Genomic DNA, 56289 nt, shown 5'->3' with positions numbered 1-56289 from the left:
ACGTCACACACCGTCAGCGCCGAGGAGACTGCGCAGCGCTTCCGACCGCAGGACGTCCGCTGGCATGACGAGGCGCCCATCGGCAAGCTCGACCTTCTGACGACCCTCGATTTCCGGATGACGAGTTCGACGCTGTTGTCGGACATCGTGCTGCCGGCCGCCACCTGGTACGAAAAACACGACCTGTCGACGACGGATATGCATCCGTTCGTCAACTCGTTCAATCCCGCGATCTCCCCGCCGTGGCAGTCGCGTACCGATTGGGATGCGTGGCAACAGATTTCCCAGGTGTTCAGCAAGCTCGCGGTGCGTCACCTCGGTACGCAAACGGATGTGGTCGCCGCACCCCTGACCCACGACACCCCGGATGCGATGGCAGCACCGCACGGCAAGGTCCGCGACTGGAAGTACGGGGAATGCGAACCGGAGCCCGGCGTCACGATGCCCAAAATTATCGAAGTCGAGCGGGACTACACGGCGATCGGTGACAAGATGCGCGCCGTCGGGCCGTTGCTGGACACCTTGGGTGCGACCACCAAGGGAGTCACCTTCGATCTGAGCCGAGAAATCGCTGATCTCAAAGAGAAGAACGGTGTCGTGCGCGGTGGTCCTGCCGATGGCCGTCCCGATATTCTCCGTGACATCCAGGCCTGCGAGATGATCCTGGCCCTGTCCGGCACCACCAATGGAAGGCTCGCCACTCAGGGCTTCAAGACACTCGAAAAGCGTACCGGCAGAATGCTGCACGACCTGGCCTCCGAAAACGAGGGCAAGCGCATCACGTTCTCCGATACCCAACACGGCCCGGTTCCGGTGATAACCTCACCCGAATGGTCCGGATCCGAGACCGGCGGCCGTAGGTACTCGCCGTTCACGATCAATGTCGAACGGGAAAAGCCGTGGCACACGCTGACCGGTCGTCAGCACTTCTACCTCGATCACGACTGGATGACCGAGCTGGGTGAAGGGCTGCCCACCTTCCGGCCGCCGCTGAACATGACCGCACTCTTCGACGAACCGGAGATCGGAGCAACTCCGGATCACGGTGTGTCGGTTCGCTACTTGACGCCGCACAACAAGTGGTCGATTCATTCCGAATACCAAGACAATTTGCTCATGCTCTCGCTGTTCCGCGGCGGGCCTGGAATCTGGATGAGCCCGCAAGATGCGGAGAAGATCGGTGTGCGGGACAATGAGTGGATCGAAGCGGTCAACCGCAACGGTGTGGTCGACGCGCGTGCCATCATCTCGCATCGGATGCCCGAAGGCACTGTCTTCATGTATCACTCGCAGGACCGCCTCATCGACACACCGATTTCGGAGACGACCGGCCAGCGCGGCGGTAATCACAACTCGCTCACCAGGCTCATGATCAAACCCACGCACATGATCGGCGGATACGCCCAACAGACGTACGCCTTCAACTACATGGGACCTACCGGCAATCAACGCGACGAAGTCACCGTGATCCGCCGTCGTAATCAGGAGGTGGAGTACTGATGCGAGTAATGGCTCAGATGGCGATGGTCATGAATTTGGACAAGTGCATCGGGTGCCATACGTGCTCGGTCACGTGCAAGCAGGTGTGGACCAATCGCTCCGGCGCCGAACACGTCTGGTTCAACAATGTGGAGACCCGGCCCGGTCAAGGGTATCCGCGGACCTACGAAGATCAGGAGAAGTGGAAAGGTGGTTGGACACTCGACAAGCGCGGCCGGCTCAAGCTCAAGGCAGGCGGTCGACTGAAGAACCTCGCCACCATTTTCGCCAACCCCAACCTGCCCGGCATCAACGATTATTACGAGCCGTGGACCTACGACTACGAGAATCTCACCACCGCTCCGGCTCAGGACCATATGCCGGTGGCACGGCCGAAATCCTTGCTGACCGGTGAGAATACGAAAGTGACCTGGTCATCGAACTGGGACGACGACCTTGCCGGGTCGGTCGAGCACGGGCACAACGATCCGATACTCGAGCAGATCGGCAACAAGATCAAATTCGAGTACGAGCAGGCATTCATGTTCTACCTGCCACGTATTTGTGAACACTGCCTGAACCCGTCCTGTGTGGCGTCGTGTCCCACCGGGGCGATATACAAGCGAGTAGAGGATGGCATCGTCCTCGTCGATCAGGATCGCTGCCGTGGTTGGCGGCAATGCGTCAGCGGCTGCCCGTACAAGAAGATGTACTTCAACCACAAGACCGGCAAAGTCGAGAAGTGTACGTTCTGCTATCCGCGTATCGAAATCGGCCAGCCCACAATCTGTTCCGAAACCTGCGTGGGACGGCTGCGGTACCTCGGACTGATGTTGTACGACGCAGACCGGGTGCTCGACGCGGCCTCGGTGACCGACGAACACGACCTGCTGCAAGCCCAACGCAACGTATTTCTCGACCCGAACGATCCGGAAGTTGTTCGACAGGCGCAGCGTGCCGACATCCCCGATGACTGGATCGAAAGTGCGCAACGCTCACCCATTTGGGCGTTGATCAACGAATACAAGGTCGCGCTTCCGTTGCATCCGGAATTCCGAACGATGCCGATGGTCTGGTATATACCGCCGCTGTCTCCGGTTGTGGATGCAGTCCGCGAAACCGGTGAGGACGCCGAACGCAAGGGAAACCTGTTCGCTGCCATCGACTCGCTGCGGATCCCCATCGAGTACCTAGCCGGGTTGTTCACGGCAGGCGATACCGCTCCGGTGGACAAGGTGCTCCGCAAGCTTGCCGCGATGCGTTCGTTCATGCGCGATATCAATATGGGTTGGGAGGTAGACGAATCCATCCCGGAGTCCGTCGGGATGACCGGGCAAGAAATGATGGACATGTACCGTCTGCTCGCCATCGCGAAGTACGACGAGCGCTACGTCGTACCGGCGGCCCACTACGAGGACGCCCACAAGCTCGAAAACATCGCCACCGAGTGTTCCCTCGACGTCGAGGGTGGGCCAGGGATGGGCGGGATGGACGGCTCTTTCGGTGGCGACCCCGGTATGGGTGCCGATCCCGGTGTCGGTACACCGGCCGGGCCGGGACGCCCGGCGGGTGTGCGGATCAACCTGATGGACTGGAATGGGCAGGGCACCCCCGATGGGCTTTTTCCCGAGGCCGGCGGATCGTCCGAGTCGGCGGAGACGGAGCGCCGGTCATGACCCCACGTGTTCCCAAGCTCAGATACTCCACCGACGAACTCACCCGCACCTGGCAGTCCGCCTCGATGCTGATGGACTACCCGGATGCGCACCTGATGTCTCATCTCGACCTTCTCGGCCGAGTCGCTGCCACCCTGCCTACGAAACTCGGTGCGGGACTGCAGGAAACGATCGATCACCTACGCACTCGGCCGCTAACGGAGTCCGAGACCGACTACGTCGACACCTTCGACACTCGCAGGCGCGGTTGCCTGTTCTTGACCTACTTCTCGAACGGAGAGACTCGAAAACGTGGGCTCGCGCTGCTGCGTATCAAGCAGGTCTACACCAAGGCGGGGCTGATGCTTGCCGAGGATCAACTACCCGATCATCTCTGTGTCGTATTGGAATTCGCCGCTACGACCGATCAGCGCGCCGGACTGAAGATGATATTGGACAACCGCGCAGGCCTCGAGTTGCTCCGCCTGCATCTACGCGACATCGAATCGCCGTGGAGTGGGGCGATGGAGGCAGTGTGCGCCACCTTGCCCCCGCTCAAAGGCAAGGATCACGAAGCTGTCGAACGATTGATCGCCGAGGGGCCGGAAGACGAGCAGGTGGGTCTCGATCCCTATGGTTCGCCCGATTTGTTACCGATGCCTGGAGGTGCATGATGGACAACGTCCGGGATGTGTTCCTGTGGTTGATCTTCCCTTACATATGCCTGACCATTTTTGTTCTCGGCCACATCTGGCGCTATCGCTACGACAAGTTCGGCTGGACTTCCCGATCGAGTCAGATGTACGAAAGCCGCATTCTGCGCTGGGCGAATCCGATGTTCCACTTCGGCATTCTTGCCGTATTCCTCGGACATGTAATGGGCCTGGGCATTCCCGAAAGCTGGACCGAGGCCGTCGGGATTTCGGAGAACATCTACCACTTCATGGCGGTCACGGTGGGCATCGTGGCCGGTGTCTTCACCCTTGTCGGCTTGGCGGGTCTGCTTTATCGTCGGCGCTTCACCAAGGCCGTTATGGGGGCGACAACCAGGATGGACAAGCTGATGTATCTCATGCTCACTCTCGTGATCCTGGGCGGTCTGGTCAACACCGGGTCCGGCGTCGTCGGAGAATACAACTACCGCGGGGGTGTGTCCGTCTGGTTCCGTGGCATCTTCTTCTTCGACCCGCAGCCCGAATTGATGGCGCATGCCCCGTTCAGCTTCCAATTCCATGCGTTGGCCGCCATCAGTCTTTTCGCGATATGGCCCTTCACCCGATTGGTGCACGTATTCACCGCTCCGTTGGGATACCTCTTTCGGCCGTACATCATCTACCGCAGTCGCGACGCGCACGAAGGGTCCCGTGAACGCCGTCGTGGCTGGGACAAGGTCGACACGATACCTCGGCGAAGGTGAGCGCCGAATTGCGTTGTGCTGCAGAGGTTGTGGTTAGCCCCTTTGGGACGAGCTCCGGCAACCATTGACAGAAGCAGTCTCGACGGCCGACCCTTGAGGCAGCCTACGGTGACGAGGAGCGGTCATGACCGGGAACAGTTTCGGTGCGCTGGATCAATTGACGGTGGGCGGGACTGCCTACGACATCTTCCGCCTCGATCGCATCGAGGGCTCGTCGCGGCTGCCCTACAGCCTCAAAGTGCTGCTGGAGAACTTGCTGCGTAACGAGGACGGGCACCTGGTCACCGCGGAGCAGTTGCGGGCGCTGGCAGGGTGGGATCCACACGCGCAGTCCAGCTCGGAAATACAGTTCACTCCGGCACGGGTTCTGATGCAGGACTTCACCGGAGTCCCGTGCGTGGTGGACCTGGTGGCCATGCGAGACGCCATGACTGCACTCGGTGGTGACCCACAACGGATCAACCCGCTCATCCCCACCGATCTGGCCATCGATCACTCGGTGATCGTGGACATGTTCGGTCGACCCGAGGCATTCCATACCAATGCCGAACTCGAATTCGAACGCAACCACGAGCGCTACGAGTTGCTCCGGTGGGCGCAGCAAGCGTTCGACGGTTTCCAGGTGGTCCCGCCCGATACCGGAATCTGCCATCAGGTGAATCTGGAGTACCTGGCTCGGGTGGTGTTCACCAAAGACGGACCCGATCGCACGGTGGAACTCGGGCCCGTTGATTCCCGAGGTCAGCGCGGCAGTCACCGGCCACGATTTGGCGGTGGCCTCGGTGCTGTCGGGGAACCGGAACTTCGTGGGCCGGATCCACGCCGAGACCAAGATGAACTTCCTGGCCTCGCCGCCGCTGGTCATCGTCTACGCGTTGGTCGGCACCACACAGGCAGATCTACTGACCGAACCACTCGGCCAGGACACCGAGGGCCACGACGTGTTCCTGCGAGATATCTGGCCCACTACCGCGGAGATCAAAGCAGTGGTCGACGAGTGCGTCGAGGCGAACATGTTCACCGACGGGTACGCCGATGTTCTTGCCGGTGACGCAAATTGGCAGGGCATGGACGTGTCGAAGTCCGGCACTTTCGATTGGAGTGACACGTCCACCTATGTGCGCAATCCTCCGTACTTCGACGACATGCCCCGCGAGCCACTGCCGGTCCGAGACATCATCGGTGCTCGGGTGCTGACGCTGCTCGGAGATTCGGTCACCACCGATCACATCTCGCCTGCAGGTGCGATCGGCGCTGATTCTCCGGCGGGCCGGTATTTGAGCGAGCATGGTGTGGATCGGAAGGATTTCGATTCCTACGGTTCGCGCCGCGGCAATCACGACGTGATGATCCGCGGAACGTTCGCAAATGTCCGTTTGCGCAACCAGCTCGTCCCCGGCGTCGAAGGTGGTGTCACCCGCTATCTGCCAGACGGCTCTCAGCAGTCGATTTTCGATGCAGCGATGGCCTATGAACAAGACGATGTGCCGTTGCTGGTGGTGGCCGGTGCCGATTACGGCTCGGGATCTTCACGGGACTGGGCAACCAAAGGCACCATGCTGCTCGGGGTGAAGGCGGTGCTGGCCACCTCGTTCGAGCGGATACATCGATCGAATCTGATCGGGATGGGGGTGCTGCTGCGGTTCCGGGATGGGGAGAGCGCCGAACAGCTCGGGCTCACCGGCGAGGAGACCTATTCGGTGATCGGGCTCGAAGGCTCCGACCCGCTACCCAGTGAGGTCACCGTCCGAGTCGAGACCGACGGGAAGGGGCGTGAGCTGACGGCTACGGTGCGGATCGATACTCCGGCAGAAGCGGCGTACTTCCAGCACAGAGGGATTCTGCCGTACGTCCTGCGCCGTATGCTGGCCGACTGATGACAGCAGACTCAACGCCAGATCCCCACTCCGACAGTCCTGATGCCGACAGTGATGTCGCGCGTGTCCTGGTGCTGGCCGCCCATCCCGATGACGTCGACTTCGGTGCGGCCGGCACGGTCGCCGGCTGGACCGAGCGCGGTATCGTGGTCAGTTATTGCCTGGCTACCTCGGGCGATGCCGGCGGATTCGAAGACATCCCGCGCGAGGCGATGGCGGCGATGCGCGAAGCCGAACAGCAGGCCGCTGCGGCTGCGGTCGGCGTGCACGACGTGGAGTTCCTCCGGTTCGCCGACGGCGCGTTGTACCCGACGATGGAGCTGCGCAAAGGATTCAGTCGGGCTATCAGGAGAGTCCGCCCACAGCGGGTGCTGATCCAGTCACCGGAGTTCGATTGGAGCCGGGTGGGAGCCTCGCACCCCGATCACCGGGCGGCGGGCGAGGCAGCCTTTGCCGCGGTGTACCCCGATGCCAGAAACCCGTACGCGCATCCTGAGCTGGTCGCGGACGAAGGTTTGCAGGCCTGGTCGGCGCACCAACTGTGGATCATGGGCGGACCCCACAACAACAAGGCCGTCGACATCACGGCAACGTTCGACTCCAAGGTGGCCGCGTTGCGGGCTCATCGCAGTCAAACCGGACATATCCATGAACTCGACGCACTGTTGCGTGGGTTCGCGGGTGCGGCCGCGTCGCAGGCAGGGCTGCCCGAAGGTCGGCTTGCGGAGGCGTTTCAAGTGGTCGCGGTTACGTGAGCTGCCCGAAGGAAGTCAGAACCGACTATCTACTCGGCATGAGCATCCACGCGGCGAGGTAGATCAGCGCGACGGTTCCGCCGGAGACGACGGTGCCGAGCACTGTCAGGACTCGGACGAGGTTGGCGTCGACGCCGAAGTACTCTCCGATGCCGCCGCACACACCTGCGATCATCTTCTGCGAGTCGGAGCGGACGAATTCTTTGGGTGGGTTGGTGGAAGTCATGCCGATAAGTCTGCGATGTGGTGGTGCCCTTGCATATCGGGAAGTCCACCCATCTTCACCCTGAAGTGGACGGTAATGCAGGCACCTTCGAGGTAACAAACTTTTCACCCGTAAAGGTTTGCAAAGTCGTTTCTTTCGAACAGTTTTCGCGCTGTCTCGATCGAAAGAAGCGTTGCAAGGGCACCGATGAGGGCGTAAGAATTCGACACGAACACTCAATGCTGCGCCGCGCTGCCAAGTGCGGTAGGAACGACATCAGGTCGTACTTTCTACGGCTGTTCCAAATGACTAGTACAGGAGTTTTCATGGGTTCAGCAGCAGTGTTCATCAACGACATCATTTCGGGCGTTTTCGACGGGCTCGTCGACTCGATCGTGGACCAGATCGTGGGCGTACTGACATCCGGTAGCGCTGCCTGATTTCGTTCACGGTGCACGCTGTAATCGCAGTCGGGGGCGGTTACGGTGGCATTGAAAACGCGTCCGAAAAGTTATGTTCGGCAATGCAGCGGATCGAATTTTGGATTTCGACGTGCAAGATGTGATCTCGTGAGGTAGAAATATCGCTACAGAGACCGTTTTGTGATACCCATCACAGACTCTCTGAACTATTTCCTCTCACGAAGGAGTTCTCATATGGGATCCGCCGAACTTGCTGGACTTTTCGGTCTGCTGGCCAAGCTTTTCGGAGCAGCATCGGGTAGCTCGGACACTCCGCCAGCCTAAGGCCTCTGATTCGTTCGACTATGGCCGGTGCCCCGCAATGCTGGGGTACCGGCCATCGGTCTGTCCGGCGACGCACACCCTAGTCTGGGTCGGTGCACACCGTTCCCATACAGATGCCCGACGGTTCGACAGTGCCGGTATCGCTGTTTCCGGCAGACGGACCGGACGACGCCCCGGTCGTGGTGATCATGCCGGGGCTCGGAATTCCGGGCGGCTACTACCGCCTGTTCGCCGAAGCGCTGGTCGCCCGCGGTTTCCATGCCGCTGTAGGTGATCTCCGCGGACAGGGCGACAGTGTGCCCAAACCCAGTTCCGCCAGTAAGTACGGATACCAGGAACTGGTATCGGTGGACTTTCCTGCCATCTTCGAGGTGGTGCGCGAGCAATTTCCGGCGGCCACTCCCTATCTTCTGGGCCACAGCATGGGTGGCCAACTCGGGTCCATGTATGCAGCTCGAATCCGCGGTCGACTGGCCGGGCTGATCTTGGTGGCCTCGGGGTCGCCGTACCACCGAGGCTTCGGAACTGTGCGCGGTGTCCCACTGCTGTTCGGTGCCGCAGCCATGGCGTTGACGAGCAGCGTTGCCGGCTTCTGGCCAGGCGATCGCGTCGGTGTCGGTGGTTTCGGGCGGCAGTCGCGTGTGCTGATCGAAGACTGGTCCAGATTCGCCAGGACAGGATTGATCGAGCCGTCCGGCGCAGATATGGACTACGAGGAGCGGATGGGCCGACTGAAGCTACCGGTCCTGACGATCACGATCGAAGGGGACGAGGTGGCACCGCCGGGGTCGATGAAGAACTTGGTCGACAAACTTCCCAACGCCGACGTCACCGCCGAACACGTCGCCGAGTCACTCGGCCACAACGGCTGGATTCGAAATCCAACGGCCGTCGCGGACCTCGTGAGCTCGTGGATACATCGCTGAAAGTTTCTGTCTCCGACGCTAGGGCCGTAGCGCGTTCCACAGGAATTGAAAGGACAGCGCCGTCTTGAAGGCCAGCTGAGCGTTGTCTGCAGCGCCGCCGTGCCCGCCTTCGATGTTCTCGAAGTAGGTGACGGGCTGGCCCAGTTCTTCGAGCCGCGCGGCCATTTTGCGGGCATGACCGGGGTGTACTCGGTCGTCGCGAGTCGAGGTCGCAATGAGGATCGGCGGATAGCGTTTCTCGTCCGGGGCGACGATGTTCTGGTACGGCGAGTATTCGGAAATGAAGGCCCACTCGTCGGGGTCGTCCGGGTCGCCGTATTCCGCTACCCACGATGCCCCTGCCAGCAGTAGGTGATATCGCTTCATATCCAGCAGCGGTACCTGGCAGACCAGCGCCCCGAACAGTTCGGGGTACTTGGTCAGCATGATTCCCATCAGGAGTCCGCCGTTGCTTCCGCCCTGAGCGCTGAGCTGGCTGGGCGTGGTGATCTCGCGCTCCACCAGATCCTTTGCGACCGCCGCAAAATCTTCGTGGACCTTGTGTCGGCCTGCGCGCAGCACCTGGGTATGCCATTCGGGGCCGTACTCGCCGCCGCCTCGAATGTTGGCCACTACGTACGTGCCGCCTTGCTCGAGCCAGGCCAGACCGGTTGCACCGCTGTACGACGGCGTCATCGAGATCTCGAATCCACCGTAGCCGTAGAGCATCGTCGGACCGGCGGCCATGCCTTCCTTGCGGACCACGAAGTAGGGCACGGAGGTGCCGTCGAGTGAAGTCGCAAAATACTGGGTGACGGCCATCGAATCGGTGTCGAAGAACGACGGTGCCTGTTTGAGGATTTCGAGGTCGCCGCCGACCGTGCCGAACAGCAGCGTGGCAGGCGTCAGATAACCACTCGACGACAGAAAGAACTCGTCACCGTTCTCCTCCGCATCGGTGCCGACGATCTCGGTGGAGGTCGAATCCGGTAGGCCGAGCAACGGCTGATCATCCCAGGCACCGGGCCCCGGAGTGAGCACTCGGAACTCGCTGCGCACGTCTACGAGCGTGACGACGAGCAAGTGGTTCTCGGTCCAGGCGAACTGATGCAGGGAGCGGTGCGCGTCGGGCGAGAACAGTACGGTCATCTCGCGGTCCCCGGCGAGGAAGCTCTCGAAGTTCGCGGCCAGTAGCGCGCCGGACGGATACGTCTTGTCGCCGATCGTCCACTCGGTCATCGTGCGGACCAGTAGCCACTGCTTGTGGACCGAAGTCGTCGCATCGGTCGGCGTATCGATCAGCGTCAGGTTCGTGCCGTCGAGCAGATACATTTCGGCGTTGAAGAAGTCCGTCGCGCGTTGCACGAAGTCACGTTCGAATCCGGGAGTTCGGTCGTGCCACGCCGAAATCGAGATGTCGTTCGGCGTTCCCTCGTACACGGTTTCGGCCTCGGCAAGCGGGGTACCGCGGGTCCACCGCTTGGCGATACGCGGATATCCCGAGTCGGTGAGCGAACCTGGACCGAAGTCGGTTCCGAGATAGACGGTGTCGGCGTCGATGTACCCGATGTCGGTCTTTGCCTCGGAAACGAAGAATCCGCCCTCCGATTGTTCGCGGAACGTGCGCGTCCGCAAGTCGAATTCACGGACGATCGACGCATCGGCGCCGCCGCGGGACATCGTGACCAACGCGAGGTGCTGATCGGGGCGCAGCACCTGCGCACCGCTCCACACCCAGTTCTCGCCTTCGGCTTCGGCGACGGCGTCCAGATCGAGCAGGATGTCCCATTTGGGAGAGTCCTTGCGGTATTCGGTCATCGTGGTCCGACGCCACAGTCCTCGGATGTGCTCGGCGTCGCGCCAGAAGTTGTACAGGTACTCACCACGCCGCCGCGCGTACGGAATTCGTGCGTCGGTGTCGAGGACCTCGCGCACGCGCGCTTCGATCGCGTCGAATTCGGGGCCGGCCAAGGCGGCGGTGGTGGCGGCGTTGTGGGTGCGGACCCAGTCCAATGCGCGCTCTTCGGTGACCTCTTCGAGCCACAGGTACGGATCAGAGGTGTTGCTCATGCCCTATTTGTACCCTCGTAGGTACTGTCCCTCCGAAGGTGACCGGCCACGTGCCGATGCTCACTCTCGTGTCGGGGTCGTGGTGTTCGAGGAAGGATCGGCTGAGATGAATCTGTGGGAACAGCACTGCTGTCTGCCGCTGGTGCCCACTGCGGACATCACGGAGTTGGCTCGCTACCCGCTCGGGTCGTACGTGTCCGTCAACGTCGGCTTCTCGCCGCATTCCAAAGCTTTCGTGACTGCGCTGGCGCAGAAGTTCCGTCGTAAAGCCCTCGCCGACGGGCGTTTTCGCATGGTCGACGCGGTGGACGAACCCGAAGCTGCCGAGCTGATCACCCTGGCGTTCGACCTGGAGGATTCCGGTCCACTCGAGGGCGATCTCGACAACGTTCGCTACTTCCACAGCCTCGGTGTGCGGTCCATGCTTCCGACCTACAACCACGCCAATGCGGCAGGAGGGGGATGCCTCGACGTCGAAGACACGGGTCTGACGGCGTACGGGAGGGATGTGGTTCGCGAGATGAATCGTGTGGGGATGCTCGTCGACGGCTCACACTGCTCGGTCTCGACCGGGCTCGACGTGGCACGCAGCACCGAGTGCCCAATGATCTACTCTCACTCCAATTTTGCCGCACTGTGGCAACATCCGCGGAACATCACCGATGAGCAGGCGCGCGAATGTGCGCGTACCGGAGGTGTCGTGGGGATCAACGGCGTCGGCATCTTCCTCGGCGTCAATGCGCCCGAGGACGATGACAAACGGGTGCAGGCGATGGCGGACCACATCGAGTACGGCGTGGAGTTGCTCGGCATCGAGCACGTGGGTATCGGCTCGGATTATTCTTTCGACCACGAAGACTTCAATCACGAGCTGAGAATTCACCCCGAGGCGTTCTCGGACATGTACACGCGTTGGGGACCGCTGCAGTGGGTTCCACCGGAAGGAACGCTCACCCTGCCGGCGGTGCTGCGTAGTCGTGGTTTCGACGACAAGGCCGTCGAGGCCGTGTTCGGTGGGAACTTCCGGCGGGTCGCCCAGGCGACACACGCAGCTACCGGCAGGTAACCGGACCGTCTCGAGACAGGGAATCCGTACGCGACTAAGCTGGGGAATCGTGACCTCACACTATGACGTCGTTGTCCTCGGAGCCGGTCCCGGTGGGTACGTCGCTGCTATCCGCGCGGCACAACTCGGACTGAGCACTGCCATCATCGAGAAGAAGTATTGGGGCGGTGTCTGCCTCAACGTGGGCTGCATCCCCTCGAAGGCGCTTCTCCGCAATGCCGAACTTGCGCACCTCTTCACAAAAGAGGCCAAGTTGTTCGGCATCTCGGGCGAAGCGAGCTTCGACTTCGGCGCAGCCTTCGACCGCAGCCGCAAGGTCGCGGAGGGGCGCGTCAAGGGAATTCACTTCTTGATGAAGAAGAACAAGATCCCCGAGTTCGACGGCCAGGGCACCTTCACCGACGCCAACACCATCGAGGTGGAGTTGACCAAGGGCGGCACCGAGACGATCACGTTCGACAACGCCATCATCTCCACCGGCAGCACCACCAAACTGCTGCCGGGAACGTCGCTGAGCGAGAACGTCGTCACGTACGAAGAGCAGATCATGACCCGTGAACTTCCGGGTTCGATGCTCATCGTCGGTGCAGGCGCCATCGGCATGGAGTTCGGCTACATCATGAAGAACTACGGTGTCGACGTCACCATTGTCGAATACCTCGATCGCGCGCTCCCCAACGAGGACGCCGACATTTCCAAGGAAATCGAGAAGCAGTACAAGAAGCTCGGCGTCCGCATCGTCACCGGTGCCGCTGTACAGAGCATCGACGACGACGGCTCCAAGGTGACCGTCAAGTTCAAGAACAACAAGTCCGGTGACGTCGAAACCGTCACCGTCGACAAGGTGATGCAGTCCGTCGGCTTTGCCCCTCGCGTCGAAGGGTTCGGTCTCGAGAAGACCGGTGTCGAGCTCACCGATCGCGGTGCCATCGGCATCACCAGCACGATGAAGACCAACGTCCCGCACATCTACGCAATCGGTGACGTCACTGCCAAGCTGCAGCTCGCTCACGTGGCCGAGGCTCAGGCCGTCGTGGCGGCGGAGACCATCGCCGGCGCCGAGACGCTGCCGATCGAGGACTACCGCATGATGCCGCGTGCGACGTTCTGCCAGCCGCAGGTCGCCAGCTTCGGACTCACCGAAGAGCAGGCTCGTGAAGAAGCGCAGGCACGTGGCTCCGACATCAAGGTCGCGAACTTCCCGTTCGCAGCCAACGGCAAAGCACACGGGCTGGGGGACGCTACCGGTTTCGTCAAGCTGATCGCGGACACCGAGCACGGCGAACTTCTCGGTGGTCATCTCATCGGCCCCGACGTTTCCGAGCTACTGCCGGAACTGACGTTGGCCCAGAAATGGGATCTGACCGTCAACGAGCTCGCTCGCAACGTCCATACACATCCGACGTTGTCCGAGGCTTTGCAGGAGGCCATTCACGGCCTTGCAGGACACATGATCAACTTCTGATTCTGGAACAGTTCGAAGCTCGTTCGTCTTGTGTGCGCACAAGACGAACGAGCTTTTTTCATGCACTGTCCGGACTCGTCCTCGCGTGGCAGGATGGGCTTTCCGACCGGTGTTTCTCGCGGCCAGGACGATACGACCCAGGCGAAAGAAGTGCATTCATGAGGAGTTTCGACAACAAGGTCGCCGTCGTCACCGGAGCCGGATCGGGGATCGGCCGCGCGCTCGCCCTCGACCTCGCGCACCGCGGCGCGAGGCTGGCGCTCTCGGACATCGACGGCGAAGCGCTCACGGAGACGGTCGTGTTGTGCGAGAAGATCGGTGCTCGAACAGTGTCCTACCAGTTGGACGTGTCCGACCGCGCGGCAATGTATTTTCATGCCGATGCGGTCGTCAGCGAATTCGGACGCGTCAACCTCGTGGTCAACAATGCAGGCGTCGCGCTCGGCGCGGATGTTCTGGATATGACCTGGGACGATTTCGAGTGGGTCATGAACATCGATTTCTGGGGAGTTGTCAACGGCTCCAAAGCATTTCTGCCGGCGCTCATCGAGTCCGGTGAAGGACACCTGGTGAATGTGTCGAGCGTGTTCGGGTTGATTGGCATTCCCGGTCAGAGCGCATACAACTCGGCAAAGTTCGCGGTGCGCGGTTTCACCGAGGCGCTACGTCAGGAAATGAAAGTCGCCCGCCATCCCGTCGGCGTCAGCTGTGTACATCCCGGCGGAATCAAGACGAACATCGTTGCCAACGCACGAGGAATGGCAGATCTGGGAGATCACGACGCCGTCGTCCGACGCTTCGAGCAGATCGCCGTCACCTCGCCCACGCGCGCGGCCAAGGTGATCCTCGGCGGCGTCGAGCGCAACAAACCGCGCATCCTCATAGGCCCGGATGCGCGACTGTTCGATCTTATCCCTCGTGTAGTGGGGCCACGGTATCAAGATATTCTGGCGCCGATCAACAGGATTGGGCGAGCAACCGGTGCCAAGTTCGGGTCGAACAAGAGCTAGCCGCAACCGGTCTCGTTCAGAAGTCGCGTTCTATTCGCAGAGTTTCGATAGTCGTCGCCAAGCTGTCGTACTGCCCGACCAGCAACAGAAATTCGATCAGCTGGCGTTCGTCGAACTCGCGTGCCAAGGCTGCCCAGGTTTCGTCCGACAGGTTCTTGGTGGCCAGTAGTTCGTCGGTCGCGGTGAGTATCGCTCGGTAGCGATCACCCAGACCGACCGCTGTCGGCCCTTCTTTCACTTGGGCAAGAAGGGCTTCGGTCACTCCGACGCGTCTGCCGATTCGGCGGTGATGGTCCATCTCGTAACCGCAGTCACGTACGTGTGCGATGCGGTTGATCACCACTTCCGTTTCCTTGCGTGAGATGCGGCCGCCGGGCATCAGCTTCCCGCTGTAGAACAACCAGCCTCGGAAGAGGCCGCGGGTGCGTCCCAAGGTGCTGAAAAGATGCGCGTTGGGCGCGCCTGCGGCTTTCGACAGGACGCGCCACAACACCCAGTTGACCGGGCCTAGATCCTTGAACGTTCCGGACGCAATACGCGGTGAGCTCACGCCCCGACGCTACCTGCGGCTCCCGTCAGGTACCGGGAAACGAGCACTCGGTCTTCGTGGGCATGAGCGGTGCATCAGATCCGTAGCGCCCCGCCATCGACGCCGCCTGCTCGGCACGGGCGATGACAGTTTTCTCCTGCGAGGGAATGTGCGCCATCATCATGGTCCTCGCCTCGTCGAAGCTTTTTCACCTTCTCGCGAAGGTCCCTGCGCGGCATGGAAGTACCGTTCAGATCGCCATGGCTGCGCGGACATCGGCCTCGGACTCGCTACCGCCCGCGCCGGTGGACGTGATGCGCCCGGCCTCGAGAATGTAGTAGTTCTGGGAAGATTCGAGCGCGAACCCGATGTGTTGTTCCACCAGCAACACTCCGAGTCCGCCGCGCCGCGTGAGATCGAGAATCGTTCGTTCGATCTCCGCGACGACGGATGGCTGAATACCCTCGGTCGGCTCGTCGAGAATGAGCATCTTCGGCTCGGTGATGAGTGCACGGGCTATCGCCAACTGCTGACGTTGACCACCGGACAGAAGACCCGCACGCCTGGTGAGCAGTTCCTTCAACGCGGGGAACAGGTCGAGGGCCTCACCGATCAAAGCCTTACCCCGCGTGCGTCCGTCGGCGACGACCTGTAGGTTCTCGGCCGTGGTCAACTGGCCGAACGATTGCTGGCCCTGCGGGACATAGGCAAGACCGCGCGCGACGCGAGCGCTGGGGCGTAGCGAGCTGACATCCTCACCGTCGAAGAGGACCTTCCCCGAGTTGACCGCGAGCAGGCCGACGGCGGCCCGGAGCAGAGTCGTCTTGCCTGCACCGTTGTGACCCATGACCGCGGCGACGCCGTCGGCGGGGACGGTCAGTGAGACTCCATGGACGACCTCGCTGCGGCCGTAACCGGTGCGTACGTCGACGAGTTCAAGCATGTTTGTCTCCTAGTGTGGCGTCGGCGCCCGCGGCGGCGGTACCGAGGTAGACCTCTTGAACCTTGGGGTCGGCCTGTACCTCGGCGACGGTGCCTTCGGACAGGATGCGCCCAGCGGCAAGAACTGTCACCGACGTCGCGAATGCTCGCATGAAGTCCATGTCGTGCTCGACGACGACGACGGTCCGTTCGCCGCCGATCCGGCGAAGCAATTCGCCGGTCTGCTCGCGTTCCTCATGGCTCATCCCGGCAACCGGCTCGTCGAGAAGCAGTACATCGGCGTTCTGCACCAACAGCATTCCGATTTCCAGCCACTGCTTCTGGCCATGGGCAAGTATGCCCGCCGGCTTGTTCCTCTCTTCGGTCAGACCGATGGTCTCGAGCGCCTCCTCGATCTCGGGCGAGACCGCAGTGCGGCGGCGCAGCATGGTCATGATCGAACGTCCTGCCCCGGCTGCGATGTCGAGGTTCTGCAGGACAGTGAGCTGTTCGAAGATGCTGGCAGTCTGGAACGTTCGTCCGACGCCGAGTCTGGCGATCTGGTGCACCTTCTTACCGAGCAGTTCGACGCCGGACTTGGTGATCGACCCGGTTGCGGGTACCAGTCCGGTGATGGCGTCGATCAGGGTGGTCTTGCCGGCGCCGTTGGGTCCGATGAGGAACCGCAGATCGCCCTGCATGAGCGTCAGATCGACGTTGGTGTTGGCCTTGAATCCGTCGAAGCTCACGGTGAGTCCGCGTACTTCGAGGTACTGGCTCGACATTCCGGCGTTGCCACCGAACGTCGGCTGATGGTTGTCGACGTGAATCATCGGGCGAGCTCCTTCTCTTCCACATCGATGACGGTGCCGGGTTCGTCTGCAGCTTTCTTGCGACGTCGGAGAGTGAACAGCCCTGCGACGCCTGCGGGGAAGAACCCGACCACGACGATGAACAGCAGTCCTTGGGCGTAGGTCCAGCCTGACGGAAATTGTTCGGACAGAGTTGTTTGCGCCCAGGCCACACCGAGTGCGCCGAGGACAGGTCCCAGCAGGGTGCTGCGTCCGCCGATCGCCACTCCGATGAGGAACGCGATGGAAGGAACGACGCCGACGTCATTGGGGGAGACGATGCCGACGATCGGCACGAAGAGCGCCCCGGCGAGGCCGGCGAAGAATGCCGCAGTCACGTAGGCGACGATCTTCACATCGGCTGGGTCGTACCCCAGGAAGCGCACTCGTTCTTCCTGATCGCGGACCGCGACGAGCAGTTCTCCATAGCGGGAATACATGAGCTGGCGAGTGATGGCGACGACCGCCAGCAGTACACCGGCCGCGATGAAGAACAGCATCTGCTTGTTGGCCGGATCATTGAGGTTGAACCCGAAGAACGTCCGGAATCTGTTGAGCCCGTTGGATCCGCCCGTGGTCTGCTGACCCACCAACAGAATAGCGAAGGCAGCCGCGAGAGCCTGGCTCAGGATCGCGAAGTACGCGCCCTTGACACGTCGTTTGAAGACACCGAGGCCGAGAACGAGCGCGACGAGAGCCGGGATGAACAGAATTCCGAGAATCGTCACCAACGGCGAAGCGAACGGAACCCAATACGAAGGCAGTTCGCGAATCCCGGCGATGGACATGAAATCCGGCACCGCGTCACCGCGGAGGTCGGCATCGGAGATCTTCAGATGCATGGCCATGATGTAAGCACCGAGCCCGAAGAACACTCCTTGCCCAAGCGTGAGCATTCCGCCACGGCCCCAGGCTAATCCGATGCCGACCGCAACGATGGCGTAGCAGATGAACTTGCCGGCAAGGTTGAGCCGGAATTCGCTGAGCACGGCCGGTGCGACCGCGAACAGGAGGACGGCGGCGAGGGCGAATCCCAGCCAGGCGCCACGCTTCTGGACGAAGGTGCTCATACCAAACTCCTTGTCTTGACCGCGAACAGACCCTGTGGGCGGGCTTGAAGGAAGAACACGATCAGCACGAATACGATGACCTTGGCGATCGAGGCAGTCGTGTTGTACTCGATGAACGAATTGAGGATGCCGAGCGCGAACGCGGCGATGACCGCACCCTTGATCTGGCCGAGTCCGCCGACGACGACCACCAGGAAAGCGTCGATCAGGTAGCTCTGCCCGACGGTGGAGCTCGTCGAACCGATGAGCGTCAACGCGACACCGGCGACACCGGCGAGGCCGGACCCGATGAAGAACGTCGAAATATCGGTCCGACGGCTCGAGATGCCCGACGTCTCGGCCAGGTCCCGGTTCTGCACGACTGCGCGGATGCGTCGCCCCATCGGTGTCCTCGCGAGGGCGAACGACAAAGCGAGAACACAGATCACGGCGAGAACCAGAATGAAGATGCGGGTCTTGGGAACGACAGCGCCGAGGATGTCGATGCCACCGGACAGCCAGCCCGGTGAGACTACGTTGACGGCGGGGGCGCCGAAGATATCGCGCGCACACTGCTGCAGGATGAGCCCGACACCGAATGTCACCAGCAGCGTGTCGAGCGGGCGGTGGTACATGCGACGGATCAGAGTCACCTCGAGCAGAACGCCCATGGCGCCGCCGACGAAGAACCCGACGATCAGCGAGATGAACAGCGATGCACCGCCGGTGGAGACGAGTTGTTGTACGACGTACGCGGTGTACGAGCCGGCCATGATGAACTCACCATGAGCCATGTTGATGACACCCATCTGACCGAAGGTCAGCGAGAGTCCCAATGCGGCGAGTAGAAGAATCGATCCGATACTCAATCCGGTGAAAAGCTGCCCGACTACGACATCCATGAGCACTCCTTTACAGTGCAGCTCCGCACAGATGAGTGGACATGCTTTCGCGAGCTGCATGTCCACTCATCTACGTGAAGTGCCTGGGAATTAGTTGAGGTCGGAAGCCCACTCGTAGGTCTCGAGGAACGGATCGGGTGCGATCGGCGACGGGGATTCCCAGATGGTGTAGATCAGGCCGTCGGGACGAACTTCACCGATACGTGCAGTCTTCGAGATGTGGTGGTTGGCGCCGTCGATGACGACCTCACCTTCGGGGGCGGCGAAGCTGACGCCGTCCGCTGCGGCCTGAATGTCACCGACTGCGAAGGAGTTTGCCTTCTCCACGGTGTTCTTCCACAGGTACACCGAGGTGTAGGCGGCTTCCATCGGGTCGGAGGTGGGCTTGTCCGCACCGTATTTCGCCTTGTAGTCGGCGACGAACTTCTTGTTCTCCGGGCTGTCGACAGTCTGGTAGTAGTTCCACGCCGTCAACTGGCCTTCGATGTTCTGCGCGCCGATTCCGGCAACTTCTTCCTCGGCGATGGATACCGAGAGGACCGGCATGTCAGCAGCTTTGAGGCCCGCGTTGGTGTACTCGCGGAAGAAGGCGACATTGGAGTCGCCGTTGAGGGTGTTGAACACGGCGTCGGCGTCGGCGGAGCGGACCTTGTTCACGATCGTGGAGAAGTCCGTCGAACCGAGTGGGGTGTAGTCCTCACCCTTGATCTCGATACCGTTGGCCGCCGCGTAGGCCTTGATCTCACGGTTGGCGGTCTGCGGGAATACATAGTCGCTACCGACCAGGTACAGCGACTTGACGCCCTTTTCCTTCAAGTAGTCGAGTGCGGGGACGATCTGCTGATTCGTGGTTGCACCGGTGTAGAAGATGTTGTCGGAGGACTCGAGGCCCTCGTACTGGACTGGGTAGTAGAGCAGCGCGTCGTTGTCCTCGAACACCGGCAACATCGCCTTACGGCTCGACGACGTCCAGCCACCGAAAACAGCTGCGACGCAGTCACTGCTGATCAACTTCTCGGCCTTCTCCGCGAATACCGTGGGCTCGGACGCGCCGTCCTCGGCGACGACTTGGATCTGCTTGCCGTCGACTCCGCCTACTGCGTTGATTTCTTCGACGGCCAAGGCGATCGAATCACGCACCGTCACTTCACTGATCGCCATTGTTCCGGAGAGCGAGTTGAGCGAGCCGACCTTGATGGTGTCGCCAGATGTGTCCACGCAGGACTCGGCTGTCGCCGCGCCGTCCGCTGAGGTGGTGTCACCGGCTTTGCTACCGCACGCGGTGAGCGCCAAGCCGACCAGGGCCACAGCGAGAGGAGCAACCAGTACATGTGTGGCCATTTTGCTCGAGGAAACTGAAGGCATCTTCGACGCCCTTTCGCTTGTATACGGAGTTGTATTCGCGATTGCAGACAGTAAAGGGCAAGTATTGCGCGGATATGTTGCCCGGTGACGGCTCTATTTCGTCCATTACGCCGCTGTTAACTCTCGGCCCGTGGATGATTCGTCCGACAAGAGGGATTCGGTGGTGTCGAACCCCGCAGAATTGGGTGTGCCTTGCCGCCCGAAAATGACAAACCGGGTTGACATTAAATGACAAGTCCGCTTGACTTTCGTTATGGCCGACGCACTCAGGACCAACACGGTGCGCGAACACCGAAAAGCAGCCCGGCTCACTCAGGCGGAGCTGGGTAAGGCATGCGGAGTCAGCAGGCAGAGCATCGTCTCCGTCGAAGGCGGTGACTATGCCCCGAGCGTCTATCTGGCTCTCGAACTGGCCGCAGCATTGAACACCACTGTAGAAACACTTTTTGCGACCGAGGAGCGATGACCATGAGCACATCCATCACGGCAGGTCCGTTCATCAAAGCAATGCGGTTCGTCGGCGATCTCGACGATGAATTCTACGACGACGAACGCCAGCGCGATGTGTGGAACGAGGCCTCTGCCATCGGCTTTCAGCTCTTTGCGTGGGCATCGCTGATCAGCGCCGCGATACTGCCGTGGGTAGTCGGTCGAACCGGAGCCTGGATCGGTCTGGGCATCCTCGTCGTCTCGACACTGATCAACTTCGCGACCGCCGGTTACTCGGCGGCCCGCGGAGTCAACCTCTACACGGCGTCGAAACTGGTTCGGGTTCGCGCGATCGTGGTGGGAGTGCTCTTCGCAGTCGGATACGTCAGCGTGCTGATGACCTTGCAGCCGGGCGTGTACTCGCAGGCCAGTTCATGGGCGGGTGGGCTCGTCGGCGCGATTGTCGGCGGCGGCGCTGTGGGAGCAGTGATCTGGTACATGCGCAAACGTAATGCCCGCTTCGAAAACGAAGAAATCGAGGACAATTGACCGGTGGCGGTAATGGGCATGGATGCCGAGCACACAGGTAACGTGCTGACCCATGAGCGCAGGTGAAGGACTGCAACAAATCGCCGACAGGGTGTGGGCGTTCCTGCGACCACCAGGTAGTTGGGGCCAGACGAACACCGGGTTGATTGTCGACCGAGGGGCAGCGTCGATGGTGGTCGACACCGTGTGGGACACCCGATGGGCGAAGCGGGTGGCGTCGGCGACGTCGGAACCTACATGAACACAGTTCGTGGAGGGGCGAGGTTCCCACGAAGGCTGCCGAGGCTGCCGGATCAGACGTTCGAAGTGACCGAGCGGATCGACGTAGGGACACGTCAGGTCCAGTTGCGATATCTCGGTCCGGCGCACACAGCGGGGGACCTGATCGCCCACGTACCGGACGCAGGTGTGGTGTCGTAGGCGATCTGCTGTTCATCGGTTCGACCCCGATGCTCTGGCACGGCCCACTCTCGAATTGGATGGATGCACTCGACCATCTGATCGCGCTCGATGCGGCGGTCTACGTTCCGGGCCATGGTCCGATCTGCGGCCTCGACGAGGTGCGCAAGCTCCGGGCTTATTGGACGTGAGTGGACGCGGCCGGACGCCAACATTTCGATGCGGGAGTCGAATCGGTGCATGCCGCCCGCAACATGATGGCGTCCCCGGAATTCGTGCCATTCTCGAAGTGGGGCTCACCGGAAAGGCTGGTCCTGAGCATGTCCACGCTGTACCGCCTATGGGAGGGCAAACCGGCGGTGCCGCCGACACTGGTCCGCCGGGTCGCGGCCTTCGCTGCGGCGGGCGCGATGCTGCGCAAGGAGAAGTGAGCCTCGGGGATACGCCGAATCGGTGACATCACCGAACGCGATACGGCGAGACCGAGCTCCGATGCTCATCGATATCGAGGTCTTTACCGAGCGGGGGGAACGCACGTTGCGGGCAGTTCGACCGCTCGCACACTCGGCAACCCGCGCCGATCGGAGTGGCCACGGCCGAACCGTGTAGATCGAGCCCATCGGCGTAGACCAACCGAGTTGCATGCCGGAGCTCGCACCCCAAACCGATGGCGAACGTCTTGGTCGGCTGGCCGTAGCGCGCGGCCCGTCGTTCGACCGTGCGGGCAATCCACAGATAGCTACGCCCGTCCGGCATCTCGGCTATCTGCGTCATGATCTTGCCCGGGTAGGCGAAGGTCTCGTACACGTTCCACAGTGGGCACGTACCGCCGCTGGAGGAAAAGTGAAAACCGGTCGCCGACTGTCTCTTGGACATATTTCCGGCACGGTCGACACGGACGAAAGAGAATGGAACTCCACGAAGCTTCGGCCGTTGGAGCGTCGAAAGGCGGTGGCAGACAGTCTCGTAGCCGACCGAGAAGAAGGCCGACAATCGCTCGATGTCGTAGCGAAATTCCTCTGCCACATCATGGAACTGGCGATACGGAAGAACGGTGGCAGCAGCGAAATAATTGGCAAACCCGAGTATCGCGAGCTTCTTCGATTGTTCGCTCGTGAAACCGCCCTCCTCCACCATCTTGTCCAGTAGATCGGCGCATTCGAGGTAGGCCAACTCGGCCGCGTACTTGAAAACCTTCTGACCGCCCGAGAGGTGCGTGGAAATTTCCAGAACCCGGGTACGCGGATCGAATCGGTGCAGAACATTCTCGCCGAGGTCGATTCGATTGACGATCTGTACCTCGTAGACAGTTTCGAGCCGCCGGGCGATCTCACCACCGACGTCGGCGCGGTGGAATCGGATACGAGAGGTCAACTCCTCTGCGGCGGTGTCCAACTCGTGCAAATAGTTCTGCCGTTGATAGAAGTAGTCGCGGACTTCCTCGTGCGGTTTACTGATGGAACCGCTGCCACTGCCGTCGCTGAATCGCTCGTCGGTAGCGGCCGCGAGTTGAGCCGTCGTATTGCGGTACCGGCGGTGCATGTTCACCATCGCCCGAGCCAACTGCGGATGAGACGAGACCATCTGAGCGATCTCGTGAGCGTCGGCAGCGATGCCCATGTCCTGGTCCAGTGCGACCTCTCGAAGCTCGGCGACGAGCCTGGTGTCGTCCTCCGAAGAAAAGAAGGAGGTATCGACACCGAAAACCTCGGAAATGCGAAGCAGCACGGGCACTGTCAGAGGGCGGACGTCGTGTTCGATCTGGTTGAGGTAGCTCGCCGAGATCTCGAGCTGACCAGCCAGTGCGACCTGGCTCATCTTGCGCTCGGATCGAAGCTGCCGCAGCCGCACGCCGACGAACGTTTTGGACATGCGCCCAGGCTACGCCTGCGAAGACGGCCCTTAACAGAGTTCACCTTTCTCGCCCGCGGGTCACGATTCGGTGATGAAACGACGCCGAAGGGCCCATGTCGGCGTATACCAGAAATGGGAGTTGATTTCAGCCTTCGAGCCAAAGGTTCAGCCGCGAACAAAGAGGGAGCCTCCAGATGTCGGACCACACGAACGAAGTTGTACGCGACACCATCGTCCTGATCACCGGAGTGGTCCTCGTGACGTCGACCATCTGGCTTCCCGTCGACGGAGCAACCGGGGTGTCCGGTGCCATCCTCATCCTCGGCATGCTGTCGGCGGGCACGGCCCTCTGGGCGATGTCCAGTGCGTCGAGATCGAGCCACTGGGCGCACGTGGTTCTCGGGGTGACGCTGGCGCTCTCGCCGTTGATTCTCGCGTTCCCGTCTGATCTGTTGGTGACCGACATGTTCGCCGTCGTCGGCGGCGTCATCATTGCGTCACTCGGTGTACTCGGCGTGGTGTCCAGCACGCGTCGGGCGCCGGAAGCGAGTCGGTTGGTTGCCTCTTCCGTCTCGCGGCAGGCGGATCGGGATCACGTGTGGAGTTGATTCAGGGCCGGCACACCTGTGAGGGAACTGTGATTGCACTCACACTCCTAGCGAAACGACTTCGTCACTGTTTCGATTCAGACGCCCTCGTTCAAACAGTACGATCGTCCGGTAAGGCGCTCGCGGATAGTTTCTCAAATTGCGTTCGTAGCCTGCGGTTTCGGCCTACTGGCTGGTAACCGGCCTGTCCGTTCAGTGAAGGATTGTTCCTGCTTCAACTTCGCAAACTTAGCAACGGGTGTTGAAAAGCTAGCCAAGATTGGCACTAGCAACAGGTGGACGGGCATTTTTGGGTGTGCCATTGTTTTGGAGTACACCCGAAGGGCCTGGCAACGATGTGAAGAATTCCTTTCGACGCAGGCCGAGAAGATGAGAAGAGACTGGAGCTCCGATGTCGACCACCGGCACCCCGAAGACCACCGCCGAGATCCAGCAGGATTGGGACACCAACCCTCGCTGGAAGGGCGTGACGCGTAATTTCACCGCAGAACAGGTTTCCAAGCTGCAGGGCACCGTGGTAGAGGAAGCAACACTTGCCCGCCGCGGCTCCGAGATCCTGTGGGACCTCGTCACCAACGAGGACTACATCAACTCGCTCGGTGCACTCACCGGCAACCAGGCCGTGCAGCAGGTTCGCGCCGGCCTGAAAGCCATCTACCTCTCCGGCTGGCAGGTTGCCGGCGACGCCAACCTCTCGGGCCACACGTACCCGGACCAGAGCCTCTACCCGGCCAACTCGGTGCCGACCGTCGTTCGCCGCATCAACAACGCACTGCTGCGCGCCGACGAGATCGCCAAGGTCGAGGGTGACACCTCGGTCAGCAACTGGCTCGCGCCAGTGGTCGCCGACGCCGAAGCAGGCTTCGGTGGCGCGCTGAACGCTTACGAACTGCAGAAGGCCATGATCGCTGCCGGTGCCGCAGGTGTGCACTGGGAGGATCAGCTCGCTTCGGAGAAGAAGTGCGGCCACCTCGGTGGCAAGGTGCTCATCCCGACCCAGCAGCACATCCGCACCCTGACCTCGGCTCGCCTTGCGTCCGACGTCGCCGATGTCCCGTCGGTCATCATCGCCCGCACCGACGCCGAGGCTGCAACCCTCATCACGTCCGATGTGGACGAGCGCGACGTGGAGTTCCTCGACGGAACCCGCACCGCAGAAGGCTTCTACGGCGTCAAGAACGGCATCGAGCCGTGCATCGCTCGTGCGAAGGCTTACGCACCGTACGCCGACCTCATCTGGATGGAGACCGGCGTTCCGGACCTCGAGGTTGCCAAGCGCTTCTCCGAGTCGGTTCGCAGCGAATTCCCGGATCAGATGCTGGCTTACAACTGCTCGCCTTCGTTCAACTGGAAGGCGCACCTGGACGACGCGACCATCGCCAAGTTCCAGAAGGAGCTCGGCGCGATGGGCTTCAAGTTCCAGTTCATCACCCTCGCCGGATTCCACTCGCTCAACTACGGCATGTTCGACCTGGCGCACGGTTACGCCCGCGAAGGCATGACGGCGTTCGTCGACCTGCAGGAGCGCGAGTTCAAGGCTGCCGAAGAGCGTGGCTTCACCGCCGTCAAGCACCAGCGTGAGGTCGGTGCCGGCTACTTCGACACCATCGCCACCACGGTCGACCCGAACACCTCGACCGCAGCACTGAAGGGCTCCACCGAAGAGGGCCAGTTCCACTGATCGCCGCGTCCGACTCGAACGACCAGTGAGGCCAAGGAGCTGACGTGACCAGCGAGAAAATTCAGCGAGTCGGCGTTATCGGCATCGGGCAGATGGGCGCCGGAATCGCCGAGGTGTGCGCACGCGCACACGTCGATGTGCTGGTCTACGAGCAGACCCGCGAGCTGACGGCTGCAGGACGCGCACGCATCCTGCGGTCGTTGGACCGTGGTGTCAGCAGCGGCAAAATCACCGAGCGAGAACGTGAGCAGGCGGCCTGGCGGTTGCGGTTCACCTCCGACCTCAGTGACTTTGCCGACCGTCAGCTCGTTGTCGAAGCAGTTCTCGAGGACGAGAAGATCAAGGCCGACATTTTTGCCGAGCTCGATTCGGTGGTGACGGACCCGAATGCAGTACTCGCGTCCAACACGTCGTCGATTCCCATCATGAAGCTGGGAATCGCGACCAAGTCACCGGATCGTGTTGTGGGCATGCATTTCTTCAACCCGGTGCCGGTGCTCCCGCTCGTCGAGCTCGTCACCACTCTCAAAACGAGCCAGGCTGTCGCCGAGCGTGCGGAAAAGTTTGCCAGTGAAGTACTCGGCAAGCAGGTCGTCCGGTCTGCAGACCGTTCTGGTTTCGTCGTCAACGCTCTGCTGGTGCCGTACCTGCTCTCCGCCATTCGCATGGTCGAGTCCGGGTTCGCCACCAAGGAAGACGTGGACAAAGCGACAGTGCTCGGCCTCGCACATCCCATGGGGCCCTTGGCATTGGCCGACCTCGTCGGACTCGACACCGTCAAGTCGATTGCCGACTCGATGTATGCAGAGTTCAAGGAACCGCTGTTCTCTGCCCCGCCGCTTCTGCTACGCATGGTCGAGGCAGGGCTGGTCGGGAAGAAGACCGGATCAGGTTTCTACCAGTACGAGAACGGTCGCGTTGCAAAATAGGTAGGCGCTTCGCGCAGGTGAGTGGGAATACGTTGTCGGCGACGTATTCCCACTCATATCTGCAGTTGCACCCTCACTGAAAGGAACCCTTTCGTGGCGAGTAGCGCAGCCGAATTCGGTTCGAGCATCCTGGGATACCCGAGAATCGGCCCGCGGCGAGAATTGAAGCGCGCACTCGAGACCTATTGGAACGGTAAGTCGACGCCTGCCGCCCGCGCCGCACTCCAGTCCGTCGGTCGTTCCATTCAGGAAGACACCTGGGACGAACTCCATGCAACCGGGTTGACGCAAGTCCCTGGAAATACCTTCTCCTTCTATGATCACGTCCTCGACGACGCATTGCTTTTCGGGGCAGTTCCGACGCGCTTCGCCCCGCTCGAAGGGGAGATGCATCCGCTCGATTTCTACTTCACGATTGCTAGCGGCAAGCCGGACCTCTCGCCGCTGGAGCTGGTGCGGTATTTCGATTCCAATTACTTCTACCGCCAACCCGAGATCGACGAGTCGACGCCGTTCTCGCTGCACGCGGAGAGCCTGCTGGACGAGTTCGATCGGGCAAAGGCCCGCGGTATCGAACTGCGCCCCGTTGTTCTCGGCCCGGTATCGCTGCTGTTGTTGTCCAAGGCCGGATCTCTGGCAGCGGAAGGATTCTCCCCGCTCGATCGGCTGGGGGATCTGCTTGCGCAGTACAGTGCCCTCTTCGAGTTGCTCGCCCTGCGAGGTGCCACCTGCGTCCAACTCGACGAGCCCGCCTTCACCGCCGAGCGATCAGACGAGGAATTGGCAGCACTCGACCGCGCGTACACCGCCCTGTCGACGACGGCGTTGCGTCCCCGACTTCTCGTGACGGGTCAGTACGGGTCTCTCGGATCTGCGCTGCCGATTCTCGCAGCCACCAGGGTCGAGGCAATCGGGCTGGACCTCGTCGCCGGCAGGCTCGAGCCGGAAGCGCTCGCCGCCATTCCCGGAATGAAACGCAAACGCCTCTACGCGGGAGTCATCGACGGCCGCAGCGTGTGGCGTGCCGACCGCGTCGTCGTGCTCGACTACCTCGAGCGACTGAAAGAGGTGTGCCAAGATCTCGTCGTCTCGACGTCGTCGACTCTTCTGCACGTTCCGTACGACGTGCTGAGCGAGTACGACATCGACGGCAACGTGGCCGACCGGCTCGCGTTCGCGAAGCAAAAAGTCGGCGAGGTCGTTGCCTTGGCAAAGGCGCTCACCGACGGTCCGTCGGACAAATGGCGTAAGAAGCCGACCGAGGTGCACTTCAAGCAGAAGCACGCGGTGCGGCACCGGGTCTACAACCTCACGCCCGACATGCGGATTCGACAGCCCTATTCCGCGCGGAAGATCGCGCAGCGCAAGAAGCTGAATCTTCCGCTGGTGCCCGCCACCACCCTTGGCTCGTTCCCACAAACTTCGGCAATGAGGCAGGCGAGATACGAACTGGGACAAGGCCGTATCGAGGCCGCTGACTATCGCGCACGCGTCGAAGAAGAGATCGAGCAGGTCATCCGGCTGCAGGAGGACATCGGGCTCGACGTTCTGGTGAACGGCGAGGTGGAACGCAGCGACATGATCGAATTCTTCGCCGAATCGCTCGAGGGGTTTGCCACGACTAGAAACGGGTGGGTCCAGACGTATGGATCACGATGCGTGCGTCCGCCCATCCTGTACGGAGACGTGGCCCGTCCGGAACCGATGAGTGTCGAGTGGACAGCGTTCGCGCAGTCGTTGACGGACAAGCCGGTCAAAGCAATCCTGACGGGACCAGTCACCATGCTCGCCCGTTCGTACGTGCGGAAGGATCTACCACTCCACGAGGTGGCCGACCAGGTTGCCCTCACCGTTCGCGACGAGATCGCCGATCTCGAGAAAGCCGGGATCGGGATCATCCAGGTCGACGAGCCTGCATTGCGTGAATTGCTGCCCTCGCGTGAGAAGGGCAGAAAAGAATACCTTCGTTGGTCGGTCGAGGCGTTTCGGCTGGCAACGTCGGGTGCAAAGCCCGAGACCCAGATTCATACGCATCTTGGGTACTCGACTGTTGCGTCGGTGGTCGACGCGATCGAGAACCTCGATGCCGATGTCACTGCGATCGTGGCAACACGATCCATCGACTGGGTTCTCGGTGCTTTGCAGGACAACGTCCTCAGCCATGGAGTCGGTCCCGGTGTGTACGAGAGTCGTTCGGCGCGGATCCCCGACATCGACGAACTCGACGAGCTACTGACCCAGGCAGCCTCGACGATCGGCATCGACCGATTGTGGGCCAATCCCGACGGTGGCCTCAAAACGCGCCGGCACTGGCAACTGGAACCCTCGTTGCGTAACTTGGTGGCAGCGGCGCGACGGGTGCGCCGACGCGCAGAACAGGGGACAGCAGAGTGAGCAAGTCGAAAAAGTCCGGCGGACTCGTTCCGAAGGTGTTCGGAATCGTATTGGCAGCGACGGGTGCCGCGCATTTCGTCGTTCCCGAGGCGTTCGAAGGAATAACCAAGCGTCCTTTCCCTCGTGACACAAAGACCTGGATCAGCCGCAACGGCGCTACCGAACTAGCTGTCGGTGCGGCCATTGCGTACCCCAAGACTCGTAAGATCGGCCTGATCGGACTTGGCACATATGTCAGCTGGCTGGGTCTCAATATCGCCCGCAACGGTTAGAGCACCGGTCCGGATTGTTGTCAATCACTCCCGCTGGCTGGGAATACCCTGCTGGCGGGAGTGTCCGCTTTGCATGACTACCGATGCGTAGGTAGCAATATAGGCATGACTTCAGCTACTGCATACACCGCGACGGCCCCTGAGGCTCCGCTCGAAAAGGTCACCATCGAGCGTCGTGAGCTCGGACCCAACGATGTCCTCATCGAGGTCAAGTTCGCCGGCATCTGCCATTCCGACATTCACACCGCCCGGAACGAATGGGGCGGTACCACCTACCCCGTCGTTCCAGGACACGAAATCGCGGGCATCGTCTCCGCGGTCGGTTCCGATGTCAGCATGCACACGATCGGCGACCGCGTCGGCGTCGGGTGCTTCGTGGATTCCTGCGGCGAGTGCGAGGCCTGCCTTGCCGACGAAGAGCAGTACTGCGCCAAGGGCGTGACGGCGACCTACAACTCCAAGCAGGCCGACGGCACCATCACCCAGGGTGGATACTCCACGCACATCGTCGTCACCGAAGGGTTCGTTCTTTCCATTCCGGAGGGAATCGAGCTCGACGTTGCGGCACCTCTCCTGTGCGCAGGCATTACGCTGTACTCCCCGCTCAAGCATTGGGGAGCCGGACCCGGCACTAAGGTCGCCATCATCGGTATGGGCGGATTGGGGCATGTCGGCGTCAAGATCGCCAATGCACTCGGTGCCGAGGTGACCGTGCTCAGCCAGTCGCTCAGCAAAGAAGAAGACGGCAAGCGACTCGGTGCACATCACTACTACGCCACCTCCGATGCGGCGACGTTCAAGAAGCTTCGTGGTGAATTCGATCTGATCATCAATACCGTGTCGGCAGAGATCGACATGGACAAGCACATGTCCTTGCTCGCGATGAACGGCTCGCTCGTGATCCTGGGACTCCCCTCCGAGCCCATCAAGGTGCGAGGATTCACTCTGGCGGCCAACCGTCGGAGTCTTGCGGGTTCGATGGTCGGTGGCATTGCGCAAACGCAGGAAATGTTGAACTTCTGCGCTGAGCACCACATCGGCGCCGAGATCGAGACCATCGCAGCCGACAAGATCAACGAGGCGTACGAGCGTGTGTTGAAAAGCGACGTTCGCTACCGGTTCGTGATCGACGCCAAGACATTCTGAGTTCTCTTACGCCTTTCGTATCCGTAAATGTATGTAAAAGGCGTAGTACGCGGGCGTAGCGTCGAAGTTGGGTCACTACATTTCTCTTCGGCGAAGGGACCCGACATGAAACTCAATACGTTCGCAGGCTGGGTAGGTTACGGATTGGCATTGCTTGCCGTCACTATGATGGGCTTGTTCCTGGTCGCAGTGGGTTCTGGGTACGACGCTCTAGCAGTGTTGGCAGGCAGTGTCTGCGTGGTGGCCATCGCGGGCGCCATGGGGCTGGTCGGAGGGGTGGTCAGGCACGATCACCGCCTCCACCGCAATACCCCACGACTGCTGTGACGGCCCAGGCTCTAGCTTTCAGCCAGCCGCTTCTTCTCCAGCTCGACGTCGAAATCGGCAGCGGGCCAGTCGAGTTGGAGCTGCTCGAGTGCATCGATCAGTAACTCTGTGACCGCAAGCCGGCTGTACCACTTGTGGTTTGCTGGGATGACGAACCACGGCGCGTAGTCGGTATTCGTCCTGTCGATGGCGCGTTGGTACGCGGTGCGGTACTGCGGTAGGAATCCACGCTCGGTGACGTCGCCCGGGTTGTACTTCCAGTGCTTGTCGGGACGATCCAGCCTCTCTTGCAATCGCGCTCGCTGCTCTTCGGGCGAGACGAACAAGGCGACCTTGATGATGAGCGTCCCCTCTTCGGTGAGGTCCTTTTCGAATGCGTTGATCTCGTCGAATCGGGGTTCCCATACCTGGCGCGGAACCAGGTCGTGGACCGCAACGACCAACACATCCTCGTAATGCGAGCGATCGAAGACCCCGATCTTTCCGCCGCGGGGCAGGGCCCTACGAATTCGCCATAGGTAATGGTGCTGCTTCTCTTCCCTGGTGGGAACCCCGAACGAGGCGAGGTCGACGCCCTGCGGATCGACCATTCCGATGACGTTGCGGACCATTCCGCCCTTGCCCGCAGTGTCCATTCCCTGCAGCACCAGAAGAATCGAGCGCAGATCTCCGGCACGGCCGTTGGCGTACAACTTCTCCTGAAGGGCGGAAAGGACTTCGCCGCGCTCCGGGAGGAGGGCCTGACCTTCGGCTTTCGTGCCCTCGAATCCGGGCGTCTCATCGAAATCGATGTCCTCGATTCGCGTCGAATCGGTTGCGCGGAGAATCTTGACTGGAGGGGCAGACCACAACGAAGGCTTCTCGTCTTTCGATTCCACGTTTTTCGGTGACGCCGACTTTTCGGATGACTTGGCCATTTACCGACCTTAGTCGGCGGCGGAGAATCTACCCTGGGAATCATGGCTCCGAAACTTGCGTCAGCGCATTCCGTCGACCGCTCCAAGATGCTCGACTTCGTTTCTCCTCGACACCACCTCACCCTCATCACCCGTAAACGCGACGGCGGAGTGCAAGTCTCCCCGGTGACGTCCGGGCTCGATGCGGAAGGCCGCATCGTCATTGCGACGTACCCGGAGCGCGCGAAAGTCTACAACATTCGTCGCAACCCGTCGGTGACCGCGCTGATTCATTCGGACGAGTGGAACGATGCGTACGTCCAAATCGACGGTACGGCCGAAATCATCGACCTCCCGGATTCGGTGGAACCGCTCGTCGAGTACTTTCGTAGCGTCGCCGGTGAGCATTCCGACTGGGACGAGTATCGAGAAGCGATGCGGAAGCAAGGAAAATCGTTGATACGCATCACGATCGAGAGCTGGGGTCCGATCGCCGAAGGTGGTTTCCCGCCAGGGAGAGTGTGACCAGCCCCCCGGGGAGAGTGTGATCAGCCCCCCGGGGAGAGTGTGATCAGCCCCCCGGGGAGAGTGTGATCAGCCCTTGTGGAAGAGCGGTACTGCGTTGTCGAGGGCGTACTGGGTACCTGCCGCTGATGCGGAAGAGAAGGCGTTGTTCAGGTCCCGGTCCTCGAGGATGACGAGTCGGCCGTCGCGAGCTGAGGGGAGAGCTTGGATGGCAGCATCGTTGGTGATCGACTCGGCGCTGCTTCCGATCGGAAACATGACGGTCAGATCTGCGTCGAGTGCAGCTGTGTTCTCGGCAGAGAGCGTGATTGCATACTTGTTCGGCTCGGCGAGCGCCTGAATTTCGGGCTTGTCGACGAAACCGAGTCTGTTCATGAAGTCCACGCGAACGTCCCCGTCGACGTAGGCACCGAGTTGGCCGCTGAAGAGCGTGCCGACGGCAGCGGTCTTGTCGGCGAACCGAGGGTTCGCCGCGACGGTTGCGTCGAACTTCGCGTTGGTCTCGTCGATGATGTGGCGACCGTCCTCGGATTTGCCGAGCGCGTCGGCGATCAATTGGGTCTGCCCGTCCCACGTTGTTCCGTAGGCGATTTTGGTGCCGACGGGTGCGCCGACGGTCGGGGCGATGTCGGAAAGGTCCTCGTAGACTGCCTGGTCGTTCGTGCTGCGAGTCCACAGAATCAAGTCTGGCTCGAGTGCGGCCACCGATTCGACCTCGAGCTCGTAGGTACCGAGGATCGTCGGCGCAGTGTCGTAGCCTTCCTCGACCCATGGTCCGAGTCCGTCACCGCCGACGGCGAGCCAGTCGCTTGCAGCGACTGGCTGTACTCCGAGTGCGAGCGCCGTCTCGGCATCCGACCATCCGAGTGCGACGACGCGTTGTGGAGCGGCCGGTACGGTGACCTCGCCGAACATCGTGTCGACGGTGGGGCCGTCGGCCGAGGGTTCGCTGCCCGAACCGGTGCCACAGGCTGTCATGGTCACAACCGCGAGTGCCGCGATCATCGGGGCGAATGTAGAGAGTCTCCGTAAGCGCATAGGTAACGCTAACCTATGTTACTGGTTCTGAAGTGCCGGACCCTCACGCGTCATGCTCAGGGACGGTCCTCGTCGACGAGCGGGTGCGGTTGTGATTTGAACTTGGCAGGCGATCCGTCTGCCTGTGCGACACCGTGGATTCCACCCCACATCATCATGCAGAGATAGTCGATGAGGTCCTCGGCCGACATCGACTTGTTCGAGATCCACCAGTGCGTAGCCAGCTGAACGGCGCCGACGATCGCAAACGCCCAGGGCACCGAGCCGCCGGAGTCCATTTCGCGAGCACGCAGTCGTTCGCCGAGGACTGTGGCCAGCAATTCGGCGATCATGCGCTCCGACTCGGCGACAACGTCACGATTGGTGCCGGCATTGTTGGCCATCACATAGAGGTAGACCTCGGGGTCGGTGGCGACAGTCTCGACGTATGCCGCGATGACAGCCCGGGTGAGATGATATTCGTCGAGTTCTTCCGAGATGGCCCTGTAGATCCGCGGGGCCAGTGTCGTCTCGACGTAACGAGTCATCGTCGCGTTGGTCAGATCGTTCTTGTCGGTGAAGTACCGATAGAGAACCGTCTTCGAGATCCCGATCTCCGACGCGATCTCGTCCATACCGATCTCGCGGCCCCGCAAGCGAATTGCGGCCAACGTGCCGTCGACGAGTTCTTCACGTCGGGCGATCTTGTGATCGCGCCACCGCCGTTTTCTGCCGTCCGGCTTCGTTACTTTCGTTGCCGCCTCGGTATCTGCTTTCTCGATGTCGACTTCTGCTTCGAGTGTGCTGTCGTCCGCTGCTTTCGGACTGCTCACTTTTGCCGCTGTCGTCGTATTTCTCGCCACGTGTATCCGCCGTATCCCGTCGTTTTCTTCCCGCTTCAGCTTAGGCGTCCGGCTGTATCGATGCCTGCCGCACCGAGCTGTGTGGGCGGATCGGTGCGTCCGGGACAACCGCGCTCGCCGAACGCAGGCACAATGGCGAGGTGCAGCTGATGAACTTCGACGATGCGACCAAGCGTCGCGACCTTCGCAAGATGAAGGGCCTCGCAACGGGGTTTCTGGTATTCGCCACCGTGATCTATATGTTCTGCAGATGGCAGGAGTCGCGAGGAGCAGGCGATTGGGTCGGCTACGTTCGGGCCGCGGCCGAGGCGGGAATGGTCGGCGCGCTGGCGGACTGGTTCGCGGTGACCGCACTCTTCAAGCACCCGTTGGGTATTCCGATCCCACACACGGCCATCATCAAGAAGAAGAAAGATCAGCTCGGTGCCAGCCTCGGCTCGTTCGTCGGAAGTAATTTCCTGGCGCCCGATGTCGTGTCGGAAAAGATCGGTTCGGCACATATTCCGCTCCGCCTGGGGACCTGGTTGGCGCAGCCGGAGAACGCGGACAGGGTCGCGGCCGAATCGGCGATGGTGCTGCGCGGGGTCGTCGAAGTGCTCAACGACGACGACATCACACAGGTGATCGACAACACCATCGTGCGTAGGCTCGCCGACCCGGAATGGGGTCCACCGATCGGTCGGGTGTTGGGCGAACTCATCAAGGAGAATCGCCAGCTGCCGTTGATCGACATGCTCGCCGAGCGCGCTCACCAGTGGGCGTTGGGAAGTCAGGAGACGATCGAGCGCGTCGTCAGTCGTGATTCTCCGACCTGGTCACCGAAGTTCGTCGACACCCTGCTCGGGGAGAAGATATACAAGGAACTCGTCGAGTTCACCTGGAAAGTCAGGTCGACGCCGGAGCACGAACTGAGGCTGGCCGCCAACAAGTTCCTCGTCGACTATGCGCACGATCTCCAGCATGATCCGGTGACGATCAAAAAGGCCGAATCGCTCAAGTCGCAGATCATGGGTCGCGCGGAGGTCACAGGGCTTGCATCCGCCACCTGGAAGGTCGCGAAGCGGTTGATCATGGAGTCGGTGGACGACCCGTCGAGCACATTGCGACGCAAGATCAGCGAGAATGCGGCCGGCTGGGGTGTGCGTCTACGTGACGACGACGAACTCCGCGGCAAGGTCGATGGCTGGCTACTGGGCGGAGCGCGTTACATCGCTGCGAACTACGCCGACGAGATCACCACGATCATCACCGACACGGTCGCCCGCTGGGATGCGGAAGAAGCGAGTTCGAAGATCGAGTTGCAAGTGGGTCGCGATCTCCAGTTCATCCGTATCAACGGCACCGTTGTCGGGGCGCTGGCAGGTTTGGCCATCTACGCGGTGTCGAATCTGATTTTCTGATGCGATGAACCTGCCGATTGTGCCCCTGGGCACGTGCGCTAGCTAAGTGCTTGCAAAAGCTAGCACTCCTCGGTATGGTTGGGCTCGACGCCGAGACCACAAGTTTCGATGTAGGAACGAGTAGTGAACATGACCCCCAGCAATGATGATCAGACCGACAATCAGGGGATAGTCGCCAAGGTCTCCGAAGCTACGGAGGTCGTGGCGGAGGCGAGTGATCTCGTCGCCAGTGTCGTGACCACAGCAGCATCGGACATCGGCAGTTACATCCGTTCGCAACGCGAGGCCGCGCAGGTGTCCTTGCGGCAACTCGCCTCGAGGGCGGGGGTGAGCAATCCGTATTTGAGTCAGATCGAACGCGGGCTTCGTAAACCCTCCGCCGACGTGCTCGCGCAGATCGCCAAGGGTCTGCGCGTGTCCTCGGAAGCTCTGTACGTACGGGCCGGGTTCTTGGAAGAACGTCCACACGGTCCGGTTCGAGACACGCTGCTCGGCGACACCGAGATCACCGAACGGCAAAAGCACGTGCTGATCGAAATCTACGACTCGTTTCGTCGTGAAAACGAACAAGCGCGTAATTCGAGCGACGCAGCTTCGATAGAACCGTCGTCGCCGCCCGAACCAGATGTGTCAACAGACCCAGAATCACCCACACAGGAGTCTTCTCATGACTGATCCCAAAAACTTCGATATACAGACCCCGCTGTACGCCGCAGTCGGCGCAGGCGACGCGGTTGTCCAGGCCGTCGCGGACGTCGTAGCTCAGGTTCGTTCGCGCGCCGAGTCCCGCGGCACCGAGGTCACCGAGCGTGTCGACACCGCACGGGCCCGGATTGCCGACCTGTCCGAAGATGTGTCCGAGGGCGTAGAGGGTCTTCGTGAGCGCCTCGCAAAGCTGCCCGCCGAACTTCCGGACGAGATCGCTGACCTGCGTGAGCGTTTCACTCAGGACGAGCTGCGCAAGGTGGCCGAGGCATACCTGAAGGTCGCATCGGATCTTTACACCTCGCTCGCCGAGCGCGGCGAAGAGGCCGTCGAGCGCATCCGTCGCACACCGGCTGTCGAAGAAGGCCTCGACCGTGCGAACGCCGCAGCCAATGACGTCGTCGATCTCACCGAGCAAGCTCTGGGAACCGTTGCTTCGCAGACGCGCGCCGTCGGTGAACGTGCCGCTGCACTCGCAGGCATTGCCTCGGACAAGGTCCGCGACACCGCGGAAGAACTGGCCGACGAGATCGACGAGGCCGGCGACAACGCCAAGGAAGCTGCCACCGACGCCTCGCAGAAAATCAGCGGAACTGCTGGCAAGGTCGAGTCCAAGACTCGCGGCAACGTGGATGCTCCCTTGAAGAAGGCCGCTCCGGTGAAGAAGGCAGAGTCGGCCTCGACTCCCACGCCTGCCACCGCAGCCCAGCAGACCGCAGCGCCCGCCAAGAAGGTGCCTGCAAAGAAGTCCACTAGCTGACTTTCACCGCTGAACGCCCCCTGCATCGAGCGGTGTGGGGGGCGTTTTGCGTAGTATGGGTCTCGTGTTAGCCGTCGACAGTCTCACTTCGTGGATCCTTCTCGTCCTTCGCTTCATCGCGCTCGGCGGTGCTGCCTACGCGGTGTTCCACGCCGTCAGGCAACGGCCCGACGCCTTCACCGCGGTGGACAAGCTGACCAAGCCTGTGTGGCTCGCAATCCTGATCGTGGCGTTGCTGGTCATCTTCGTTTTCGGAGCCATCAACTTCATCGGCCTGATCGGTGTGGTCGCAGTGTGCGTCTACCTGATCGACGTGCGGCCGAAGGTGGACAGCATTCAGCGCGGACCGCGCTGGTAGCTGCACCACGGCGTTGCTGCACGGCCGGACCGTTGGCGCACGCGTGTGACCCGTACAGATTCGATACGACGCAAAGCACTCGGCTGCGTCGTATCGATCAGTCCTGTCACCAATATCGAAGGAGTTCGGTTCGTGGTTTCACGTAGAGCTGTAGAAGGTGCCGTCCTCGGCATCGGGGGATTGGCTGCCGCGGCAGGAATCGGTGTCTACCTCGTGCGGCGGCGAGCCCGCACTTCGATCACAAAGACCACCGACGCGGCCCCGGACGCCCTACTGCGGACGCCGACAAGCGTTCCCCGCATCGTCCCAGTCGTCACCGATGACGGCGCAGAACTTCACGTGCGCGTCTACGGCGACCCGGATGCTCCACCGATCGTCTTCAGTCACGGGTGGACATGTTCGGCGGACTACTGGATCCCGCAGATCAACGCGTTCGCCGAAAACTATTCGGTCATCGTGTACGACCAGCGCGGCCACGGTCGCAGCGACGTCGGCACCAGATTGCTCGGGCCCGACGTCCTGGCCGACGACCTCGCGGACGTCCTGGCCGCCACCGTCACCGAGGACAACAAAGCCGTTCTGGTCGGGCACAGTATGGGTGGCATGTCGATCATGGCGTGGGCCGGCCGCTACCCGAAGCAGGTCGACCGACTCGTCAGCGCCGTACTGCTCGCAAGCACTGCCACCGACAGTCTCGTACGCGAGACAACGGTAATTCCACTCCCGGAGCGTTTTCGTCGAGTCCCGTTGCCACTTTCACGCGTCGTACTCGGGTCGGCGGTGCCACTTCGGCCGTCGCCGGTGACGCGACAGGCCATCAAGTACGTCTCGATGGCCCCGGGGGCGACACCGGCAGAGGTCGCTTTCTGCGAAAAAATTGTGATCGAGTGCCAACCTCGGACGCGGGGCATCTGGGGAGCTGCGTTGACCGAACTCGATATTCACGACGCGTTGGCAAACATGAGCGTGCCGACGAGCGTGTTGGTCGGTACCGCGGATCGGCTGACGCCACCGGTGCAAGCGCGCAAGCTGGCGAAGGCGTTGGAGAGCCACGATCACCTCAGCAAGCTGATCGAGATACCGCGAATCGGGCACATGAGCTCCGTCGAGGCGATCGACGCGTTCAATGAAGAGGTATTGCGCCTGCGGCTTCTCTGATGTCTGGCGCCTCAGCTGAAGACGACGGTCTTCCTGCCGTGAACGAGGACTCGGTCCTCGAGGTGCCAACGTAGTCCACGGGACAGAACCAGTTTTTCGATGTCGCGACCCTGTCGGACCATGTCCGCGACCTCGTCGGAGTGGTCGACGCGGATGACGTCCTGCTCCAGGATCGGGCCTGCGTCGAGCTCGGCGGTCACGTAGTGGCAGGTTGCCCCGATCAGCTTCACACCGCGTGCGAATGCCTGGTGGTACGGACGCGCGCCGACGAACGACGGCAGGAAGCTGTGATGGATGTTGAGGGCACGGCCCGACCAATGAGCGCACAGTTCCTCGGGTAGTACCTGCATGAACCGAGCGAGTACGACGGCATGTGGATCGTACGAGTCGACGAGGTCACGGACTTCGTCGAAAGCAGGGCCGCGCTCAGCGGGGTCCTTGGCGAATTGGACGTGATGGAACCGGACACCGTGCGCGGTCGCAACCGACTCGAGAGACTTGTGGTTGCCGATCACTGCGGAGATCTCGGCAGGAAGCTCGCCGCCGGCCGCGCGCCCCAGCAGGTCGTGCAAGCAGTGCGCTTCTTTGCTGACCAGAATGACGACACGCTTACGTTCGCCCGAATCATGAAGTGTCCATTCGGTTTCCGGGCCGATCTCGGCGGCGACGGACTCGAAGCGGGCCCGTAATTCTTCGATGCTCATATTGACCGAAGACGCACGGACTGCTTGCCGAGTGAAGAACCAGTCGGTGTCCGGATCAGCGTGGTACGCGGCCTCGACGATCCAACCACCGACGTCGGCGAGGAATGTCGAGATCTTGGCGACGATGCCCGTGCGGTCGGGGCATCCGAGTGTCAGGACGTAGCGACGGTCGTCGGCGACAGCAGCGGTACTCATTTCTCGATTGTCTCAGGTGGTCCGGACGGCAGAGTCCACCAGTGTGCTCGCAGCGCGCGAGTCCTCCTCGGCCGTCGGGCTGTGGTTGGCTTGCTTCCATGTCTCTCACCCGCGCCGAACTGGCCCGCATGGTCGACCACACGCTGCTCAAACCGGAAGCGACCCGTGCAGACGTAGAGGCCCTGATCGTCGAGGGCCGCGCCCTCGGCGTGCTCGCGGTCTGCGTCTCGCCGTCGATGCTGCCCATCCGTGCCGAGGGTCTGGTGACCGCCGCCGTGGCCGGATTTCCTTCCGGCAAGCATCATTCCCTCGTCAAGGGCGCGGAAGCGCGCCTGGCAGTCGATCAGGGAGCCCGAGAAGTCGACATGGTGATCGACATAGGTGCGGCGATCGAGGGAGATTACAACGCGGTGCTCGCCGACATCTTGACCGTTCGTGAAGCCATCGGCCCGTCGACGATCCTGAAGGTCATCATCGAATCGGCCGCACTGCCGGAGGAAGCGATCGTCGAAACCTGTGTGGCGGCGGAGAGGGCAGGCGCCAGTTTCGTCAAGACGTCCACGGGATTTCATCCCGCCGGAGGCGCGAGTGTCGAGGCGGTGAAGTTGATGGCCGCCACCGTAGGGGGCAGGCTCGGGGTGAAAGCCAGCGGCGGAATCCGGACGACCGAAGCGGCGTTGGCCATGATCGAAGCAGGTGCAACGCGATTGGGTCTGTCCGGGACGCGAGCCGTGTTGGACGGTCTTTGAGTCCTGATCTCTCGAAACTTCGTCGAACTGCGGTAACTGTTCGGACCTTTCCGCTTATCCTCCGAAGATGAGTAGCGATGACGAAATCTTTTCCGCGATCGCGGAGGAGCGTCGTGCTTTGGCAGCAACGGTGTGGGATCTGAGTTCGGAACAGTGGGCAACGCCGTCGCTGTGCAGCGAGTGGACAGTGAAAGACGTTGTCGCGCACCTTGTTGTTCCGTTGGTCACCCCGGTCTGGAGGTCCGGGTTGACGATGGTGCGAGCGCGCGGAAATTTCCACCGCGCAAATCGGCTCACGGCCAGGCGTGCGGGCCGACGGTACTCCGCACGCCTCCCCGAATTACTTTTTCGAAATGCGGCCAGTCGGTTCACCCCACCGGGTAAAGGCCCGATGGCGCCACTCACCGACATTGTCGTGCACGGCCACGACATTCGTCGTCCGCTGCACATCGCGCATCGAATTACCGACGAACGTCAGGTCGCGGTGCTCGACTTCATTACGAGCGCACCTTCGCGCGGCATATTTCCGACCTCGGACGTCACACTGCACTGGAAAGCCACCGACCTCGACTGGACGTTCGGTAGCGGACCTATCGTTCAAGGCCCAGCAGCATCACTGATGCTCGTTCTCACCGGCCGAACTTCGGCCCTTGCGGATGTCACCGGACCGGGCGTCGAACATCTTGCGAAGTCGGCCGAGTGACGAGGTAGCGCGGGGTCTGCTTCGACCCCGTGCCCCAGGTCAGGCGATCAGGGAGCAGCCCTCGGGCGTCTGCTGAGTCCGGTCCGCCGAAACGGGCGGAAGGGTGTACTGATCTCCCTGCAAGGTCAGTTGGATTCCGGAATCGGTGACGGTCAACGAGGTCGGCGCCATGTCGAGTGGATACTGCTGCAAGCTGTCCGACAGAACCCCGACGATGCTGTTCACCAGGTCGGTTGGGATTCCGAGTCCCAAAATCGACGCGCCGACGGTCTGAACGTCCACACTGCTGCCTGCGACGACCGGCTTGACGGTCAGTTCGGCGAGCCCGCCGACTGCGAAGGACAACGTCCCAGCACTTGCGTCGCTCGTGACACCGGTGACGAGCGCTCCGATGCCCTGCGACTGCAGCGTCGACGCGATGCCTGCCGTGGACCAGTCGATGTCCGCGCTCGACGAACCGATCGTGCCGTTGCTCTCTGCGCTCTGCTGGAGGTTCACGTCGTTGACCTCGGCGTGGACTGTCATGCCTTCGGCGGGCCCGAACCGTGCGTCGTTGCTGTCCAGAGTCACCGAGGAGACCTGCTTGTCGATCAACGAGATCAGGATCGGTTTCCAGCCGAGCCCGACGTCGACTTGACTGCCGATCTCACTTTCGAGCTGGCTTGCCAGGCAAGATTTGATCTGCTGACGAAAGAACAGTTCTCCGCCGAGCAGCGCCGCGACCACCAGGACGGCAACGAGCACCAAGATCAGGGGAGTTTTGCTTCGTGTCATTCGCAGCAGTCTTCCCGAAGAATCTGAAAGAGCTCTGTGAATCTGGCTGATGCGGCGCGTCGGAGGCTTGGAAGTAGAACTTCGATACAAGCCATGCGACAGTTTTTGTGACCTGCAACACACCTTAACGTACTGTCTAGTGCATGAGCACGATAGAAGGAAGCGCCGCCGAACTGCGCCGTCTCGCGGCGAGTCAGGACGGATATTTCACCACCGAGCAGGCCGAAGGCCTCGGGTTCGGTCACTCGGCGCTCCACGCCAACTTCGTCGCCGGTGACTGGATGCGAGTCGAGCGCAACCTCTGTCGACTCAGCAATTGGCCTCGCAGCGACCTCGAGCAGTTCGCGATGTGGTGCGCGTGGTTCGGCGGCGATGCCGTCATCTCGCATCAGAGTGCGGCGGAACTACACGGATTCGGTCACCTGCATCCGCAGTTCGTACACGTATCAGCTTTTACCGACCTACGTCTCACCGACACCCGCCTCGCCGTTCATCGGCTGCAGCTCGAACCCCACGAATTCGAGTCGACGGGCACCTTTCGGCTCACCACGCCGATCCGCACGGTCCTCGACCTCGCGGGAGGCGGAATTTCCCAGATAACCCTCGACGAGGTCGTCGGTGACGCTGTCGCCATCGGTCGCGTCGACGCAGGAGCGTTGTATCAGGAAGCCACTGCTGGATCCGACCGTGTCTCCGAGCGCATCGAGTTAGCTCTCTCCGCCTGCATCTAAGTGGTTGGGCCGCACGAGGTCCCATGGCACAGTCAGAATGTTGTCCCGCATCCGTCGACGAGGAGGCACCGTCGGTACTCCGTTGCCGGCCAACTGCCTCAGCGCGGCGTGCCACCGCACTCGCGGGCCGAACGGTGCCAGCGGCGCTGCCGTCGACCAGGCGCGATCCGCGGCCTGTAGTAGTCGGTGAATGGGTTCGCCTGGGACATTGCGGTGAATGAGCACTTTGGGTAACCGTTCGGCGATATCCGAGGGCATGGCCACGGTGAACGGATCCCATGCGAGGGTCAGCGAGATCGGTCCGTGCGCGTCGAGCAGGACCCATGCGCAGCGTCGCCCCAGCTCGTCGCAGGTGCCGTCGACGAGCAGTCCGTTGGGCGCGAGACCGGACAGAATGCGCGACCAGGCTTCGGGCACAGCTTCTTCTGGATACTGCCGAAGCACGTTGAATGCGCGAACGAGGTTCGGGCGGAGTCCGGCCATTTCGAAGCCGCCGCGGGCGAAATTCACGCCCTCGACCGAGTCCACCACGCGAGCGGGGTCGATTTCGAGTCCGGTGACGCGCAGATCGGGCCGGATCGTTCGTAGCCGTCGGGCCATCTCCAGAGTGGTGTCCGGTCGCGCTCCGTAGCCGAGATCGACGACGAGCGGATCGGATGCCTCGATGAGCGTGTGCCGCACGGCCACACTGTGGGTGAGCCACCGATCGCTGCGACGGAGTCGGTTGATTCCGGTAGTGCCTCTGGTTATGACGCCTTCAGGAGTGGAGCCTGCGGAACGACCATGAGAGGCAGGAGTGGAGCCTGCGGAACGACCATGAGAGGCAGGAGTGGAGCCTGCGGAACGGCTGGGGTGGTCAGGAGTTCTGCGCAAGCCAGTCGGCTGTCACTTCGCCCTCACCGCGCCACAGGTCGATGAGGTTGACCAGCATGAGCTGCTCGAGTTTGCTACCGATGAACGGCAGGAAGACTTTTGCTTCCGAGGAGGTTCGAAGGGTTGATCCGGCTTCGGTCGCGAACAGGGAGGTGGAACCTTTCAGGCTGCCGGGGCCGGCCGGGATGGAGGCATCGTATTTGCCCGATGTGGTCTCGCCGAATGGATCGAAGTGCACGTTCCGGGTGATGATCATGTCTTTTTTGAGGACTGTCTGCGCGATGTCCGGTAGTTCGGTCCGCGGAATGATGTGGTGCATCACGACGTCGATTCCCCCGTCTCCTACCTCGAAGCTTTTCAGCTCGTTGTGGGAGTACTTTTTCATCTCCTCGATACGAGCGTCCCAGTGATCGCGGCTGGACAACGCGGCGTACACCTGCTCGGTGGAGTGGGTGAACCGGGCTGAGTAGTTCATGCGGCGAGCCATAGTGCAACAGGGTACCGGCTACGTCGGCGGGCCTGGCCAGGGTGCCTACCCGCCGGTATGTCCGGTCAGCTCAGATTTTCGGCGATCCATTTCGCGGTGAATCCGTGCTCGTTGTCGATGAGCGAGAGGACCTGCTCGCTGATCATGGCTTCGATCTTTCCGCCGAAGATCGGAACTTTCACCTCAGTGGTGCCGGACAACGACATGGTCGAAGCCTCGGCGCTTCCCTCGAGCAGCGTGGCTCCGGAGACCGAGGCGGGAGCACCTTCGACCGTGGCGCCGAATTTCCCCTCGGCACGGTTTCCACCGAGTGGGCCCCACGATTCGGTGCGCTCGATGACGAGCGGGCCCTTCTTGAAAGCTGTGACGGCAGCGGGCAGTTCCTCTTCCGGGATGGATTGGGACATGACGACGCTGATCGTCCCGTTGATCGCATGCACGCTGACCAGGCGTGCGCTGGGGCCGCCGATCTCCTCGATACGGTCTTTCCAGTACTGCTCGGACACGAGCGCGGCGTGCACCTTGTCGACGGGTGCGGGAACAGACGCGCTGTGCGCGATGGGGCGAGGCATACGCGGAGATTACCGGGTGGCTCGGACTGCCATGTGAGACCGGTACCCTGGGTTCCCGTGCCCACTGCAATTTCCGAGCTCACCACGATGCGTGTCGGCGGCCCGGCCCGCGAGTTCGCCGTCGCCGCCAACAGTGACGAGCTTGTCTCCCTGGTCCAGGATGCTGATGCATCGGGGACGCCAGTGCTCCTCGTCGGCGGAGGATCGAACCTCGTGGTCGGCGACGACGGCTTCGACGGCCTGGTCGTCAAGGTCGAGACGCAGGGGATGCGGATCGACGGTGAGTCGCTCTGGGTGGCTGCGGGGACGTCGTGGGATTCGGTGGTGGCCGCCTCGCTGGACGAGGGATTGGCCGGACTCGAAGCGCTCTCGGGTATCCCAGGGCTTTCCGGTGCGACGCCTGTGCAGAACGTCGGCGCGTACGGCACGGTGACGTCGGATGTGTTGGAGAGCTTGACCGTGTACGACCGTGAGACCGGTAAGACAGCGACCTGGATGCCGGATCGGTGTGGGTTCGGATTACATCGCCAATCGGTGTTCAAGCACTCGAGCAGGTACGTCATCGTCGATACCACGATGAATCTTCGTCGGTCCGAATCCTCGGATCCGGTCCGGTATGCAGGCCTGGCCGATCGACTCGGCGTGAGCATCGGCGACACGGTCCCTGCCAAGGAAGTCCGTGAAGCAGTGTTGGATCTGCGCGGGCAGAAGGGCATGGTGCTCGACGCCGCGGACCATGACACCTGGAGTGTCGGATCGTTTTTTCTCAATCCGGTGATGACCGAGGTTCCGGCCAAGGCGGCGCGCGCGCCGCAGTACCCCGACCCGTCGGGTATCAAGGTGCACGCTGCTTGGCTCATCCAGAACGCAGGCTTCGCGCACGGGTACGGCCGTGAATTCGGTGCAGGGACCGTCTCACTGTCGACCAAACACGTCCTGGCCGTCACCAACCGGGGCGGTGCACGCACAGCGGATGTCATGGCATTCGCATCACACATTCGTGACGGTGTCGAAGCCGAGTTCGGCATCACACTGGTCCCCGAATGCGATTTGGTCGGTTGCTCGCTCAACTGAGCGCATCACTCGGCCTACCATCGAAGCAGATACATGGGAGTTCTGATCTACAGCAGTTGCGAGTGTGCAGGCTGTGGATACCACTCATGAAAAAGGAGTATTTCTTTGCAGGTCACAAGCGTCGGGCATGCCGGATTTCATATTCAGACCGATGCCGGCAGCATTCTGTGCGATCCGTGGGTGAACCCCGCCTACTTCACCTCGTGGTTCCCTTTCCCCGACAACTCACAGCTGGACTGGGACGTTCTCGGCGATTGCGACTACCTCTACGTCTCGCATCTGCACAAGGATCACTTCGACCCGAAGAACCTGGCCGAGCACGTCAACAAGGACACGACCGTACTGTTGCCGGACTATCCGGTCCCGGACCTTCGGCACGAGCTCGAGAAGCTCGGCTTCCACAAATTCTTCGAGACCACCACGTCGGTGAAGCACACGGTGTCCGGCCCCAAGGGCGAGCTGGACATCATGATCATCGCGCTCCGCGCACCCGCGGACGGCCCGATCGGCGACTCGGGACTCGTGGTGTCCGACGGTAAGACCGTCGCTTTCAACATGAACGACGCTCGGCCGGTCGACCTCGATGTCCTCACCGAGCAGTTCGGGCACGTGGACGTGCACATGCTGCAGTACTCCGGGGCCATCTGGTACCCGATGGTCTACGACATGGTCGAGCGCGCGAAGCGAACGTTCGGTGAACAGAAGCGTCAGCGTCAGATGGACCGTGCGCGTCAGTACATCGAGCAGATCGACGCCACCTGGGTCATTCCGTCCGCTGGGCCGCCGTGCTTCCTCGACGACGAATTGCGGTTCCTCAACGACGTCTACGAAGATCCTTCGAACATCTTCCCGGACCAGATGGTCTTCCTCGACCAGATGCGTCGCAACGGCCATGACAAGGGTCTGTTGATGATGCCGGGAACCACCTCGACCTTCGAAGGCAGTGAGCTGCTCGCGCACGAGCATCCGATTCCGGTCGAGGAGGTCGAGGCGATCTTCACCACCGGCAAGGCCGACTACATCGAGGCGTATGCCCAGCGTCAAGCTGGGGTCATCGCCGCGGAGAAAGCTGCGTGGGCTCCGGCCGAGGGTGAGCTGTTGCTCGAGCCGCTTCGCGCCTTGTTCGAACCGATCATGATTCAGTCCGATCAGATTTGCGATGGCATCGGCTACCCGGTTGCGATGATGCTCGGCGAAGAAACCGTCGTACTCGATTTTCCCAAACGGATCGTGCGTGAGCCGATCGCGAAGGAACGGTTCCGCTACAGCTTCACGATCGCGCCCGAGCTGGTTCGCACAGCCGTTCGGGACGAGGAACCCGATTGGGTCAACTCGATCTTCCTGTCCACACGCTTCCGGGCCCGCCGAGTCGGCGGATACAACGAGTTCCTGTACACATTCTTCAAATGTTTGACGGACGAGCGCATTGCGTACGCGGACGGCTGGTTCGCCGAAGCGCACGACGACACCGCGACGATCGTCAAGGACGGCTACGAGATCCAGCGTCGTTGCCCACACCTGAAGGCGGATCTGTCGAAGTTCGGAATCGTCGAGGGCAACAAGCTGACCTGCAATTTGCACGGGTGGGACTGGAACCTCGACACCGGACGTTGCCTGACATCGAATGGGCACGAGCTGAGGACCAAGAAGCTCGACTGACGGTTCGTGCCGAAGTGAATTCGATGTGAATCTGCCCGCATCGGCGGCTCGGATAGGCCTGACGGCGATTGCCGCGGGTACGTTGGAAAGCGTGCATACGCAGGTAGAACGGACAAATCGAACGCGATTGCTGTGGTTGATCACGGTTTTCGCGGCATTGGCGGCGTTGGTTTCGGGCTGCACCATCGGCGGCAACGACGCGGGCTCCTCCAACGGAGCGCCGGCGGCCGAGGCGGCTCCCGTCGCCGAGGTGTCCTCGACTCCCGCCGACGGCGCCGAGGATGTCAGTCCTATCGCGCCGATCTCGGTGTCGGTGAAGAACGGGACACTGGGCGATGTCTCGCTCACCAACGTGGACGGCAAACTAGTCCAGGGTGCCCTCGCGCCGGACAAGGCGTCGTATGCCGTCACCGAGCCTCTCGGCTACGGCGTCACCTACAGCTGGGCGGGCACTGCAGTCGGCACCGACGGTAAGTCCGTCGCAGTCGAGGCAAGCTTCACCACGGTCGAGCCGGACAGCCGTACCTCGGTCAGCACCAACATCGGTGACGGCCAAGAGGTGGGCATCGCGGCACCGATCATTCTGAAGTTCGATTCGGCGATCGAGAACAAGGCGGCGGTCGAGAAGGCTCTGACGGTCACCACCGACCCGCCGACGCCCGGTGCCTGGGCCTGGTTTCCCGATGACAACGGTTCGCGTGTGCACTGGCGTCCGACGAACTACTGGGCTCCCGGTACCGCGGTATCGGTCGAGGCGAAACTGTACGGCTTGGATTACGGCGACGGCGCGTACGGCGCCGACGATGTGTCCATCGACTTCGCTGTCGGGCGCAGTCAGGTGGTGAAAGCCGATGCCACCAGTCACCGTATGCAGGTCGTCCGTGACGGCCAGACCGTCATGGACATCCCCGTCAGCTACGGCGAGGGCGACGAAGAACGCAATGTGACGCGCAGCGGTATCCATGTGGTGACCGAGAAGCACGAGGATTTCCTCATGTCGAACCCGCCGTTCTACGAGAATGTGCGCGAACGCTGGGCAGTGCGAATCTCGAACAACGGCGAGTTCATCCACGCCAATCCGCTGACCACTGGAGTTCAGGGCGCATCCAACGTCACCAACGGCTGCATCAACCTCTCGGACGCCGATGCTCAGCAGTATTTCGCTACCGCGTTGTACGGCGACCCGGTGGAGGTCACCGGTACGCGCATCGACCTCTCCGCCGCGGACGGAGACCTGTACGACTGGGCGATCGACTGGCCGACGTGGCAGTCGATGTCCGAGCTGCCCGTTGGAGCAGCGACTCCGGCGCCGGTCCCGGCAAACTAGTTACCGGACCCGGCTACGGAAGGGCTACGTGCGGGAAAAGCGCCCTGGACCCGCCTGATCACGTGGCTTGATGATGATCTGGTCCAGATTCACATGCGAGGGACGCGACGCCACGAAGCCGATCACCTCGGCGATGTCCTGCGCAACGAGAGGGGTGATCCCCTGGTACACCGCGCCGGCCTTGGCCTCGTCGCCATCGAATCGCACCAGCGAAAACTCGGTCTCGACGGCACCCGGCGCGACCTCGGTGAGCCGGACGGGTTGGCCCAGCAATTCGCCGCGCAGGGTGCGATGCAGCACCGCCTGTGCGTGTTTGGCCGAGGTGTATCCCGACCCGTTGTCGTAAGCCTCGAAGGCTGCAACCGAGGTGATGGTCACCACGAGCCCGTCGCCTGATTCGATCAACTTGGGCAGCAGCGCCTTGGTGATGCGCAGGGTCCCCAGAACATTGGTCTCCCACATCCAGCGCCAGTCCTCGAGATCGGCGTCGATGACAGGTGCCAGTCCTTTGGCACCGCCGGCATTGTTGATCAGCACGTGAACCCTGGGGATCACTGCCGTGAACGCGGCCACCGAATCCTCGTCCGTCACATCGAGTTCCAGTGCAGTGCCGCCGATTTCGGCGGCAACCGCTTCGAGTCGATCGAGTCGACGTGCCCCGATGACGACGTGGTACCCCTGGGTGGCGAGCTGGCGAGCAGTGGCTTCGCCGATTCCTGAGCTTGCGCCGGTGACGACGGCAATGCGAGCGTCGGGCGAAATGTTTTCGGACAATGTCATGCATCGATCCTAGACGCCGATTTCGCCTGCATACCGGACCCGGGATTGGTGAAATGACCGTGCAGTGCTAATTTTACCCCCATGTCCGCAAGCCTCACCCACGCGTTGCGGGTCACCTATGTGACCGTCGCCCTGGGGTCTCGGCTGCCACTTCCCAGGGAACTGTGTTGTCCCGGTCTCGGAACCTGCCGCTAGTTTCCGCACTCGCCTGGCTGAATCGCGTCGTGTTGCGCGTCTTCTGCCTCGAGTTTCATGCACCACCTGTCTCGCGAAGACGGGGTCATTGCTGAGGACCGAACACTGTGTCTATCGCCATTTTGCCTACTACGACGCCGATTCCATTGCGGCGCAACGCTCGATCCACTCCCACGCTCGCGGCATCGTCCGCACCGCCGAGGGCAGGTGTGCAGGTGGTCGCTCCGGATCTTAGGATCGCGGACAACCCTGCTGCATCGGTCCTTCGTGTCGCTTCCACGGAAGGCCCGATTTCACGTGATAGTGCTGCTCGTGCAACAGGCTTGAGCATCGCAACCGTCAACCGTCAAGTATCCGCACTGCTCGGCGTCGGACTTCTTCGTGAGCGAGCAGACCTCACCGCCTCCGGTGCCGTCGGACGTCCGCGGATACCGTTCGAGATCAACCACGAGTCGTACGCCACCATCGGGATTCACATCGGTGCCGTGGTCACCAAGGTCGTCATCAGCGACTTGCGTGGTCGCATTCTCGGCGCTGTCGAGATTCCGACGCCTCCAGGGTCGGCACCGTCTGCACTTGCCTCCATCACCCGTAGCGCAGGTGCCTTCGTTGCGCGGTGGCATCGCCGCACCCCGCTCTGGGTGGGAGTTGCAGTGGGTGGTCGCGTCGATACGGCAACCGGCTCGGTCGACCATCCACGACTGGGGTGGGAAGGGGCTCAGGTCGGGACGGTCGTCGGTGGGGGACTGGGGCTTCCGGTGTCCGTGTCAGGGCACGTCGAAGCCATGGCCGCGTCGGAGCTGTTGCTGGCGCCGGTGCGGACCGACGAGGTCACGGCCGGAACGAGCCTGTACTTCTACGCCCGTGAAACCGCCGGAATCGCGCTGACCATCGACGGACGCGTCCACACTCCGTCGACCGGCCCGGGATCGATCGCGCATGTGCCGACCGGATCGAATGCGCAGTGCTTCTGTGGCAGTCGCGGATGCCTCGAAGCCACCGTCAGCGACCGAGCGGTCGTGGCCGCGGCGGTCGAGCGAGGTGTGTTGACGGCGGACGATCCGCGCCGGTCGGTTGCGGCGCTGCATCAGCTCGCGCAGAACGGATCGCTCGGAGCGCAGGAGGTGCTGACCGAGCGAGCGCAGGCACTCGGAAAGACCGTCGGTCTGTTGCGCGATCTGTTCAACCCGGATCGCGTCATGCTCGGTGGCCAGGCGTTCACCGAGTATCCCGCCGGAATCCCACACGTCGCAGCGGCGTTCGCACGATCATCGACGTTGCCGCGCAGGGATATTCGCATTACCGGCTTCGGGAGCAAGGTACAAGAGTTCGCGGCAGCGGTGGTCTCGCTCAGTTCTGTGTACTCCGATCCGCTCGCCTCCATGCGTCGGGCCGCAGCCTGATCGGTATCGGGCCGCTGGCGAGTCGAGAGCAGGTCTCGGCGACAATGGCACCATGGCAACGAGCGAAGTTCGGCAGGCATCCAGCATCGACGGCACCAGCATCGTCTACCGAGTTTCGGGTGATCCTGCCGCTCGACCGTTGGTATTGCTGCACGGATGGGCGCAGTCCTCGGTGTGCTGGGGTGAGGGCGTGCTGAACGGGTTGGCCGACTCCTACCGGTTGATTGCCGTGGATCTGCGTGGACACGGGTACTCGGACGCGCCTGCCGACGGGTACGCGGACCCCCTCAATTGGGCTGGCGACGTCCACGCAGTCCTCACCGCAGAGGCAATAGAAGCGAATGCAGTTCTACTCGGCTGGTCCTACGGTGGTCTGGTGATCTGCGACTATCTCGCCGAGCACGGGAGCGCGGCGGCAGCGGGCGTCGTACTCGTGGGCGCGATCACCGGTATCGGCCGAGGGGAAGCCGGCGGAAAAGTCGGGAGTTCGATGCGCGCGGCGATCCCCGATGCCATGTCGGAGGTGCCGAGCGTCGCCATTCGTGCACTCGGTAGCTTCGGAAATGCACTCACCGGTCCGGTCGAGGGGAAGGGCGCGCAGGCGCAGCAACTCTTCGGGCTCACTCTCGCGACACCCCCTCGCGTCCGAGCTGCGTTGTTCGACCGGACGGCCTCCCACGATGATCTCCTGAGCAGCCTCGAGGTGCCCGCCCTCGTCCTGCACGGAACCGCCGATACGGTCGTCGACGTCTCGTCCGGACGGCACGCAGCGTCGTTGATCCCGCAGGTCACCGAGTCGTACTGGGAGGGTGTCGACCACGGTCCGTTCGTCACCGACCCTGCTCGTTTCGTGGCGGAGGTCGGGGCCTTCATCGAGGGGCTGTGAACGTCCGTACTGTGGGGGAATGCAAACTGGAACGGTGAGTGGTCGCCAGTTGAACCGGGTTGCGGTGCTGTCTCTGCATACCTCTCCACTGGCACAACCCGGCATGGGTGATGCCGGTGGCATGAATGTCTATGTGCTTCAGAGCGCTGAAGAGCTGGCCAAGCGCGGCGTCGAGGTGGAGATTTTCACCCGGGCGACGTCCTCGGCCGACGAACCGGTCACCGAGGCAGCACCAGGTGTCCTGGTGCGCAACATCGTGGCAGGGCCGTTCGAGGGCCTGGACAAGCAGGATCTACCGACGCAGTTGTGCGCATTCGCGGCAGGTGTCCTTCGCGAAGAAGCGCGTCACGACGTCGGATACTACGACCTCGTCCATTCCCACTATTGGCTATCCGGGCAAGTCGGTTGGCTTGCCCGCGATCGATGGGGTGTGCCGTTGGTGCACACCGCTCATACGCTCGCCGCCGTCAAGAATGCATCGATGGCCGCGGGTGACTCCCCGGAACCAGCAGCCCGACAGATCGGTGAACAACAGGTCGTGGCCGAGGCGGATCGGTTGATCGCCAACACCTCGGGAGAGGCCCAGCAGCTCATCGATATCTACGGGGCGTCACCGGATTCGATCGACGTCGTTGCGCCCGGTGCCGATCTGAGCAGGTACCGACCAGGTGAGAAGAAAGCAGCCCGCGCGGAGTTCGGAATAGACCCGAGTGAGACGGTCGTCGCGTTCGTCGGCAGGATTCAACCGCTCAAGGCACCCGATGTATTGCTCCGGGCCGCTGCCGAGCTCCTCTCACGTGACCCGAGTGTGCCGCTTCGGATCCTCGTGGTCGGTGGGCCGTCGGGTAGCGGTCTGGACCGGCCCGACAGTCTCATCGAACTGGCGGCAGCACTGGGTATTTCGGCTCGGGTGACGTTTCTGCCGCCACAGCGCTCGGAGAAGCTCGCGCAGATCTATCGCGCCGCTGATGTGGTAGCCGTTCCGAGTTACAACGAGTCCTTTGGACTGGTTGCCATCGAAGCGCAAGCATGCGGAACCCCGGTGATTGCCGCCGATGTAGGCGGTCTCGGAGTCGCGGTCCGATCGGGCGAGACAGGTGTGTTGGTGCAGGGGCACCGCACCGAGGACTGGGCCACTGCGTTGGGAAGCATGCTGCGCGACCGTACTGCCCTCGCGCGCATGGCATCTGCCGCCCCGATTCACGCTGCGGACTTCTCGTGGGAGCGCACCGCCGAAGGCCTCATGGAAAGCTACCGGGCCGCCAAGTTCCACTTCGATCGGCACGAAGCGACGAGTGAATTCTCGCCGCGCCGATCTCGGGGACTCTGGAAACTACGACGAACAGGAGCCGTCACGGCATGAGCGACACGATCACTCTCATCGACGAGGTGTTGACCGAGCGCGGACTCGATTATCAACGCAAGAACGACAGTTCCTTCATCGTCGAGTTGCCGGGTGAGCGGAAGCTCAAAACCACGACGATGCTCACGGTCGGTCGGCACGGTGTTCGCATCGAGGCATTCGTGTGCCGCAAGCCCGACGAGAACTTCGAAGGGGTCTACAAGTACCTCCTCCGACGCAACCGCAGAATGTACGGAGTGCACTACACGATCGACAAAGTAGGCGACATCTACCTCGTCGGTGGAATGTCGTTGCACGCGGTGACCGGGGACGAGATCGACCGGGTGCTGGGCCAGGTTCTCGAGGCGGCCGACGGTGACTTCAATGTTCTACTCGAACTCGGTTTCGCCGAATCCATCAAACGTGAATGGGCATGGCGTGTTTCGCGCGGAGAACCGTTGACCAATCTCGCGGCGTTCGAGCATCTCATCGACGACTGATCGGCGTGGCCGACAACCGGTTTCCAACAGGCCTATCGCCCATTGTGACGGGGTTCACTGTAGGATTTCGGGAGTCTGCCGTAAGCGTGTTCGAAGGAGAGCCATGAGCTTCAACAGCCCCTTTCCCGATGTCGAGATCCCGAACCTCAGTGTCTACGACTATCTGTTCGGGTCCATCGCGGAGGCTGATCTCGACAAGCCTGCGCTCGTCGACGGTAGCTCTGGAGCAGTTACCACCTACAAGGCACTCATCGGGCAGATCGACGGCATAGCAGGAGCCCTCGCGGCCCGCGGTCTCGAACTCGGTGACGTCGTAGCGCTGCACTCGCCGAACGTCCCTGCCTTCGCCTCGGTACTGCACGGCATTCTGCGCGCCGGTGGTACCGCAACGACGATCAACGCGCTCTACACGGCCGAGGACATCGCCAAGCAGCTCACCGGCTCCGGCGCGAAGTTCCTCTTCACCGTCTCACCGCTGTACCCACAGGCCAAGGTCGCAGCCGAGAAGGTCGGTATGGCAGACGATCACATCATCGTTCTCGACGGTGCAGAGGGCCACCCCAGTCTGCGGGACCTGCTGACGCAGGGTGCGCCCGCGCCGGAGGTGTCGTTCGATCCGTCGACACATATCGCCGTGCTGCCGTACTCCTCGGGCACGACCGGTGTCCCGAAGGGCGTGATTCTGACGCACCGCAACCTCGTGGCGAACGTTGCCCAGATGGAACCTCGCGTCGGTATCGACACCGACGACGCGATCCTCGCGTTGCTGCCGTTCTTCCACATCTACGGGCTGACCGTTCTGCTCAACATCGCGTTGAAGCTACGTGCGCGCCTGGTCACAATGCCGAAATTCGACCTCGTCGAATTCTTGCGCATCATCCAGGACAACAAGCTCACCTACCTCTTCATCGCACCTCCCGTTGCCGTGGCGTTGGCCAAGCACCCGATGGTGGACCAGTACGACCTCTCCAGCGTGCACACCATCTTCTCCGGTGCTGCCCCGCTCGACGAGGAGCTCGGCAAGGCCGTCGCCAAGCGTCTGAACACACGGGTTCGTCAGGGCTACGGGATGAGCGAACTCAGCCCCGTCAGCCATGCCATCCCATTCGACCGCGACGACATGCCGCTGAGCTCGGTCGGGCTGCCGCTGGCGAACACCGTCAACAAGATCGTCGACCCGGGGACGCTCGAAGAGATCGCTCTTCCGACCGAGGGGCGCTCGGAGCCCGGCGAGCTGTGGGTCAAGGGCCCGAACGTAATGGTCGGTTACCTCAACAACCCCGAGGCGACAGCTGAAACACTCGACGCCGACGGCTATCTGCACACCGGCGACATCGCCGTCGTCGATGCCGAGGGCGTGGTGTACATCGTCGATCGCCTGAAGGAACTGATCAAATACAAGGGCTATCAGGTGCCGCCCGCAGAGCTGGAAGCGCTACTGCTGACGCACCCGGATATCGCCGACGCGGCCGTCATCGGAGTCATCGACGAAGCAGGCGAAGAGGTTCCGAAGGCATTCATCGTGCTGCAGGCCGATGCGAAGATCGACGCGGACGCCGTGATGGCCTTCGTCGCCGAGCGTGTCTCGCCGCACAAGAAGGTGCGCAAGGTCGAATTCATCGATATTGTGCCGAAGTCCGCGGCAGGCAAGATTCTGCGCAAAGACCTTCGCGCCGCGGAGTCGGGCAAGTAGCAACAGCAGATTGAGAACAAGCGCACCCCGTTCCGCGAGGAGCGGGGTGCGCTGTGTGTTGGTGGGGACTTCTAGGGGCGTCGTCATAGTGGGGACAAGCAATCCGTACACGCCTGGCGCGGGGGCAAGACCACGGGCGTTGATCGGTCGAACCGAACAACAAAGCTTGTTCGACGCGCTGCTTACCGGGCTGGAGCGGCAACGATCCATGCGTTCGATGCTCGTGGTCGGGCTACGCGGGGTTGGCAAGACGGCACTGTTGCGCGATTGCGTGGAGAGGGCGCGTGCGCGGAACTGGGTGATCATCGATATCGAGGTGAGCAAACGCGAAGACGACGCGTTTCGCCGTCAACTCACGTTCGAATTGCGTGGAGCCCTACTCGGACTGTCGCCGCGCTCACGGTGGGGCGAGGCTGCCACTCGCGCAGCCGCAGTGCTGCAGTCCTTCGGGCTCGTTCCTGCGTGAGTTGCCGATTACGTTGGTGGGGGCAGGTTTACCGCGCGCGGGTCTGACTCCCGAGATCGAGCGTTACGCCAAGCGGATCTTCGAGTTCCCTGTCATGGTGACGAAAATCCACCCGCGTCGGCCTCTGCGACTGCCGCCGGCATCACGGCGCGCCTCGACCCTGTCCTGTGGGAGGTCGTCGCCGCTACCGAATCACACCGAGAATCGACGGCACCCGACGGCCGCCGTACCCCGATTCACGACGTGGTCGTCGAGGCCGTCCGCCGGGGGTGAGCTTTGGGCGACCGGCGTGGGCATGGTGTTCCACCGAGACGAACCACGAGTCGGGATCCCGCCTGAAAACCGCGCAACCGGAACACCATGCCCACTTGTTCGGGTACCAATGAGGGATGGATGTCACTGTCGAGATCGCTCAGGGCCGGTTGCGCGGACAACGCGTCGGCGCTGTCACGTCGTTCCTCGGAATTCCCTACGCGGAAGCACCCTTCGGGCCGAACCGCTTCGCGGCACCCACGCCTCCGCCGAGGTGGGCGGGCGTTCGTGATGCAGTTGCTTACGGCGCGACGGCACCGAAGATCGGCTATCGGCCGCCGACCAGCACTATTCTCAGTGAGCCGGTGGTGCCGGGCGAAGAGTGCC

General features: G+C 61.9%; 56 protein-coding genes and 2 pseudogenes (2 of these 58 cut by a window edge). 39 read left to right on the top strand and 19 right to left on the bottom strand.

All coding sequences use genetic code 11. The features are described 5' to 3' along the window. The 6 genes and pseudogenes from BJI47_RS06190 to BJI47_RS06165 form a co-directional block, all read left to right on the top strand. Positions 1-1500 carry the final stretch of a nitrate reductase subunit alpha gene (locus tag BJI47_RS06190; protein WP_088942892.1) on the top strand. Its footprint begins 2220 nt before the window's first position, so the window shows 1500 of its 3720 coding nt (coding positions 2221-3720); its start codon lies beyond the left edge, outside the window; its stop codon occupies positions 1498-1500. After that, entirely contained in the window at positions 1500-3155 is a 1656-nt protein-coding gene (gene narH / locus BJI47_RS06185) for a nitrate reductase subunit beta (RefSeq protein WP_088942891.1), read from the top strand. Before BJI47_RS06190 ends, narH begins: the two co-directional genes overlap by 1 nt. Further along, entirely contained in the window at positions 3152-3808 is a 657-nt protein-coding gene (narJ, locus tag BJI47_RS06180) for a nitrate reductase molybdenum cofactor assembly chaperone (protein ID WP_088942890.1), read from the top strand. Before narH ends, narJ begins: the two co-directional genes overlap by 4 nt. Then, positions 3805-4551 (top strand): respiratory nitrate reductase subunit gamma, encoded by a 747-nt coding sequence (narI, locus tag BJI47_RS06175; protein ID WP_088942889.1) that lies wholly within the window; start codon positions 3805-3807, stop codon positions 4549-4551. The genes narJ and narI overlap by 4 nt, the downstream gene beginning before the upstream one ends. Before the next feature lie 124 nt (positions 4552-4675). After that, positions 4676-6428, top strand: a pseudogene (locus BJI47_RS06170) (aconitase family protein). After that, on the top strand, positions 6428-7183 hold the full coding sequence (locus BJI47_RS06165) for a PIG-L deacetylase family protein (protein WP_088942888.1): 756 nt from the start codon (positions 6428-6430) through the stop codon (positions 7181-7183). The pseudogene BJI47_RS06170 and the gene BJI47_RS06165 overlap by 1 nt, the downstream one beginning before the upstream one ends. Positions 7184-7208: 25 nt before the next feature. Here the strand turns inward: BJI47_RS06165 and BJI47_RS06160 are convergent, their stop codons facing one another. After that, entirely contained in the window at positions 7209-7409 is a 201-nt protein-coding gene (locus BJI47_RS06160; protein WP_088942887.1) for a PspC domain-containing protein, read from the bottom strand. An 817-nt stretch (positions 7410-8226) separates the two neighbouring features. Here BJI47_RS06160 and BJI47_RS06150 point away from each other — a divergent pair. Beyond that, on the top strand, positions 8227-9060 hold the full coding sequence (locus tag BJI47_RS06150; RefSeq protein ID WP_088942885.1) for an alpha/beta fold hydrolase: 834 nt from the start codon (positions 8227-8229) through the stop codon (positions 9058-9060). Positions 9061-9078: 18 nt separating this feature from the next. Here the strand turns inward: BJI47_RS06150 and BJI47_RS06145 are convergent, their stop codons facing one another. After that, on the bottom strand, positions 9079-11109 hold the full coding sequence (locus BJI47_RS06145; RefSeq protein WP_088942884.1) for a prolyl oligopeptidase family protein: 2031 nt from the start codon (positions 11107-11109) through the stop codon (positions 9079-9081). Between the two features lie 106 nt (positions 11110-11215). Between BJI47_RS06145 and BJI47_RS06140 the strand changes: the two genes are divergently transcribed. The 3 genes from BJI47_RS06140 to BJI47_RS06130 all read left to right on the top strand — a co-directional run bounded on the left by BJI47_RS06140 (position 11216) and on the right by BJI47_RS06130 (position 14650). Further along, positions 11216-12175 carry a dipeptidase gene (locus BJI47_RS06140; protein WP_088942931.1) on the top strand — a complete coding sequence of 320 codons (960 nt, stop codon included), beginning with the start codon at positions 11216-11218 and terminating at the stop codon, positions 12173-12175. A 49-nt stretch (positions 12176-12224) separates the two neighbouring features. After that, on the top strand, positions 12225-13640 hold the full coding sequence (gene lpdA, locus BJI47_RS06135; protein ID WP_088942883.1) for a dihydrolipoyl dehydrogenase: 1416 nt from the start codon (positions 12225-12227) through the stop codon (positions 13638-13640). Between the two features lie 158 nt (positions 13641-13798). Continuing rightward, on the top strand, positions 13799-14650 hold the full coding sequence (locus BJI47_RS06130) for an SDR family oxidoreductase (protein WP_088942882.1): 852 nt from the start codon (positions 13799-13801) through the stop codon (positions 14648-14650). Positions 14651-14666: 16 nt separating this feature from the next. Here BJI47_RS06130 and BJI47_RS06125 read toward each other — a convergent pair whose 3' ends face one another. From BJI47_RS06125 to urtA, 7 genes are all read right to left on the bottom strand, one after another. Continuing rightward, entirely contained in the window at positions 14667-15200 is a 534-nt protein-coding gene (locus BJI47_RS06125) for a carboxymuconolactone decarboxylase family protein (RefSeq protein WP_088942881.1), read from the bottom strand. Positions 15201-15225: 25 nt separating this feature from the next. Beyond that, on the bottom strand, positions 15226-15357 hold the full coding sequence (locus BJI47_RS24460) for a hypothetical protein (RefSeq protein WP_254900414.1): 132 nt from the start codon (positions 15355-15357) through the stop codon (positions 15226-15228). A gap of 72 nt (positions 15358-15429) precedes the next feature. Then, complete coding sequence (urtE, locus tag BJI47_RS06120) at positions 15430-16122, bottom strand: urea ABC transporter ATP-binding subunit UrtE (RefSeq protein ID WP_088942880.1); 693 nt, start codon at positions 16120-16122, stop codon at positions 15430-15432. Beyond that, a complete protein-coding gene (gene urtD / locus BJI47_RS06115) occupies positions 16115-16933 on the bottom strand; it encodes an urea ABC transporter ATP-binding protein UrtD (RefSeq protein ID WP_088942879.1) in 819 nt (272 codons plus the stop codon). Before urtD ends, urtE begins: the two co-directional genes overlap by 8 nt. Further along, entirely contained in the window at positions 16930-18021 is a 1092-nt protein-coding gene (urtC, locus tag BJI47_RS06110) for an urea ABC transporter permease subunit UrtC (protein WP_088942878.1), read from the bottom strand. The genes urtD and urtC overlap by 4 nt, the downstream gene beginning before the upstream one ends. Further along, the gene (gene urtB, locus BJI47_RS06105; protein WP_088942930.1) at positions 18018-18902 is read right to left on the bottom strand and encodes an urea ABC transporter permease subunit UrtB; all 885 of its coding nucleotides are present in this window, start codon (positions 18900-18902) and stop codon (positions 18018-18020) included. The genes urtC and urtB overlap by 4 nt, the downstream gene beginning before the upstream one ends. 90 nt (positions 18903-18992) lie before the next feature. Next, positions 18993-20267: an urea ABC transporter substrate-binding protein gene (urtA, locus tag BJI47_RS06100; protein WP_088942877.1), complete on the bottom strand. Its 1275-nt coding sequence runs from the start codon at positions 20265-20267 to the stop codon at positions 18993-18995. Between the two features lie 253 nt (positions 20268-20520). On the opposite strand from urtA, the gene BJI47_RS06095 reads away from it, so the two are divergent. The 3 genes and pseudogenes from BJI47_RS06095 (at position 20521) to BJI47_RS06085 (ending at position 22075) form a co-directional block, all read left to right on the top strand. Further along, positions 20521-20733, top strand: coding sequence for a helix-turn-helix transcriptional regulator (locus BJI47_RS06095; protein ID WP_088942876.1), 213 nt, complete (start codon positions 20521-20523; stop codon positions 20731-20733). A 2-nt stretch (positions 20734-20735) separates the two neighbouring features. Beyond that, on the top strand, positions 20736-21245 hold the full coding sequence (locus tag BJI47_RS06090; protein WP_088942875.1) for a DUF2029 domain-containing protein: 510 nt from the start codon (positions 20736-20738) through the stop codon (positions 21243-21245). Between the two features lie 52 nt (positions 21246-21297). Beyond that, positions 21298-22075: pseudogene (locus tag BJI47_RS06085) on the top strand (MBL fold metallo-hydrolase). 28 nt (positions 22076-22103) lie between these two features. Here the strand turns inward: BJI47_RS06085 and ramB are convergent. Beyond that, entirely contained in the window at positions 22104-23516 is a 1413-nt protein-coding gene (gene ramB, locus BJI47_RS06080) for an acetate metabolism transcriptional regulator RamB (RefSeq protein WP_088942874.1), read from the bottom strand. 176 nt (positions 23517-23692) lie between these two features. Here ramB and BJI47_RS06075 point away from each other — a divergent pair, with 176 nt between their 5' ends. The 7 genes from BJI47_RS06075 (at position 23693) to BJI47_RS06045 (ending at position 30855) form a co-directional block, all read left to right on the top strand. Further along, positions 23693-24106 (top strand): hypothetical protein, encoded by a 414-nt coding sequence (locus tag BJI47_RS06075; RefSeq protein ID WP_088942873.1) that lies wholly within the window; start codon positions 23693-23695, stop codon positions 24104-24106. A gap of 391 nt (positions 24107-24497) precedes the next feature. Further along, the gene (aceA, locus tag BJI47_RS06070) at positions 24498-25787 is read left to right on the top strand and encodes an isocitrate lyase (RefSeq protein ID WP_084346246.1); all 1290 of its coding nucleotides are present in this window, start codon (positions 24498-24500) and stop codon (positions 25785-25787) included. A gap of 44 nt (positions 25788-25831) precedes the next feature. Continuing rightward, a complete protein-coding gene (locus BJI47_RS06065) occupies positions 25832-26716 on the top strand; it encodes a 3-hydroxybutyryl-CoA dehydrogenase (RefSeq protein ID WP_088942872.1) in 885 nt (294 codons plus the stop codon). A 93-nt stretch (positions 26717-26809) separates the two neighbouring features. Further along, the gene (gene metE / locus BJI47_RS06060) at positions 26810-29110 is read left to right on the top strand and encodes a 5-methyltetrahydropteroyltriglutamate--homocysteine S-methyltransferase (protein WP_088942871.1); all 2301 of its coding nucleotides are present in this window, start codon (positions 26810-26812) and stop codon (positions 29108-29110) included. Continuing rightward, positions 29107-29382, top strand: a complete 276-nt coding sequence (locus BJI47_RS06055; protein ID WP_088942870.1) for a hypothetical protein — start codon at positions 29107-29109, stop codon at positions 29380-29382. Before metE ends, BJI47_RS06055 begins: the two co-directional genes overlap by 4 nt. A 105-nt stretch (positions 29383-29487) precedes the next feature. Further along, positions 29488-30528: an NAD(P)-dependent alcohol dehydrogenase gene (locus tag BJI47_RS06050; RefSeq protein WP_088942869.1), complete on the top strand. Its 1041-nt coding sequence runs from the start codon at positions 29488-29490 to the stop codon at positions 30526-30528. 105 nt (positions 30529-30633) lie between these two features. Further along, positions 30634-30855 (top strand): hypothetical protein, encoded by a 222-nt coding sequence (locus tag BJI47_RS06045; protein WP_088942868.1) that lies wholly within the window; start codon positions 30634-30636, stop codon positions 30853-30855. A gap of 11 nt (positions 30856-30866) precedes the next feature. Here BJI47_RS06045 and BJI47_RS06040 read toward each other — a convergent pair whose 3' ends face one another. Then, positions 30867-31772, bottom strand: coding sequence for a polyphosphate kinase 2 family protein (locus BJI47_RS06040; RefSeq protein ID WP_088942867.1), 906 nt, complete (start codon positions 31770-31772; stop codon positions 30867-30869). 42 nt (positions 31773-31814) lie between these two features. On the opposite strand from BJI47_RS06040, the gene BJI47_RS06035 reads away from it, so the two are divergent. Then, positions 31815-32276: a PPOX class F420-dependent oxidoreductase gene (locus BJI47_RS06035; protein ID WP_088942866.1), complete on the top strand. Its 462-nt coding sequence runs from the start codon at positions 31815-31817 to the stop codon at positions 32274-32276. Between the two features lie 69 nt (positions 32277-32345). On the opposite strand, the gene BJI47_RS06030 is transcribed toward BJI47_RS06035, so the two are convergent. Beyond that, positions 32346-33281, bottom strand: coding sequence for an iron-siderophore ABC transporter substrate-binding protein (locus BJI47_RS06030; RefSeq protein ID WP_254900413.1), 936 nt, complete (start codon positions 33279-33281; stop codon positions 32346-32348). 89 nt (positions 33282-33370) lie between these two features. Continuing rightward, entirely contained in the window at positions 33371-34075 is a 705-nt protein-coding gene (locus tag BJI47_RS06025) for a TetR/AcrR family transcriptional regulator (protein WP_176224700.1), read from the bottom strand. A gap of 230 nt (positions 34076-34305) precedes the next feature. Between BJI47_RS06025 and BJI47_RS06020 the strand changes: the two genes are divergently transcribed. The 5 genes from BJI47_RS06020 to BJI47_RS06000 all read left to right on the top strand — a co-directional run bounded on the left by BJI47_RS06020 (position 34306) and on the right by BJI47_RS06000 (position 38537). Then, a complete protein-coding gene (locus tag BJI47_RS06020; RefSeq protein WP_176224693.1) occupies positions 34306-35556 on the top strand; it encodes a DUF445 family protein in 1251 nt (416 codons plus the stop codon). A gap of 129 nt (positions 35557-35685) precedes the next feature. After that, positions 35686-36231, top strand: a complete 546-nt coding sequence (locus BJI47_RS06015; RefSeq protein ID WP_088942862.1) for a helix-turn-helix transcriptional regulator — start codon at positions 35686-35688, stop codon at positions 36229-36231. Next, entirely contained in the window at positions 36224-37021 is a 798-nt protein-coding gene (locus BJI47_RS06010) for a heparin-binding hemagglutinin (protein ID WP_088942861.1), read from the top strand. The genes BJI47_RS06015 and BJI47_RS06010 overlap by 8 nt, the downstream gene beginning before the upstream one ends. Before the next feature lie 55 nt (positions 37022-37076). Next, the gene (locus tag BJI47_RS06005; RefSeq protein ID WP_088942860.1) at positions 37077-37379 is read left to right on the top strand and encodes a DUF2516 family protein; all 303 of its coding nucleotides are present in this window, start codon (positions 37077-37079) and stop codon (positions 37377-37379) included. Positions 37380-37511: 132 nt separating this feature from the next. Beyond that, positions 37512-38537: an alpha/beta fold hydrolase gene (locus BJI47_RS06000; protein ID WP_088942929.1), complete on the top strand. Its 1026-nt coding sequence runs from the start codon at positions 37512-37514 to the stop codon at positions 38535-38537. Positions 38538-38548: 11 nt separating this feature from the next. On the opposite strand, the gene purU is transcribed toward BJI47_RS06000, so the two are convergent. Further along, positions 38549-39436, bottom strand: coding sequence for a formyltetrahydrofolate deformylase (gene purU, locus BJI47_RS05995; protein WP_088942859.1), 888 nt, complete (start codon positions 39434-39436; stop codon positions 38549-38551). Positions 39437-39534: 98 nt separating this feature from the next. Here purU and deoC point away from each other — a divergent pair, with 98 nt between their 5' ends. Together deoC and BJI47_RS05985 are read left to right on the top strand one after the other, a co-directional pair. Continuing rightward, positions 39535-40185 carry a deoxyribose-phosphate aldolase gene (gene deoC, locus BJI47_RS05990; RefSeq protein WP_088942858.1) on the top strand — a complete coding sequence of 217 codons (651 nt, stop codon included), beginning with the start codon at positions 39535-39537 and terminating at the stop codon, positions 40183-40185. 67 nt (positions 40186-40252) lie between these two features. Further along, a complete protein-coding gene (locus tag BJI47_RS05985) occupies positions 40253-40888 on the top strand; it encodes a maleylpyruvate isomerase family mycothiol-dependent enzyme (RefSeq protein WP_088942857.1) in 636 nt (211 codons plus the stop codon). 39 nt (positions 40889-40927) lie between these two features. Here BJI47_RS05985 and BJI47_RS05980 read toward each other — a convergent pair whose 3' ends face one another. Continuing rightward, entirely contained in the window at positions 40928-41662 is a 735-nt protein-coding gene (locus BJI47_RS05980; protein WP_176224692.1) for a DUF2993 domain-containing protein, read from the bottom strand. Between the two features lie 143 nt (positions 41663-41805). On the opposite strand from BJI47_RS05980, the gene BJI47_RS05975 reads away from it, so the two are divergent. Further along, positions 41806-42393: a hypothetical protein gene (locus BJI47_RS05975; protein ID WP_088942856.1), complete on the top strand. Its 588-nt coding sequence runs from the start codon at positions 41806-41808 to the stop codon at positions 42391-42393. On the opposite strand, the gene BJI47_RS05970 is transcribed toward BJI47_RS05975, so the two are convergent. The 3 genes from BJI47_RS05970 to BJI47_RS05960 form a co-directional block, all read right to left on the bottom strand. Further along, on the bottom strand, positions 42370-43143 hold the full coding sequence (locus BJI47_RS05970) for a class I SAM-dependent methyltransferase (protein WP_176224699.1): 774 nt from the start codon (positions 43141-43143) through the stop codon (positions 42370-42372). The two genes, BJI47_RS05975 and BJI47_RS05970, sit on opposite strands and share 24 nt — an antisense overlap. A gap of 106 nt (positions 43144-43249) precedes the next feature. Beyond that, complete coding sequence (locus BJI47_RS05965) at positions 43250-43753, bottom strand: DUF2505 domain-containing protein (RefSeq protein WP_088942854.1); 504 nt, start codon at positions 43751-43753, stop codon at positions 43250-43252. 65 nt (positions 43754-43818) lie between these two features. Then, positions 43819-44325, bottom strand: a complete 507-nt coding sequence (locus BJI47_RS05960) for a DUF2505 domain-containing protein (protein ID WP_088942853.1) — start codon at positions 44323-44325, stop codon at positions 43819-43821. Positions 44326-44382: 57 nt separating this feature from the next. Between BJI47_RS05960 and BJI47_RS05955 the strand changes: the two genes are divergently transcribed. From BJI47_RS05955 to BJI47_RS05945, 3 genes are all read left to right on the top strand, one after another. Further along, positions 44383-45399 carry a UDP-N-acetylmuramate dehydrogenase gene (locus BJI47_RS05955; protein WP_088942852.1) on the top strand — a complete coding sequence of 339 codons (1017 nt, stop codon included), beginning with the start codon at positions 44383-44385 and terminating at the stop codon, positions 45397-45399. A gap of 105 nt (positions 45400-45504) precedes the next feature. Then, positions 45505-47058: an MBL fold metallo-hydrolase gene (locus BJI47_RS05950; RefSeq protein ID WP_088942851.1), complete on the top strand. Its 1554-nt coding sequence runs from the start codon at positions 45505-45507 to the stop codon at positions 47056-47058. Positions 47059-47140: 82 nt separating this feature from the next. Further along, the gene (locus BJI47_RS05945; protein ID WP_088942927.1) at positions 47141-48385 is read left to right on the top strand and encodes an Ig-like domain-containing protein; all 1245 of its coding nucleotides are present in this window, start codon (positions 47141-47143) and stop codon (positions 48383-48385) included. A 24-nt stretch (positions 48386-48409) separates the two neighbouring features. Here BJI47_RS05945 and BJI47_RS05940 read toward each other — a convergent pair whose 3' ends face one another. Beyond that, entirely contained in the window at positions 48410-49165 is a 756-nt protein-coding gene (locus BJI47_RS05940) for an SDR family NAD(P)-dependent oxidoreductase (RefSeq protein ID WP_088942850.1), read from the bottom strand. 404 nt (positions 49166-49569) lie between these two features. Between BJI47_RS05940 and BJI47_RS05935 the strand changes: the two genes are divergently transcribed. The 7 genes from BJI47_RS05935 to BJI47_RS05905 form a co-directional block, all read left to right on the top strand. Then, positions 49570-50763 (top strand): ROK family transcriptional regulator, encoded by a 1194-nt coding sequence (locus tag BJI47_RS05935; protein ID WP_254900419.1) that lies wholly within the window; start codon positions 49570-49572, stop codon positions 50761-50763. 52 nt (positions 50764-50815) lie between these two features. Further along, positions 50816-51649: an alpha/beta fold hydrolase gene (locus BJI47_RS05930; RefSeq protein ID WP_088942849.1), complete on the top strand. Its 834-nt coding sequence runs from the start codon at positions 50816-50818 to the stop codon at positions 51647-51649. Positions 51650-51668: 19 nt separating this feature from the next. Next, positions 51669-53012: a D-inositol-3-phosphate glycosyltransferase gene (gene mshA / locus BJI47_RS05925; protein ID WP_088942848.1), complete on the top strand. Its 1344-nt coding sequence runs from the start codon at positions 51669-51671 to the stop codon at positions 53010-53012. Continuing rightward, the gene (locus BJI47_RS05920) at positions 53009-53491 is read left to right on the top strand and encodes a YbjN domain-containing protein (RefSeq protein ID WP_088942847.1); all 483 of its coding nucleotides are present in this window, start codon (positions 53009-53011) and stop codon (positions 53489-53491) included. Before mshA ends, BJI47_RS05920 begins: the two co-directional genes overlap by 4 nt. Before the next feature lie 103 nt (positions 53492-53594). Next, positions 53595-55184: an AMP-binding protein gene (locus BJI47_RS05915; RefSeq protein WP_088942846.1), complete on the top strand. Its 1590-nt coding sequence runs from the start codon at positions 53595-53597 to the stop codon at positions 55182-55184. Positions 55185-55245: 61 nt separating this feature from the next. Continuing rightward, positions 55246-55650 carry an ATP-binding protein gene (locus tag BJI47_RS05910; RefSeq protein ID WP_176224691.1) on the top strand — a complete coding sequence of 135 codons (405 nt, stop codon included), beginning with the start codon at positions 55246-55248 and terminating at the stop codon, positions 55648-55650. A 389-nt stretch (positions 55651-56039) separates the two neighbouring features. After that, positions 56040-56289, top strand: the 5' end (the start) of a protein-coding gene (locus BJI47_RS05905) for a carboxylesterase/lipase family protein (protein ID WP_088942844.1). It continues 1220 nt past the right edge of the window; the window shows 250 of its 1470 coding nt (coding positions 1-250); the start codon lies at positions 56040-56042; the stop codon falls past the right edge of the window.

Origin of the sequence: Rhodococcus sp. 1168, assembly GCF_002091955.1 — a bacterium.
GTDB lineage: Bacteria > Actinomycetota > Actinomycetes > Mycobacteriales > Mycobacteriaceae > Rhodococcoides.
This window is presented reverse-complemented; position numbering and strand designations above follow the sequence as displayed.

What these genes read in the sequence shown, in the direction of transcription:
- BJI47_RS06140 (WP_088942931.1), top strand. Translation starts at nt 11,216, where the DNA reads ATGAATCTGTGGGAACAGCACTGCTGTCTGCCGCTGGTGCCCACTGCG.
- BJI47_RS05915 (WP_088942846.1), top strand. Translation starts at nt 53,595, where the DNA reads ATGAGCTTCAACAGCCCCTTTCCCGATGTCGAGATCCCGAACCTCAGT.
- BJI47_RS06005 (WP_088942860.1), top strand. Translation starts at nt 37,077, where the DNA reads ATGGGTCTCGTGTTAGCCGTCGACAGTCTCACTTCGTGGATCCTTCTC.
- BJI47_RS05980 (WP_176224692.1), bottom strand. Translation starts at nt 41,662, where the DNA reads ATGACACGAAGCAAAACTCCCCTGATCTTGGTGCTCGTTGCCGTCCTG.
- BJI47_RS06020 (WP_176224693.1), top strand. Translation starts at nt 34,306, where the DNA reads ATGAACTTCGACGATGCGACCAAGCGTCGCGACCTTCGCAAGATGAAG.
- urtE (WP_088942880.1), bottom strand. Translation starts at nt 16,122, where the DNA reads ATGCTTGAACTCGTCGACGTACGCACCGGTTACGGCCGCAGCGAGGTC.
- BJI47_RS06095 (WP_088942876.1), top strand. Translation starts at nt 20,521, where the DNA reads ATGGCCGACGCACTCAGGACCAACACGGTGCGCGAACACCGAAAAGCA.
- BJI47_RS06035 (WP_088942866.1), top strand. Translation starts at nt 31,815, where the DNA reads ATGGCTCCGAAACTTGCGTCAGCGCATTCCGTCGACCGCTCCAAGATG.
- ramB (WP_088942874.1), bottom strand. Translation starts at nt 23,516, where the DNA reads ATGTCCAAAACGTTCGTCGGCGTGCGGCTGCGGCAGCTTCGATCCGAG.
- BJI47_RS05965 (WP_088942854.1), bottom strand. Translation starts at nt 43,753, where the DNA reads ATGGCTCGCCGCATGAACTACTCAGCCCGGTTCACCCACTCCACCGAG.
- narI (WP_088942889.1), top strand. Translation starts at nt 3,805, where the DNA reads ATGATGGACAACGTCCGGGATGTGTTCCTGTGGTTGATCTTCCCTTAC.
- urtA (WP_088942877.1), bottom strand. Translation starts at nt 20,267, where the DNA reads ATGCCTTCAGTTTCCTCGAGCAAAATGGCCACACATGTACTGGTTGCT.
- BJI47_RS06090 (WP_088942875.1), top strand. Translation starts at nt 20,736, where the DNA reads ATGAGCACATCCATCACGGCAGGTCCGTTCATCAAAGCAATGCGGTTC.
- BJI47_RS06010 (WP_088942861.1), top strand. Translation starts at nt 36,224, where the DNA reads ATGACTGATCCCAAAAACTTCGATATACAGACCCCGCTGTACGCCGCA.
- BJI47_RS05930 (WP_088942849.1), top strand. Translation starts at nt 50,816, where the DNA reads ATGGCAACGAGCGAAGTTCGGCAGGCATCCAGCATCGACGGCACCAGC.
- BJI47_RS06165 (WP_088942888.1), top strand. Translation starts at nt 6,428, where the DNA reads ATGACAGCAGACTCAACGCCAGATCCCCACTCCGACAGTCCTGATGCC.
- mshA (WP_088942848.1), top strand. Translation starts at nt 51,669, where the DNA reads ATGCAAACTGGAACGGTGAGTGGTCGCCAGTTGAACCGGGTTGCGGTG.
- BJI47_RS06040 (WP_088942867.1), bottom strand. Translation starts at nt 31,772, where the DNA reads ATGGCCAAGTCATCCGAAAAGTCGGCGTCACCGAAAAACGTGGAATCG.
- deoC (WP_088942858.1), top strand. Translation starts at nt 39,535, where the DNA reads ATGTCTCTCACCCGCGCCGAACTGGCCCGCATGGTCGACCACACGCTG.
- urtC (WP_088942878.1), bottom strand. Translation starts at nt 18,021, where the DNA reads ATGAGCACCTTCGTCCAGAAGCGTGGCGCCTGGCTGGGATTCGCCCTC.
- aceA (WP_084346246.1), top strand. Translation starts at nt 24,498, where the DNA reads ATGTCGACCACCGGCACCCCGAAGACCACCGCCGAGATCCAGCAGGAT.
- narH (WP_088942891.1), top strand. Translation starts at nt 1,500, where the DNA reads ATGCGAGTAATGGCTCAGATGGCGATGGTCATGAATTTGGACAAGTGC.
- BJI47_RS06030 (WP_254900413.1), bottom strand. Translation starts at nt 33,281, where the DNA reads ATGATCGCGGCACTCGCGGTTGTGACCATGACAGCCTGTGGCACCGGT.
- BJI47_RS06015 (WP_088942862.1), top strand. Translation starts at nt 35,686, where the DNA reads ATGACCCCCAGCAATGATGATCAGACCGACAATCAGGGGATAGTCGCC.
- BJI47_RS05960 (WP_088942853.1), bottom strand. Translation starts at nt 44,325, where the DNA reads ATGCCTCGCCCCATCGCGCACAGCGCGTCTGTTCCCGCACCCGTCGAC.
- BJI47_RS06075 (WP_088942873.1), top strand. Translation starts at nt 23,693, where the DNA reads ATGTCGGACCACACGAACGAAGTTGTACGCGACACCATCGTCCTGATC.
- BJI47_RS06160 (WP_088942887.1), bottom strand. Translation starts at nt 7,409, where the DNA reads ATGACTTCCACCAACCCACCCAAAGAATTCGTCCGCTCCGACTCGCAG.
- purU (WP_088942859.1), bottom strand. Translation starts at nt 39,436, where the DNA reads ATGAGTACCGCTGCTGTCGCCGACGACCGTCGCTACGTCCTGACACTC.
- BJI47_RS05920 (WP_088942847.1), top strand. Translation starts at nt 53,009, where the DNA reads ATGAGCGACACGATCACTCTCATCGACGAGGTGTTGACCGAGCGCGGA.
- urtB (WP_088942930.1), bottom strand. Translation starts at nt 18,902, where the DNA reads ATGGATGTCGTAGTCGGGCAGCTTTTCACCGGATTGAGTATCGGATCG.
- BJI47_RS05985 (WP_088942857.1), top strand. Translation starts at nt 40,253, where the DNA reads ATGAGTAGCGATGACGAAATCTTTTCCGCGATCGCGGAGGAGCGTCGT.
- BJI47_RS06145 (WP_088942884.1), bottom strand. Translation starts at nt 11,109, where the DNA reads ATGAGCAACACCTCTGATCCGTACCTGTGGCTCGAAGAGGTCACCGAA.
- BJI47_RS05975 (WP_088942856.1), top strand. Translation starts at nt 41,806, where the DNA reads ATGAGCACGATAGAAGGAAGCGCCGCCGAACTGCGCCGTCTCGCGGCG.
- BJI47_RS06050 (WP_088942869.1), top strand. Translation starts at nt 29,488, where the DNA reads ATGACTTCAGCTACTGCATACACCGCGACGGCCCCTGAGGCTCCGCTC.
- BJI47_RS06045 (WP_088942868.1), top strand. Translation starts at nt 30,634, where the DNA reads ATGAAACTCAATACGTTCGCAGGCTGGGTAGGTTACGGATTGGCATTG.
- BJI47_RS05940 (WP_088942850.1), bottom strand. Translation starts at nt 49,165, where the DNA reads ATGACATTGTCCGAAAACATTTCGCCCGACGCTCGCATTGCCGTCGTC.
- BJI47_RS06130 (WP_088942882.1), top strand. Translation starts at nt 13,799, where the DNA reads ATGAGGAGTTTCGACAACAAGGTCGCCGTCGTCACCGGAGCCGGATCG.
- urtD (WP_088942879.1), bottom strand. Translation starts at nt 16,933, where the DNA reads ATGATTCACGTCGACAACCATCAGCCGACGTTCGGTGGCAACGCCGGA.
- narJ (WP_088942890.1), top strand. Translation starts at nt 3,152, where the DNA reads ATGACCCCACGTGTTCCCAAGCTCAGATACTCCACCGACGAACTCACC.
- BJI47_RS24460 (WP_254900414.1), bottom strand. Translation starts at nt 15,357, where the DNA reads ATGGCGCACATTCCCTCGCAGGAGAAAACTGTCATCGCCCGTGCCGAG.